Source organism: Alteromonas sp. MmMcT2-5 (genome assembly GCF_022348315.1).
In the GTDB taxonomy this organism is placed as follows: Bacteria; Pseudomonadota; Gammaproteobacteria; order Enterobacterales; family Alteromonadaceae; genus Alteromonas; species Alteromonas macleodii.
Genome location: NZ_JAKRFB010000037.1, coordinates 1 through 43,127 on the forward strand (window position 1 = coordinate 1; position 43,127 = coordinate 43,127).

The 43,127-nt window shown below is 43.2% G+C and carries 42 protein-coding genes; 33 read left to right on the forward strand and 9 right to left on the reverse strand.

Going from position 1 to position 43,127, the window contains the following annotated elements; translation table 11 throughout:
- The first annotated feature begins 108 nt into the window (after window positions 1–108).
- The 5 genes from MHN09_RS14875 (at window position 109) to MHN09_RS14895 (ending at window position 4,221) form a co-directional block, all read left to right on the forward strand.
- On the forward strand, window positions 109–408 hold the full coding sequence (locus tag MHN09_RS14875; protein ID WP_075608262.1) for a hypothetical protein: 300 nt from the start codon (window positions 109–111) through the stop codon (window positions 406–408).
- A 128-nt stretch (window positions 409–536) separates the two neighbouring features.
- The gene (locus MHN09_RS14880; protein ID WP_239241251.1) at window positions 537–1,019 is read left to right on the forward strand and encodes a DUF2846 domain-containing protein; all 483 of its coding nucleotides are present in this window, start codon (window positions 537–539) and stop codon (window positions 1,017–1,019) included.
- Window positions 1,020–1,153: 134 nt separating this feature from the next.
- Window positions 1,154–2,743: a DUF4435 domain-containing protein gene (locus MHN09_RS14885; RefSeq protein WP_150140884.1), complete on the forward strand. Its 1,590-nt coding sequence runs from the start codon at window positions 1,154–1,156 to the stop codon at window positions 2,741–2,743.
- A gap of 79 nt (window positions 2,744–2,822) precedes the next feature.
- Window positions 2,823–3,509 carry a hypothetical protein gene (locus MHN09_RS14890; protein ID WP_187447974.1) on the forward strand — a complete coding sequence of 229 codons (687 nt, stop codon included), beginning with the start codon at window positions 2,823–2,825 and terminating at the stop codon, window positions 3,507–3,509.
- Window positions 3,510–4,071: 562 nt separating this feature from the next.
- On the forward strand, window positions 4,072–4,221 hold the full coding sequence (locus MHN09_RS14895; protein ID WP_239241253.1) for a hypothetical protein: 150 nt from the start codon (window positions 4,072–4,074) through the stop codon (window positions 4,219–4,221).
- A 77-nt stretch (window positions 4,222–4,298) separates the two neighbouring features.
- Here the strand turns inward: MHN09_RS14895 and MHN09_RS14900 are convergent, their stop codons facing one another.
- The 3 genes from MHN09_RS14900 to MHN09_RS14910 form a co-directional block, all read right to left on the reverse strand.
- Window positions 4,299–4,616 carry a CcdB family protein gene (locus MHN09_RS14900; protein WP_202942633.1) on the reverse strand — a complete coding sequence of 106 codons (318 nt, stop codon included), beginning with the start codon at window positions 4,614–4,616 and terminating at the stop codon, window positions 4,299–4,301.
- Window positions 4,616–4,861, reverse strand: coding sequence for a type II toxin-antitoxin system CcdA family antitoxin (locus MHN09_RS14905; protein ID WP_156086393.1), 246 nt, complete (start codon window positions 4,859–4,861; stop codon window positions 4,616–4,618). Before MHN09_RS14905 ends, MHN09_RS14900 begins: the two co-directional genes overlap by 1 nt.
- A gap of 141 nt (window positions 4,862–5,002) precedes the next feature.
- Entirely contained in the window at window positions 5,003–5,980 is a 978-nt protein-coding gene (locus tag MHN09_RS14910; protein ID WP_187447703.1) for a transposase, read from the reverse strand.
- Between the two features lie 271 nt (window positions 5,981–6,251).
- Between MHN09_RS14910 and MHN09_RS14915 the strand changes: the two genes are divergently transcribed.
- The 12 genes from MHN09_RS14915 (at window position 6,252) to MHN09_RS14970 (ending at window position 14,839) form a co-directional block, all read left to right on the forward strand.
- The gene (locus tag MHN09_RS14915) at window positions 6,252–6,617 is read left to right on the forward strand and encodes a hypothetical protein (protein ID WP_187447702.1); all 366 of its coding nucleotides are present in this window, start codon (window positions 6,252–6,254) and stop codon (window positions 6,615–6,617) included.
- A 196-nt stretch (window positions 6,618–6,813) separates the two neighbouring features.
- Window positions 6,814–7,428, forward strand: a complete 615-nt coding sequence (locus tag MHN09_RS14920) for a hypothetical protein (protein ID WP_239241255.1) — start codon at window positions 6,814–6,816, stop codon at window positions 7,426–7,428.
- Between the two features lie 333 nt (window positions 7,429–7,761).
- On the forward strand, window positions 7,762–8,781 hold the full coding sequence (locus MHN09_RS14925) for a hypothetical protein (protein ID WP_187447701.1): 1,020 nt from the start codon (window positions 7,762–7,764) through the stop codon (window positions 8,779–8,781).
- A gap of 162 nt (window positions 8,782–8,943) precedes the next feature.
- Window positions 8,944–9,438, forward strand: a complete 495-nt coding sequence (locus MHN09_RS14930; protein WP_239241256.1) for an AAA family ATPase — start codon at window positions 8,944–8,946, stop codon at window positions 9,436–9,438.
- Between the two features lie 41 nt (window positions 9,439–9,479).
- Window positions 9,480–9,947, forward strand: coding sequence for a nuclear transport factor 2 family protein (locus MHN09_RS14935; protein ID WP_239241258.1), 468 nt, complete (start codon window positions 9,480–9,482; stop codon window positions 9,945–9,947).
- A gap of 106 nt (window positions 9,948–10,053) precedes the next feature.
- Window positions 10,054–11,085, forward strand: coding sequence for a serine hydrolase domain-containing protein (locus MHN09_RS14940; protein WP_239241260.1), 1,032 nt, complete (start codon window positions 10,054–10,056; stop codon window positions 11,083–11,085).
- A gap of 530 nt (window positions 11,086–11,615) precedes the next feature.
- Window positions 11,616–12,020, forward strand: a complete 405-nt coding sequence (locus MHN09_RS14945) for an MAPEG family protein (protein WP_239241262.1) — start codon at window positions 11,616–11,618, stop codon at window positions 12,018–12,020.
- 14 nt (window positions 12,021–12,034) lie between these two features.
- Window positions 12,035–12,259, forward strand: a complete 225-nt coding sequence (locus MHN09_RS14950; RefSeq protein WP_075176549.1) for a hypothetical protein — start codon at window positions 12,035–12,037, stop codon at window positions 12,257–12,259.
- 21 nt (window positions 12,260–12,280) lie between these two features.
- Window positions 12,281–12,538, forward strand: coding sequence for a hypothetical protein (locus MHN09_RS14955; RefSeq protein ID WP_239241264.1), 258 nt, complete (start codon window positions 12,281–12,283; stop codon window positions 12,536–12,538).
- Window position 12,539: 1 nt separating this feature from the next.
- Entirely contained in the window at window positions 12,540–13,130 is a 591-nt protein-coding gene (locus tag MHN09_RS14960) for a hypothetical protein (protein WP_239241266.1), read from the forward strand.
- A 78-nt stretch (window positions 13,131–13,208) separates the two neighbouring features.
- Window positions 13,209–14,258: a DUF2157 domain-containing protein gene (locus MHN09_RS14965; RefSeq protein ID WP_239241268.1), complete on the forward strand. Its 1,050-nt coding sequence runs from the start codon at window positions 13,209–13,211 to the stop codon at window positions 14,256–14,258.
- Between the two features lie 404 nt (window positions 14,259–14,662).
- Complete coding sequence (locus MHN09_RS14970) at window positions 14,663–14,839, forward strand: sporulation YhaL family protein (RefSeq protein ID WP_239241270.1); 177 nt, start codon at window positions 14,663–14,665, stop codon at window positions 14,837–14,839.
- A 245-nt stretch (window positions 14,840–15,084) separates the two neighbouring features.
- Here the strand turns inward: MHN09_RS14970 and cdd are convergent, their stop codons facing one another.
- Window positions 15,085–15,492 carry a cytidine deaminase gene (gene cdd, locus MHN09_RS14975; RefSeq protein ID WP_338853617.1) on the reverse strand — a complete coding sequence of 136 codons (408 nt, stop codon included), beginning with the start codon at window positions 15,490–15,492 and terminating at the stop codon, window positions 15,085–15,087.
- A gap of 135 nt (window positions 15,493–15,627) precedes the next feature.
- Between cdd and nlpI the strand changes: the two genes are divergently transcribed.
- Both nlpI and MHN09_RS14985 read left to right on the forward strand, forming a co-directional pair.
- Window positions 15,628–16,530, forward strand: a complete 903-nt coding sequence (gene nlpI, locus MHN09_RS14980; RefSeq protein ID WP_239241274.1) for a lipoprotein NlpI — start codon at window positions 15,628–15,630, stop codon at window positions 16,528–16,530.
- Window positions 16,531–16,542: 12 nt separating this feature from the next.
- Window positions 16,543–18,207, forward strand: coding sequence for a sel1 repeat family protein (locus tag MHN09_RS14985; protein WP_239241276.1), 1,665 nt, complete (start codon window positions 16,543–16,545; stop codon window positions 18,205–18,207).
- Window positions 18,208–18,242: 35 nt separating this feature from the next.
- Here the strand turns inward: MHN09_RS14985 and cysZ are convergent, their stop codons facing one another.
- A complete protein-coding gene (cysZ, locus tag MHN09_RS14990) occupies window positions 18,243–18,980 on the reverse strand; it encodes a sulfate transporter CysZ (protein ID WP_239241278.1) in 738 nt (245 codons plus the stop codon).
- Window positions 18,981–19,242: 262 nt separating this feature from the next.
- On the opposite strand from cysZ, the gene smc reads away from it, so the two are divergent.
- The 3 genes from smc to ligA all read left to right on the forward strand — a co-directional run bounded on the left by smc (window position 19,243) and on the right by ligA (window position 26,708).
- Entirely contained in the window at window positions 19,243–22,782 is a 3,540-nt protein-coding gene (smc, locus tag MHN09_RS14995) for a chromosome segregation protein SMC (RefSeq protein ID WP_239241280.1), read from the forward strand.
- Between the two features lie 20 nt (window positions 22,783–22,802).
- Window positions 22,803–24,380, forward strand: coding sequence for a cell division protein ZipA (gene zipA, locus MHN09_RS15000; RefSeq protein ID WP_239241282.1), 1,578 nt, complete (start codon window positions 22,803–22,805; stop codon window positions 24,378–24,380).
- 291 nt (window positions 24,381–24,671) lie between these two features.
- Window positions 24,672–26,708, forward strand: a complete 2,037-nt coding sequence (gene ligA, locus MHN09_RS15005; RefSeq protein ID WP_239241284.1) for an NAD-dependent DNA ligase LigA — start codon at window positions 24,672–24,674, stop codon at window positions 26,706–26,708.
- Window positions 26,709–26,933: 225 nt separating this feature from the next.
- On the opposite strand, the gene MHN09_RS15010 is transcribed toward ligA, so the two are convergent.
- A complete protein-coding gene (locus tag MHN09_RS15010) occupies window positions 26,934–27,461 on the reverse strand; it encodes a DUF2062 domain-containing protein (RefSeq protein WP_014949426.1) in 528 nt (175 codons plus the stop codon).
- A gap of 210 nt (window positions 27,462–27,671) precedes the next feature.
- Between MHN09_RS15010 and MHN09_RS15015 the strand changes: the two genes are divergently transcribed.
- From MHN09_RS15015 to MHN09_RS15040, 6 genes are all read left to right on the forward strand, one after another.
- Window positions 27,672–30,266: a DNA internalization-related competence protein ComEC/Rec2 gene (locus MHN09_RS15015; protein WP_239241286.1), complete on the forward strand. Its 2,595-nt coding sequence runs from the start codon at window positions 27,672–27,674 to the stop codon at window positions 30,264–30,266.
- Between the two features lie 207 nt (window positions 30,267–30,473).
- Window positions 30,474–32,222, forward strand: coding sequence for a lipid A export permease/ATP-binding protein MsbA (msbA, locus tag MHN09_RS15020; RefSeq protein ID WP_239219946.1), 1,749 nt, complete (start codon window positions 30,474–30,476; stop codon window positions 32,220–32,222).
- The gene (gene lpxK, locus MHN09_RS15025) at window positions 32,219–33,250 is read left to right on the forward strand and encodes a tetraacyldisaccharide 4'-kinase (RefSeq protein ID WP_239219948.1); all 1,032 of its coding nucleotides are present in this window, start codon (window positions 32,219–32,221) and stop codon (window positions 33,248–33,250) included. The genes msbA and lpxK overlap by 4 nt, the downstream gene beginning before the upstream one ends.
- 5 nt (window positions 33,251–33,255) lie before the next feature.
- Window positions 33,256–33,450, forward strand: a complete 195-nt coding sequence (locus MHN09_RS15030) for a Trm112 family protein (protein WP_014949430.1) — start codon at window positions 33,256–33,258, stop codon at window positions 33,448–33,450.
- Between the two features lie 42 nt (window positions 33,451–33,492).
- Window positions 33,493–34,242 (forward strand): 3-deoxy-manno-octulosonate cytidylyltransferase, encoded by a 750-nt coding sequence (gene kdsB / locus MHN09_RS15035; RefSeq protein ID WP_014976528.1) that lies wholly within the window; start codon window positions 33,493–33,495, stop codon window positions 34,240–34,242.
- A 131-nt stretch (window positions 34,243–34,373) separates the two neighbouring features.
- A complete protein-coding gene (locus tag MHN09_RS15040) occupies window positions 34,374–35,033 on the forward strand; it encodes an SDR family oxidoreductase (protein WP_014976529.1) in 660 nt (219 codons plus the stop codon).
- A gap of 130 nt (window positions 35,034–35,163) precedes the next feature.
- On the opposite strand, the gene rimO is transcribed toward MHN09_RS15040, so the two are convergent.
- Window positions 35,164–36,618 carry a 30S ribosomal protein S12 methylthiotransferase RimO gene (gene rimO, locus MHN09_RS15045; protein WP_239241288.1) on the reverse strand — a complete coding sequence of 485 codons (1,455 nt, stop codon included), beginning with the start codon at window positions 36,616–36,618 and terminating at the stop codon, window positions 35,164–35,166.
- A 305-nt stretch (window positions 36,619–36,923) separates the two neighbouring features.
- Here rimO and MHN09_RS15050 point away from each other — a divergent pair, with 305 nt between their 5' ends.
- Window positions 36,924–37,394, forward strand: coding sequence for a DUF2919 family protein (locus MHN09_RS15050; protein WP_014976532.1), 471 nt, complete (start codon window positions 36,924–36,926; stop codon window positions 37,392–37,394).
- A gap of 90 nt (window positions 37,395–37,484) precedes the next feature.
- Here the strand turns inward: MHN09_RS15050 and MHN09_RS15055 are convergent, their stop codons facing one another.
- Both MHN09_RS15055 and tcdA read right to left on the reverse strand, forming a co-directional pair.
- Window positions 37,485–37,898, reverse strand: a complete 414-nt coding sequence (locus MHN09_RS15055) for a hypothetical protein (RefSeq protein WP_014949436.1) — start codon at window positions 37,896–37,898, stop codon at window positions 37,485–37,487.
- A 111-nt stretch (window positions 37,899–38,009) separates the two neighbouring features.
- Window positions 38,010–38,786, reverse strand: a complete 777-nt coding sequence (gene tcdA / locus MHN09_RS15060; protein ID WP_049587860.1) for a tRNA cyclic N6-threonylcarbamoyladenosine(37) synthase TcdA — start codon at window positions 38,784–38,786, stop codon at window positions 38,010–38,012.
- 220 nt (window positions 38,787–39,006) lie between these two features.
- Here tcdA and MHN09_RS15065 point away from each other — a divergent pair, with 220 nt between their 5' ends.
- From MHN09_RS15065 to MHN09_RS15080, 4 genes are all read left to right on the forward strand, one after another.
- On the forward strand, window positions 39,007–39,972 hold the full coding sequence (locus MHN09_RS15065; protein WP_239241290.1) for a glutathione S-transferase family protein: 966 nt from the start codon (window positions 39,007–39,009) through the stop codon (window positions 39,970–39,972).
- An 86-nt stretch (window positions 39,973–40,058) separates the two neighbouring features.
- Window positions 40,059–40,922, forward strand: coding sequence for a pirin family protein (locus MHN09_RS15070; protein WP_239241292.1), 864 nt, complete (start codon window positions 40,059–40,061; stop codon window positions 40,920–40,922).
- A 115-nt stretch (window positions 40,923–41,037) separates the two neighbouring features.
- Window positions 41,038–41,232: a hypothetical protein gene (locus tag MHN09_RS15075; RefSeq protein WP_239241294.1), complete on the forward strand. Its 195-nt coding sequence runs from the start codon at window positions 41,038–41,040 to the stop codon at window positions 41,230–41,232.
- A gap of 222 nt (window positions 41,233–41,454) precedes the next feature.
- A complete protein-coding gene (locus MHN09_RS15080; RefSeq protein WP_239241296.1) occupies window positions 41,455–42,915 on the forward strand; it encodes a phosphomannomutase CpsG in 1,461 nt (486 codons plus the stop codon).
- The last annotated feature ends 212 nt before the right edge of the window (window positions 42,916–43,127 follow it).

Below are 43,127 nucleotides of genomic sequence, written 5' to 3' on the forward strand. Positions count from 1 at the left end.
AGAAAGTGTTTAGGCTTCAAGCAGCCAGCGATTGTATTTAAAGAAATGGCATTGGCTGCTTGATATTGACGAGTGTCGCACTTCGCAGTTGAATTCGGGGGAATACAAATGCAAGATGCCACTTTAAAATCGATTACAGCCACAGTTCAAAATGGTGTTGCAAAAGCTGATGGGAAATTTTGGATTACTGAAACTGATATTCATTTTGCCCCATATAATAAAGATTATGGGCTTGGGCCTCTTAAAATTGAAAGGAGCTCAATTTCAAAAGTAGAAAAATGTTTAGGTAAAGGTGCGGGTATTCTGCCTATAACATCTGATGCAATTGAAGTTTCATTACTTGATGGCAGTACATTCCAATTCATAGTGTCAAACCCTAACGAGTTAGTTGTACTCCTGAGCAAATAATCAGCTAACAAGGCGCTTAAAACGCAACCCGCGGGGCGGGTTGCTGGGACAAAAACACAATGCCGCTTCGCGATTATGGCATTGTATTTTTGCCCTTTAGCTAGCAGTTAGCCATCACTGGAGAAAGAATGAAACTACCTTTAATTAAAATTTTTCTTTTCGCATTTACTGCATTTTTAAGCGGTTGTTCGGCGACTGGCGAAAAGTTTTCGGAAGCCACATTGGTAAACCAAGAATCAGCTACCGTCTATTTTATGAGGCTGAGTAAGTTTTTGGGTGCGGCTGGTTGCAGAGATGTATTTATAGACAATAAAAAAGTTGGCTGTATAAAAAACGCTGGATTTTTAAAAACTGAAATTCTTCCTGGCAAACGGTTTATCAGCCTACCTAAAGTTACAGAAAATGATTGGGCTAACGAAACTTCGGTCGAAATAGAAGTACAAACCGGACAGATTTATTTTTTGGAATGGACTCATGAGTTAGAAGACTTTTACGTAATCCCTGCTGGAGCTATGGTTATCACTGGTGGCGAAACCAAAGCTTCAATAATAAAACACAAAAAGGAGTCCGCTTTGCCAATCCTAAATCAACTACGTGATTCTGCGTCGTGATGGCTAACAAGGCGCTTAACTCGCTCCCTTCGGTCGCTGGGACACATACGCGTGGCCGCTTCCCGATTATAACCCCGCGTATGTGCCCCTTAGCTTAAAGTTATGCCAATAATCATGGATAGAGAAATCTCGATATGAAAGAACTGATTCTTCCAAAAGAAAATAACAACGAATCAATTGAAGCAACTCAAAGCATATTGTTTGTGGGCGCCAATGGCTCTGGAAAAACCCGTCTTGGCACTTGGATTGAAATAAATTCACCTCAGAAACACCTAGTACATAGAATATCTGCGCAAAAATCCCTCTCCTTACCTGATTCCACTACTCCTCAATCGATAGAGCAAGCGGAGAAGGATCTTTTGTTTGGCAACCCCGGGTGGACCTACCAGAATAAGGCGAGCAAGTGGCAGAACAAACCAGCTACTGCGTTTCTAAACGATTACCAAAAACTCATGGTTTATTTGTTCTCGGATGAAACTGAGGAGAATGCGAAGTTCAAGAGGGCCTGCAAAGAAAGTGAAGAACGTGTTGCCCCTCCTATAACTAAGATTGATCGCGTAAAAGAATTATGGGAAACAATCCTTCCTCACAGGGAATTAGTTATTGGAGGATTAAGAATTCAAACACGCGTTAGGGGACTTGAGGACAAAATATATAACTCATCAGAGATGAGTGATGGAGAGAGAGTTATATTTTACCTCATAGGGCAGTGCCTAGCCGCTCCAAAAGATGGAATCATTGTTATAGATGAGCCCGAATTACATCTGCACAAGTCTGTCCAGGCTCCATTATGGGACGCTGTAGAAAAACTAAGAGACGACTGCCTTTTTGTTTATTTAACGCATGATGTTGATTTTGCAGCTGCTAAAGAAACAGCGAAAAGAGTGTGGCTGAAATCTTTCGATGGCCAAAAATGGGAATGGGAGCAAATAGAAGACGATGAAAATCTCCCAGACGATTTACTTATTGAGGTTTTGGGGAGTAGAAAACCTGTTGTATTTGTAGAGGGCGAAAATGGCAGCTTTGATGTCAGCCTATACAGAGAACTTTTATCAGATTTTCTCGTTATCCCAAGGGGGAGTTGCACTCAAGTAATCCAATCTGTAAAAGCGTTAAAAGCAAACCCACAAATACATCATTTGGATGTGTACGGATTAATCGACAGAGACCGTAGGGTTCACGCTGAAATTACAAAGCTTGAACAAGACTCCATTTATGTATTGAGCGTAGCAGAAGTTGAGAATCTGTTTTGTGCGAGAGAGGTTCTTGCAATAGTAAGCAATAGGCTAGCTCGTGACCCAGCATCAGATTTTGATGCGGTTTCCAATACCGTGTTTGGTAGACTTCAGGGAGAGCTCGACCATCAAGTGTCATTGCGCGTATCTAGTGAAGTTAAGTTCCAACTGAATATGTTTGATGCAAGTCAAACTGGCGCTCAAAATATAAACAACGCACTGCAAGCGCTTGTTTCGAGTATTGATGTAAACCAAATATATGCTGATACAGATTCACTTTATCGCAATGTTCTAAATACAAAGGACTATGAGCAGTTATTGGCGCTCTACAACCGTAAGTCCCTTTCTTCACAAGTTAGTAATTCATTGGGCTTAGCAAATGGAAGCTTGCCAGAAACGATCGTCCGACTTGTGAGGGGCGATTCTAAAGAAGAAATTAAGAATGCGTTAAAACCCTATTTTGGGAACTTTCAGCAACATATGGCATAAAAACACTAAACAAGACAGGCATATCTGTGTATATAAATTTTATGCCTGCCTTACTCTTTAAATGGAGAAAATTAGAGACATGGCAAGAATTGTGACAAAGGAAGATTGCTTGGCAGAAATACGGAGATTCTTCAAATATTACTCTTCGTACTGCCAAAGCCCAGATCCAGATTCAGTTAGAGAGGTGCTGGCTTCGATCTATAGTGTGAATGACAAAACAAGAAAAGCTGGGTATCCCAATTTTTTCGACAGTTACGAGTTTCTTGCTATTAAAGCCATTCGAAATTATGCAATTCATCAGGCTGAGATATATAACGAAGCTAAAGCACTGCCTCTCATATCGTCGGTCCCCATACAAGCCGACCTGAATATACTTTGCTTGTTACCGATTGATGTCGTCGATTTGATTTGTGAAAGCACAAATGAATTAAGTAGGGCGGCGATAAAAGATACTTGTAGGTATTACAAGAAGTACGTCGATATATATCCATGTATTTTTAATTTCGGAGTTCAGCTTTTCCTCTATACAGAGGAAAACGATCTTGAAATTGATTCTATTGAATATCTTGAATTTAAAAATTCAATTGAGTTCGAAAGGATGCACAACTTCCCTCATCATGTGTCAGGGGGGGTTAGCCTACCTAGGGGAGGGGACATTGATGAATTTATTGACAATAGCCTTCAATCAATCAATGAAAATTCTGAAATTAAGAGTGCGCTGTATTCAGAAGAAAACGGCATGTTTACCTTCAAAGGTCTCAACTAGAATCACTAAACAAGACAGGCATATTTGTTTCACGGATGGAGAAGACTAAATAAGGCAGGCTCTTTTGTGCACGTTTTCGGCCAAATTACGCGGTCATGTCCACATGGCGGAGCCTGAAATCGAAGGCTATATCCCAGTAATAGCAAAGTCTATTACTTAACAGGACAGGCATGTTTATGTACTCCAGCTAATACTGGCTTTTTTGTTTTTGGCTTGCGTGAAATACACTAAATTCATCTAGGGACTAAACAAGACAGTCATCTTTTTATACCTTGGATTGCGCTAAAAACGATGCAGTCAATGAATACTAAACAAGACAGGCATGTTTATGTAATGTCGTCAGACCACGGCAATTCCGATGGTGGTGGTACCGGAGATATCGGAAGCGACGAGTACTCGCACTATAAAGCTCTGTAATATGTACTAGCTCATCGCTTTACTTTTCTAGCCACATTACGTCGTTATGCCCACCTGTCAGAATCTCTTATAGAAAGGCTATATTCCAGTAATAGCAAAGTCTATTGCACCTATCAGCAATTCGCGGGATTGCGCTAAAGAACCGATGCAGTCATTAAGCACATCTTCAGGTATGGAACTACAGACTAAACAAGACAGGCATATTTATGTATTGTCGTCAGACCACGGCAATCCCGATGGTGGTGGTACCGGAGATATCGGAAGCGACGAGTACTCGCACTATAAAGCCCTGTAATATGTACTAGCTCATCGCTTTACTTTTCTAGCCAAATTACGCCGTCATGTCCACTTGGCGGAGCCTGAAATCGAAGGCTATATCCCAGTAATAGCAAAGTCTATTGCATCTATTAGCAATTCGCGGGATTGCGCTAAAGTACCGATGCAGTCCTGTAGCACATCTTCGGGTATGGAACTCAGTTGTTGAGTCAGGAATAGGTATGTCTCGCCTTCGAATTCTATCTCCGGCGTAAGATTTTTCATATAAAGATTATTTCTAGTCGTATTCTTTGTCAGCGGTACAACTAACCTTGTTGCTAATTGGTCAATTACAGAGTTTTGAACATCTACAAGAAAGGGGTAAGCTTTATTAGTTTTTGAGCTTGGGTTTCTGTAAACATCAAACTGTGCCATTAGAAGTTCCTGTACTCATCACCTATACTGCCGTTCTCAGCAACAAACTCGTTGTACGCAGCTATGGCAGCTTTGTTTTCTTTTTTCCACCTTTCATCTTCAACACTTTTCAACTTGTCTTTAAGTGCCTGTTCTAAGGTTGCAGACAGGTTAACTTTTAAGTCTCTAGCTTTTTGCAATAAATCGCTGTTTAAGCTTAAATTAGTCGCTTTTTTTGGGGCATGGATGTCATATAAATCTTGCATGCTATCACTCCAAATTGTTCTACATATTAAGTATACGCATAGGGATGCGCATTGCAAAAAATAGGTTCTTAACAAGCCCGGAATTGTTATGTAGAGATGTATACATATAGTGCCGGTCTTACTCTCAATTAAACTGCAAAATTAACCGAGTAATCGCATCGCACTGTGTCGGCACTGAACCCGTTGCTGATGTTGATTCTGCGCGTATTGCTCTAGGTGAATTACTTTGCCGGCGGCGTGCTTAAAGCAGGTTTCAAATTGCGTGGTTAATGTTATCCAATGTTCGTGTTCAATATTGAGACGCTCTAAAATAGGGGGTAGGTTATGTTGAACCTTGCCACGCTTGTTTGGGTGAATATATCGGCTGGTTATATCTACAAGCTGTAAGTAGTCTGGAAGAGTAAAAGGTAAACCGTGTGGCATCTCTTGTCTTGGATTGCCTACAAAAGGCATAAGTCTTTTAGGTGTTTTGCCCAGCCTGGCTGCGTTAATACGGTATTTGATACTGGTATGGTCCGATGCCTCAGGAGTTTTGGCCATCTTTGCTCGTATTGGGTTTAAATCAACATAAGCCATACAGGCGGCAAGGGCTGACTCATCTAATAGCGCTTGTGACTTAAACCGTCCTTCCCAAAAATGACCAGTACAGTCGTCCTCTTTATTTGCGGCCCTGGCAATGTATTCATTCAGTGCACGCATAAACCAACTGATATCGAATAGCCTTTTACGCCATACTTCAGCCGTTAACTCAACCGTTTTAATTTGGGTTTCATGTAATTCTTTACGTAAATCTGGTGATAAGTAGCGCTGTGAGATTAATGTGCCTTTGTAAAGTTTATGCCAACGTTGAATCACGTCTTCTGTACTCAGTGCGTCTGCTTTCTCTTTGTTTACGTGTAATACCAGATGCGTATGATTACTCATTACCGCATAAGCGCATACATCGATGGCAAAAACCTCACTTAAAATATGAATACGGTCTTCTACCCATTGGCGACGATGCTCAAAGCTTCTACCGTTTTCCTCGCCACATAGGAAAGCACGACGAACGCAGCGGGAAACACAGTGGTAATAGGGCGTATCCGATAAACTAATTTGAGACTTTCGGGCTTTAGGCATTGCGACTGTCCGACTCTGATTAACTCGATTAGCAGTTTGGATGGGTATTTAGATTAAAGAAAGTGTACGAAGGGACAGTTTGGGTGTTTTCGAATTATGGCTGTCTTGCTTACGTTGTTGTCTTGCTTACGGTTGCTTACGTTGTTGTGCTCACTCTTTTGCGCCAAAAAAATTCAATAAAGTCTTTTTAAGCTGCCATAATTATTACTAATCTGTCAGAACACCAATAAAAGGATATTACTATGACACTTTGCAAGACTAACGCTTTTTTATGGCTTGTTTAATTATGCTAGCGGGCTGCTCGAAAAGTCAGCAGGAATTATTAAAAGGCCACTGGGAATGTAGTGGACAAGGCGATGGCGCCAAGTTCACGGGGAGTGCGGAGTATGTAAGTAATGGCAGCTCAAACGTGATGTTTGAAATGAGTATGAAAGAGTCGGGTACAGAGGCTGAATTCGATGTTATAGCTCAAGGCACTTGGGAGCTCAATAAAAACGAATTACTTGAGTCATTCACTAAGCTTACTATTACCCGTTTTGTTGTAGATGGACGCAATTTACCACCTGAACAATTTCCTCAACAATTGAAAGAAGCCATTATTGGCACTAGACAAGACAGTCATTTTTTACAACGGTAGACATTTGGTAACTGTCTTACACGCTCTGAGAGAATACGGGATTCGCACCTTTAAAGAGAATCATCGACTAAACGAGACAGGCATCTTTGTCTAAAAGGGTGTACATTATGAGTCTGTCTAACTAGCTATTTTTAAGTCGGTATCCGCTATATATGGAAGCCCACTGTAGTGGATAAAACCAAGTTGGAATCAAGGAATGATGAAGAGATTACTGATAGTTATAACTGCTCTTGTTGTTATAGGCTGTAATGAAAATCAGCCGAAAAACCACTCCCCAGAAATTGCATTAGCGAAGATAATCGGCAATGGAAATCAAACCGTTGTAAATGAAGTTCAACTTTATCTTTCTGATAAGAATGCATACAAACTAAAACACAAAGACGGACTAGAAGAAAGCGGATTTGATGGAGCCTTTGAAAATTCATTTGACCTTACATTTGTAATTATAGAAGGTCTAAAAAGCATCAACCGTGTGGTGATTGTAGATTGGAGAGAGGATGCGCAACATGTCTTCGATTTATTAAACGATTTATCTAAAAATGCACTTTCTACTTGCAGCATATCGAGACAGCTGGCGGACGATATGATGCAAACTCAGTTCAATATATCTTACTACTTAGAATCTAGTGAATCTGGCTTTTTATTCTCAACCTGTGCAAAAAGCATGGGGTTAGAAATTATTGGCATTGACGATGGATCAGACTCGTTCGTCTTGTCTTTAATACCAAGTGGCAACGCGGCAAAACTCAAAACATATTCGCAGCAACTAAAATTGAATATAAAGACATACGATAACCGTGTGACTAGTTAGTTGGAGCGAAGAAGAACGTGCTGCGATAGCTTTTTTGTACTGCTTAAATTTTTCTATTTTTTTTCGAGGCAAAAATGACCAAAAATGAAATACCTATTATTGCTAAACAAGCGCTGTCTGAATATCTAGAGGAACCAGGAAGCGTTCTCTATAGTAGTCATGAAGCATAAAGGCCTACCTCATTTAAGTCGCTACTCTCCTGTAGGTAAAACTGAAGTTATCAAGTGGCTGTCAAGTAAGATACAACAAGTCAATTAACATCGCAGCTTTGATACAGCCGCAGAAGGCTTTAGCAAAGCTGTTACCTGTTATTCACTCAAAGGAATGCAAAGCATGCTCTACAAAATAGAAGAACAAGCAGAAATATTTGAAAAGTTGGAACCCGTAGAGTTCAAAGACTTTTCTAGCTTTGGAAAATTAGAGAAAGATCTAGAAAATTTAATTGCGAACAGTATTTTAGACGTTTTATTTGAAGATGCTAGATTGATGCCGGTGTTTCAAGAACGACAATGGCAGGCAGAAGCCGACATATATGCACTGAATGAAAGTGGCGAATTAGTCATATTCGAGCTAAAGCGTGCATCTGCCGGGAAAGATGCCGTTCATCAAGCGCTAAGATATGCGCAAGATGCTGGTCAATGGAGCTATCAAAAATTAGAAAATAAGTTCAAAGAATATAGCAAAGGCGACATGTCGCTAGTTGAAGCACACAGAGAGGCTTTTAGTCTTGAGCACCAATTAGAGCCTAAAGAATTTAATAATAAACAGCACTTATTAGTTATCGGCAGTGCAGCGGATGACTCATTAATATCTTCAGTCGACTACTGGAAGAAAAGTGGTATATCCATCGATTTCTTGCCCTATAGAATTTATGAACTTGCTGGCGAAAAGTACTTTGAGTTCTTTGCGCTTCCCTATGATAAGCACAAAAACCCAAGTGATGTAAAAGGTGTATTATTTGATACAAATCGCAGTTGGAATGAGGACTCTATTTGGTCGATGATGGATAATAGTCGTCTGGAGGCGTATGGAGACGCCAAAAGGTTTGTTCACCATGTTCATATAGGCGACATTGTTTTCTTTTCCCACAAATGGTGTGGCTTGATAGCTGCTGCAAAAGTGAAAGGTGAGGTTAAAGCGCCAGACAGTGAAACACTGTATCGAGACGTAGAGTTTTTAACTCCCATCCCCAACCGAAACGATAACACGTTATTGGCTATGCCTTTTTCAGAAGTGAGTTCTAAAACAGGTAAAAGTTTCTTTTGGGCCAGAACGATAAAAGTACCTTACTTAACGAAAAGCGAAGCACTTGAGTTAGTCGATGAGCTTAATAATTATTTACATAGCACTTAACAAGTTAACGCGGTTGGGGTTCTTCACAGTCAAAACTTTAAGCGCTAGTGCACTTTTAATGGCCTTTTGGTAGTTTCTGGCTACGTTGCCGTGGACTGTTTAAGGTCGTTTAAAACGCATTGTTAGTTCAGCATTTTATTAGTTGATTTAAGGAGGGTGGTTTTGGCAAAAATTTTAATATTTGGAAACTCTGGTTCTGGAAAATCTACGCTGGCACAGCACTTATGCAAAACACAAGGTTTGGCTCATTTAGATCTAGATACATTAGCGTGGAAACCTACTAGCCCACCTGAGAGAAAGCCTATTGATGAGTCTGAAGAAGAGATAAAGGCTTTTATTTCTTCTAACGACAAATGGGTAATTGAAGGCTGCTATACAGACTTACTAAAAACTGTAGAACAGCAGTCTACTGAAATTATATTTATGAACTTATCCATTGAAACCTGCATTTCAAACGCAAAGGCGAGACCTTGGGAGCCCCATAAATACAAAACAAAGCAAGCCCAAGATGTCAACTTAGCAATGCTTATTGATTGGATTGGGCAATATTCAGAAAGAAACGATACATTTTCTTATGCGGCTCATAAGCAGTTTTATGATAGTTACCATGGTCATAAGAAGATGATTACTCAAAATGTCCCAACCGAGCCAAGTTAGGCAAATTCGTTAATATATGAAATAAGTGAAACGGAGTTTCAATGAAGATAAATCTACTTTTAGCATTATTATTTCTAGTATCAGGTACGGTGTCGGCTGAAGACATTAAAATAGATCTTAAGCAGCTTGCGCAACAGTATTTCGACACAATGGTTGCTACTCAGGCCCCAGGCGCTACACAAGTTGAGCTTGAAAATCACTTAAATTTGCTCGCGGATGATGTTGGTCATTCACATTTGCCATGGGTGAAAGACGATACGCGATTACCTGACGGTAAGGAGCAAATGAGAGAGGGCATGACGTTCTATTTAGGCGCACATACAGAATATAGTGCTGAGCTGTTAGATGTTTTTACATTTAATCATTCTGCTATTGCTATCAGATATAAGAATTATGCCAAGGGCGTGCACCCGCAAAACAATCAACCTATTGAATACAGTCAAGTAATGATGGAAGTACTAGAAATAGAGAACGGTAAGATTGCTGTAATTCGAAAGTACCATGAGTAAGTTTCATTTTCGATAGCCGTTTAGGTAACAATTGTATTTTCGGTTGCAATAAGTTGGCGTACACCTAGTGATAGTGTTACAAAATGATCTTTAAGGACGGGGTAAAATGACGAAGAACCGAAGAAAAACCATTATCAGGTTTCTTCTGCTAGTCAGTACTATTGTTTCCTTGTTTTTCGTTCCGTGGATATTGGTTAAAGCCTGGATCCTACCTTTGCCACACACAGTACAAGAACAAGTTGATGAAGCAATTAGCCACGGCTTTGACGGCATGATTGTTTACGTGGATCAGGCGGGAAAACCTCCAGCTTCTTACACAGCAGGCTGGAAAGACAGAGATAACAAAATACCCGCTGCCCCCGACTCTTTATTTAAAATTGCCAGTATCAGTAAGTTGTACACTGCTGTGGCTATCACCAAAATGGCGCGAGAACAGCGACTATCCCTAGACGATTTACTCGTTGATCATTTACCCAAACTCAAAGACAGAATTGAGCATTCAGAAAAAATAACGCTTAAAATGATGGTGCAGCATAAGTCAGGAATCCCTAACTTTACTGATAATGCTGCCTACTGGGAAAACGAACCGGAAAACGGCAAGCGAGCGCTCGACTTTGCGCTAGATCTTCCGGCGAGTTTTGAGCCCGGTGATGGATATGAGTATTCCAACACGAACTATCTGTTGCTTCGCAATATTATGGATAAGGTTTTGGGGTACAGTCACCACAAGTACATTAAGCAAAACATTTTGCTTCCACTTCAATTGAACAACACCTATTTTTCATTGAGCGAAGTCAATATGGACGACGTGATGAGCGGCTACTACGTTGGTTACGAGGAAGATGTCAAGGCGCGCGACAACGGTATGCTAGCGACAGCAGAAGATGTGGGTAAGTTCTTACGAGCGCTAAACAACGGCGCTATTTTCAATGAAGGCGAAGCGGAACTTTACCCTTATGTGTTCGAGCATGGAGGCTTGGTTATCGGCTACCAGAGCCTTGCAGAATATGACAAAGACCTCGGTACCGTGGTCGTTCAATTTATCAATACCACTGACTTTGACGGTTATGAGTGGAACTTGTCTGAAATCACAATTAGCCGACTTTTTAAAATACTAAGAAAAGCAGAAAACGAGTAGGTGGTAGGCTTGGCTCAACGTTTTTTCAGTGTAGGCCAATCATTAGAAGTTAGAAAATAATGGGTGGCAACAGAGCGCTTTTTATTATGAGCTTAGTTTATTAATTCGCCGTTTTTACTCTATGCTTTTAGTGGTTATTTTATATCTTCAGCTGCTCGGCAAAAAAGGGGCAAAACGTGAAAAAACTCTTCTTAATGTTATCTGTGCTTATATCGGTTTTGTGTTTGCTACTGGCCGCAGCGCCATTTACTCCGGCAGTTGCGGGCTCGTTTTTAATGCTTATGCTCGCTGGAGTTTTAGGCTTTAAAGGGTATTCAAAAATAAGCTTGCTTTGCTTTGTATCAACACCTTTTCGATAGTTGTCAGCCCCAACATAAACGAGTCTAGTTTTGCCGGATTAACTGTAATATCGATTATCTTTATTTTCTCTTTCACCGGTGTAGCACTTGGTCTGCCGAAAGGTGTTCAAAGATATAATAGTTGCGTTGATAGCTAACGAAATTTGATAACAACGAGATAATTAAACCAAGATGTCTAATTTAATAACCCCTATGTTTATGCACATTCTTCTTTGTGCATTGCTCTACGTATTTCTCACGCTAGCTCGCGCGCCTTCGGTATGGGGAGTAGGGAAAAACAAAGATGGTTCAAACCCGTTTGCCGATATACAGCCTAAAGTAAGTGCGAATCTGAGCAATCAGTTTGAGTGGCCGTTATTTTTTCACGCTGTTTGCGCCTTGCTAATTGCCTTAGGTGAGCCAATCAGCAATTCACAAGTCTTCCTTGCGTGGGTATTTGTTATTGGCAGAGTGCTGCATAGTCTTGTACAAATATTTACAGACAATATTAGATTGCGTGGTTTGGTGTTTACCATCAACTTCGTTGCCGTTCTTGCAATGTGGTTGTTGCTTTTTATAGAACAGGTTTTAGGTTAAAGAGCGTAAGGGTTATGGAAGAAGTTTTTGAACCGCTGGGCCGCTTTATGCTTCGAGTAATAAAGTGGATTATCATAGACGCAATTATAGAATTTGTTTTGAAGGGCACGGGCCATGTGGTGCTTAAATTGCTGACTTTCGGAAAATATCCAAGAGCAGGTCGTGATGAGGGAAGGACCGTTGCTGTTGGTTTTATAAGCTTTGTGGTGGTTTTTGTCTGTCTTGCAATGATTGCTTAGTTTTGAAAAAGGATATCTGCGATGAAATTAGAAAAGTGGGCGAGCATAAGAGAAAAAGGAAAACAGCGCTTCGTTCTAGTTTACGGCGTTTTAGGCTGGGGAGTCTCGACGGGTTTATTATGGTCATTACTAATGGCGTTTGTCGAGCCTTCCGAAAATGTCTGGGGGAAACTCGCCATTGCGATGATCATCTTTCCCATTGCGGGTATCGCTTTTGGCCATTTAATGTGGAACAAATCTGAAAAAGCTTTTGCAAAAGAAACGACGAAAACTGTATAGAATGGCCAGAACATGTCTTGCAATAACCAATGAAGGGAAGCCGCTGTTGTTAAGTATCAAAAAATTATTTGTTGTTTCATTAACTTTGCTTGTAGTAAGTTGCGCCAATATACCTATTGCAACAATGCTTGAGTTTCGCTCATTTGATGAGGAGAAATTTGTTGAACTCGACCCCAATCATTTACTTACGAAGATTCACTTAGACAAGCCTGCCGAAATAAAACCAAAAAGCACCTGGCTTACCTTGGGTGTTAGCTCCTCAAAGCAAGAAAGAAGTTTTAAGTATAATCTTGAGGTTATTTCAGAAAAAACACTGCCGGCCGAGTCAGGATGGCTGAGTAAAACGCCAGTGCGAACTGAGTACATTTTAGGGTTAAGTGCCGACGCAATAAAAGAATTCACTGAACTTCAAGAGTTCATGGGTTCTGCAACGCCAACGGGCTTTGATCTTCACGTTAATACTGGGTTCAAAGAGGCGGCAAATGAAATGACAAGCATCACAATGTCTATCTTTTTAAAGCTTTACGCTGATGAAGACTATTTTACGCTAATCGATAGAGCGCAATTAGATATCGAGATAGGAAGCGAGTAACTTCTATTAGGCTGGCTTTTTACCCATAACAAAGTAAAGTAATAATCTTCAGCTCTTCAAGCTTATTTAGAGAAGTACATGGAAGTATCTAAAGCCAGTATTCAAAAAGCAGTAGCTAACAATATCATCTCCGAGCAACAGGGCATTGCTCTGTACAATTTCTTCCAAGAAGAAAATCAGCATACTCCCTCTTTTACCTTCACCCATATTCTGTACTACTTAGGTGGCCTTATTGCAATTGGCGCCATGACTCTATTTATGAATTTAGGCTGGGAGCAATTTGGTGGTGCCGGCATCGTATTTATCTCTATGCTTTATGCTGGCGTGGGCTTAAAGCTTGCCAATTCCTTTGCGCGTAAGCATTTAATAATACCAGCAGGGATCTGTGCCACGTTCGTAGTTTGTTTAACGCCAATTGCTATCTACGGAGCTCAGCAATGGCTAGGGCTATGGCCCGACGACAATACGGTTTATCGCCAGTTTCACCACCGCATTAAATGGCTATGGTTATATATGGAACTTGGAACGCTAGTAACTGGACTTGTCGTAGCATGGCGATATAAATACCCGTTCTTAATAATGCCGATTGCGGTAACGCTCTGGTATATCAGTATGGACGCTGTGATGCTCGTTATTGACCATGAGGACTTATGGAACAGCTACACGTGGCAATTCCGAGCACTTGTGTCGATGTACTTTGGCGCGTTGATGACGCTATTGGCGTTCTGGGTGGACATCAGAGCACGAAACACAGCAGATTACGCGTTTTGGCTTTATCTTTTCGGCGTTTTAGCGTTTTGGGGCGGCCTTACCAGCCAAGATTCAGACAGCGAACTGTCTAAGTTTGTCTATTTCTGTATAAACCTTGCCATGATTGGCGCTGGTGCTCTGTTGGTTCGACGTGTATTTGTCATATTTGGTGCTTTGGGAAGCTGTTTATATTTAGGTCATCTTGCTTCTACCGTTTTTGAAGATAGTTGGCTTTTCCCAGTGGCGCTATCAGCGATCGGCTTAGGCGTCGTATATTCGGGAATTTGGTGGCAAAAGAATGAAGCTCGCATAGCAAAGAGTGCGCAAGCGATACTGCCGAAAGCGCTACAGGAACTATTAGCTAATAAAGCTAGATAAGCGAATCAATAGCCAGAAACTGCAGAAGATTCAGATTTACAACCCGCAAAATAGTAGTATCCATTACGCTAGTTGCTCTGCCACAAAAAGTAGGGCCTCGTTTTGTAGGCGTGGTTGTGGCTTTTTTGTGGGGCGGTGATTTTATTGTTGGCTCGATAGGTATCTCTTCCCATCATCTTTGGCTGCTGTACTTGGACTACGGCGTACTCGGCGGCTTCGGGCTTGGGCACGGTTATGATGGTTAATCAAATGCCAGCCATCAAAGATGGACAGTCTGTTATGGCTATTGGTGTTGAAGTTTCTGAATAACTAAGCTGGTGGTGTAGTTACAGTGGTGATCTAATTAACCTACTCAAACAAATAAATGTTAAAGTTATTTCACGAAATTGTGATTAGGGAATGATATGGACTTTCTTTTTAATGTTTTGATTTGGGTAGGCGTGGTTATTTTTGCCATATTTTTTATTGGATTTATGGCCGCTGCTAAGCTGAATAAACGCCAAGAAGAAAAACGCGCCAATCAGACGTCTGCAGAGCCTACTCGTGAAGGCGAAAAGCCGAGTAACCAAAATAAAAGTTAACCTTTCGTTCATTGTAAAACGTCAACGTTTAATAAAAACGTTCATATTTTTCACCCCTTTATATCAGTTCCCCCGTTTAGTGAAAAAAGGGGGAACATTATGCAAACAACAATTTTACCAAACGCCAACCCAAAGCACTTAACACACCAAAGTGTACTACCGTTTAAAAAAGCGCCTTTCGTAAACGAGGTAAGGGCGGTGAAACTCGCTCGAGCCTCGATTACGAACAGTATTTTAGGAATGACTTATTTGTCTAGATCGTGCGCCCTAAAGGCATTTGGAAGTAACTCACCAATGGTGGTTTCGAATGTCTCGCCGTTTTGACTTACCATGGTTACGGGAGTTTCATCTGGGGCGAATTCAGCAATTTTCTGTCTGCATCCACCGCACGGAAAGCAAAACTCGTCGTTCGGGCTCGCAATAACGATATGCGAGATACGTTTGTGTCCCTGTGTGACCATATTGCCAATAGCTGTGGCTTCAGCGCATTGTCCTAATGGAAAAGCAGCACTTTCTACATTACAACCAGAGAAGGTTTCGCCACTTGGAGTAAGCACCGCAGCACCAACTTTAAAGTTGGAATAAGGTGAGTGTGAGTTTTTCTGTGCGTCAAAAGCAAGTTGTGATAGTTGTTCTAAATTATTTTTCTTCATAGCTACCTGTGTTAACCACCCAATACGCTTTACTTTTATCATCAAATGCGAGAAGGTTGGCGGCATTAGCGCCGCAACAAGCGTATACTTAATACTCAGGCGGTTTTTTCTTTTTTTATAGAATGCTTTTTTACCATGTGCAGAAACGTTAGTCTCATCTTTTTTTCTCTATTCGCTGCTATCTTAACCGGTTGTGCGCAAACACCACCTGTTTCAGAAAGACCACAAATGGGAAACCTGCTTTTAGCCGAACCTGCGCCCATTAATCCTCGTTCCGAAATGGCTATTGCTCGTTACAATCAGGTGCTTACCAGCCCTGCGTTATCAGATGAAGACAAAGCTGAACTGCACTTTCAACGAGGCATGTTGTACGACAGCGTGGGCCTATCGGGCTTAGCGCAGTTTGATTACACCCAAGCCATTAATTTAAAGCCAGATTTGGCTGAAGCCTATAATTCTATGGGTATTCACTATATTCAGCAGAACGACTTTATTCAGGCTTACGACGCATTCGACTCTACGCTGGAAATCAACCCAGAGTATGATTTCGCGTTCCTAAATCGCGGTATTGCGCTTTATTACGGTGGGCGCGCCGAACTCGCGACCAACGATCTAAACCGCTTTTTTGAAAAAGATGACAGCGATCCATTTCGTGCTCTGTGGGCGTACTTTGCGCATCACGACATGTCAGAGCTTGAAGGACAAAAATACTTAGCTTCTATTCGACCAACGCTGGACAACCAGCACTGGGCTACTACGCTGGTGGATTTGTTTTTAGGTACTGTTGATGAGAACGATGTACTTAACTCATTGTTAGACGGTGTGAAAAGCCAAAAAGCGTTAACAGACAGGTTGTGTGAAGCGTATTTTTACTTAGGTAAATTTCATACCCAGCGCGGCAACAGCGGTATTGCATCAAATTACTTCAAGCTTGCATTAAGCACCAATGTATTTGATTACGTTGAACACCGCTACGCACGAATGGAACTTAACCGTTTGCGTGAACTGGCTAGCAGCGATTTGGTTAGCGAAGAGTAAGCAGCAAGCGTTATGCGAGGCTTATTTTTAGCAGTGTTCGCACTGCTCATAGTTGCGGGCGATAGCGGACGCTATGTCCCGCAGCTAATTGCTAATGCAAGCAAGGTGCTTACGCCGGCAAGCCTAGTGTCAGATAGCGACCCAACTCAAAAGGCGAGCTCTGCTTCAGTAAATGCTGCCGACGGCATGGAACAGGACAGCACAGAATCTTCTCCCGACGCTCAAACTTCGGATATTACCGAACGTTTCAATTATTCTGACTATCACCTTAAGCATGACGCACTAGCGCTACTTTGGTTAGCTGCAAAGCAGGGCAGTGAAAATGCACAGGCACGCTTGCTCGGTGAATTTGAGCGTGCGTATAACGCAGGCTTCATTGCTACTGACTATATCGATGAAGCCACTGCAACCTATTTTCTAGAGAAGCTAGTGAATCTTGAAAACGCAGACGCTGCATGGCTGCTGTACCAAATATTAGGTGAAGAAGGTGCGTCACAGCGCTTTATGCGCTTAGCGGCGCTCGGCGAGGTCGCAGAAGCACAGCTTGCGTTTGCAATGTCTACCGATTCGCCAGAAAAACGTGAGAAGTGGCTGGTACGCGCGGCTTCACAAAACTACATACCCGCACAGGCCGCATTGGCCGATTGGTATCTTTTACACGGGCAACAACAACTAGCGAAACCACTGCTCGCAGCAACAGCAACTTTAGACATGCAAAGTGCATTTAAGTATGCTCGCCTTCTGTGGGACGAAGGGGAATTTTCTGAGGCTAAGGAGCATTTTAGCTATGCCGCGAAGAAAGGGCATCTTCAAGCGGAAAAAGCCTTAAAGGCCATCAATCTCTACACGCCGTATTCTATACAGCAAGCACTAAAGCAGTCTCCTTCATTTAACTGGGAGAATGAAGGGAAATGCCTTCAGCGTATTCAGCCTTTTGCTACCAGTTTAGCTACTATCATGCGTGCTCACAGTCTTTATAACTCATTCAATGACGACAAGCGCCTGCAGAACCTTTCTATTTGCCTGGCCCCGCCTATTTGGCTTAAACCCGATGTACTAAGCTGCGATCCGGATTATAAGAACGCTGGGATCTTAGGCTGTAGAATTACTCCTTTGGCAAGCATTGCGAAAAAGCAGAAATTTAGTCATGCAGTAGTAGTGGCAGAGCAGGGTAAGGCAAATGTTCAAAACGGCGTAATGTACTTAGACATCAGTGACGCTTATTCAGTGTTTGTTCATGAGCTAGCGCACTTCGCAGGCTTCGCTGACGAATATCCTATTGGCAAGGGCATGGCGAATAGGCTGTGCGATGAAGATGGAATAAGCGATTTTGCACCACCAAACCTAATCGTAGACTCTGAGTATTGGTACGCACCTCACGAAACGGTTGAAAATTGGCTAGAGATAGATCCTGCAACCATTATTGCACGCGCCAAAACGTGCACCGTATTGGGGAAAAACAGCTATAAGCCCAGTCGCAGAATTACCTTTATGGAACATCACGATAGCGGCGTGATCCCGCCTTTATATTTGGTACTGTGGCAGCAGCAGCTGGAAAAACAAAATGCCCAGCGACCTATTTCAATGAATTTTTTCCAGGCGTTCCACAATAGCGGCAACCAAAAAGAAGCCGCACACTGGTTAGCTGAATACGAAGCGTTTACTGGTGGCAAATAACCATAGCTGTCATTACTAAAACAATACACTCGCCACTATTTAGCGAGTGTATCTTTAAGCTCTCTTACCCACATAGACGTTGCACCACAAATTGCTACGGGCATAACGATAAAGTTAACCACGGGAATAAGTGAGAATATATTCACCATCATTCCGAACGTCATCGCTTTCCCTTTGTGTTCGCCAAGGTGCAGGCGCATGCGCGTAAAATCTATTTTGTGGTTGTCGTATGGATAATCGCAGTACTGAATTGCCATCATCCAGGCGTTAAATAAGAACCACAAGACTTGCCCAATAATGGGCAGGAAAAAGAACAATAACAAAAAACCAATAGCGCGAGGTACATACCAGATAAGCTTGGTGAGTTCGCGGCCTACTGTTCGAGGAATGTCTTTAACTAAAGACATCACGCCCTCGTCACCTAAATCTTGACCCGTTAAGTGACGCTCAACCTTTTCAGATAGAACGCCATTAAACGGCGCTGCAATCCAGTTTGCGAGTGTGCCAAAGATCAGTGCGAAAATGAGCAATACGCTGATGACTGCTAGGGGCCACAAGAAAAAGCTGATCGCTGTTTTTATCCAGCCTAACCATTCAGGTACAAGATCAATCACATAAGCGATACCCATTTCTATTTGGCCAAATAAGAAGTAAAAAGCCACAGAAAAAAGCACTAAGTTTATTGTTAGGGGTACAAAAACAAAACGCTTTAATCCTTTGGTTTTTATGAGCGAAAAGCCTTCAAAGAAATAATGTACACCGCCTGAACTCATTCGTACTCCTTCGCGTTTGAAACGCTGTGTTTGTTAACTATCTGCTCTATCATACGCGCTTGGCGTATTCTCTGCCTAACTCAGTGAAATGGTAATTGTTACAAGCTGTTAGATTTGGTAGAGTCGGAGCATAATAACAAAAGAATCTTCCGTGTGATTGCATCATTTCTACATCAACTGCTATTTCAGCCGATGGTTAGCTGGTTTCTGGCTAATATCAAGGCGATACCGCGTGCAGCTTTGTGTTTAAGAGGGATGATGTGTGAGGCTTAAAAAGATTAAGCTTGCGGGTTTCAAGTCCTTTGTTGAGCCAACTACCATTCCATTCCCTGGTGAAATGACCGCCATCGTAGGCCCTAACGGCTGCGGCAAGTCGAATGTCATTGATGCTGTACGTTGGGTTTTAGGTGAAAGTTCTGCCAAAAACTTACGCGGCGATGCAATGACCGACGTGATTTTTAATGGCTCTTCGTCTCGTAAGCCAGTGGGGCAATGTAGCGTTGAACTTGTTTTCGACAACAGTGCAGGGCGGATAGCAGGTGAATTTGCCAACTACAATGAGCTATCTGTTAAACGCTTAGTTACACGGGACGCCACCTCTACCTATTTTCTAAACGGCACTAAATGTCGCCGGCGTGATGTCACCGATCTGTTTTTAGGAACAGGGCTAGGCCCCCGGTCTTACGCCATCATTGAGCAAGGTATGATCTCTCGGCTTATTGAATCTAAGCCACAGGATTTGCGTGTATTCATAGAAGAAGCCGCGGGTATCTCAAAGTACAAAGAGCGCCGCAGAGAGACAGAGAACCGTATAAGGCACACGCAAGATAACCTTGAACGCTTGAATGATGTGCGCGACGAATTAGGCAAGCAGCTCGAAAAATTACAGCGTCAGGCAGCCGCGGCTACTCGTTACAAAACGCTACGTGCACAAGCCAGAGAGCTGAAAGGCCAGTTAGCAGCCCTTCGTTTTCTGAAAAATAGTGAACATATTGAAGCGCTGCAAAAACAGCAGCAATCACTCCAGTTAGAAGTGGATGACTTAGTTGCCCGGCTACAGGGCGACGAAGCTGGGCTTGAGTCGTACAAAACTAAGCAGCTGGAAACAAAACAAACGATAGATGATCTTCAGCAGCAGCTGTTTACTACCAGTAACGCAATAACGCGACTAGAGCAAAATGCGCTGCACGCAAAACAACGCAAAGGTCAGGTAGAGCAAGAGTTAGCACGAATTAGCGAGCAACACGAATTGCTTAACCACTCTATTGATGAGGCACAGGAAGCGCTTGCGGTATCAAACGAGGCGCTTGAAAACATTGAGCCTGAATTTGCCCTTAAGGAAGCAGAGTTAGAGCATGCCAAAGAGCGTTTTGAAGACGCTGAACAAGCGCTAAGAGAATTTAACGCACAAGCGCGAGCGCAAGAACAAACCTACAATCAACTTCGTCAGAATGTTCAGCAATACCATAGCCAAATTCAGTCAACGATGAGCATGCAGTTACGCACTTCTCAGCGTATCAGCGAACTACAAGACGAGCTAAAACAGCTAGACGAAGAAGATTTTGTCAGTCGGATAACGCTTTTAGAAGAACAGTGTAGCGAACTCGATTTTGACATTGATGAAGCTAAACAATTACTTCAAGAGTCCAATAAAAAGGTGTCGCAGCAACAAGACGAAGTCAACGCAATAGAAGCGAAGCGCCGTGATACCCAGGGCCAGTTACAAACTGCACTGTCCACAAAAGCTGCGCTAGAAGCGCTTCAACAAGATGCCTCAAATAATGAAGACGTAATGTTAGACGGGATAGAAAAGCTGTGGCAGCAGTTTAGCTCTAACCAAACTCTTGCACCTTGTGTAGAATCGATTTTACAACACGCAAAAGACCCCGTTGTTGCCAAAAGCCATGACATACAGGCACTGCTGCAAAACCAAGATAATTTGCCAAGCGGCATTAAAGTGTTTACCGATAAGGCGTTTGTAAGCACTGCCAGATCGGGTTCACTTGCACACGCTTTATTAACTGAATCTAGCACAAATGAATCGTCAACACAGCGTGTTCCCGCATTTTTTGATGACATTTACCTTTGTAGCAACGATGACGAACTTGCGACAACGATTGAAAGGGCTTTTGTAAGCGTTCTTGATAAAGAAGATGAACCTGAAGGCCTAGCCAAGGGGTTTACTAGCGCAATCTCGCCTTCAGGGTTGTGGGCAAGCTCGCAGTGGGTAGTGAAACCTGGCGAAGCAAGCGACGGTGCTTTGCAACGGGCGAACAAAATTAAGGGACTGGTAGAAAGCATTGAAGAAACTGAAAGCCTTATAGATGAGATTGAGCATTCACTAGAGCGCGCCAAACAGGCACTTGAACAGAGCGAAGCGCAAAAGCAGGCTATTCAGAGCGCCTTGGGTGAAAAAGAAAACCAGCGCGCACAGATTAAAAATAAACTTTCTTTGCTTGAAATGCAGCTAGAGCAGCAGTCTACACGCACTGCCAAACTTAGTGACGAGTTAGCAAAGCAAGAGTTAATGTTAGCGAAAGAAGAAGAGCAGTTAGCTCAGCTTTCGGAAAAGTTAGAGCTTCAAGAGGCACAAATTCTTGAACACGAAGTACACATTGACGATGTGAACGCTAAGCGTGATGCAAATGAGCGAACTACATCAGAGCTACGCGCGTTAGTTGATACATTAACATCGCAAAATCATGAGCTTGCACTTAAGAAGCAGCAACTAGAGAACCACCAGAATTTATATAGCCAGCAGGTTACACGTAACCTTCAGCAGCGTGAAGAGTACATAAAAAACAAAGAAAGATTACAAAAAGAACTTACACAGCTGACGTCTCCTGAAGAAATTCAAGAAGCAGAGCTTCAGTCGCTGTTGGAAAACAAAGCGGAATTAGAACAGCTGAAAAGTGCTAAGCAAAGTAGTCTTGAAGATATAGAGCAGTGGTTGCGAGAAGCCGAAAAAGGGCATCAAGCTCTGGGTAAAGATATTCAAACGCGACAGACAAACATCGATAAACTTAATATCGATATTGAAGGCTACCGAGTACGTGCGAATACGATTTTAGAACAGCTTGATGGAACGCAGCAGTCGCTGAAGAGCATTCTAGAAACCTTACCTGAAGATGCCGAAGAGAAGCGCTGGCAAGAAGACCTTGAAAAAACGCAGGCTAATTTGCAGCGCTTAGGTGCAGTGAACTTAGCCGCGGTTGAAGAATATGAAACCCAGTCGGAAAGAAAGTCACATTTAGATACACAGCACAACGACCTTACTGAAGCCTTAGAAACGCTACAGTCGGCCATTCGGAAGATTGATAAAGAAACCCGCACGCGCTTTTCTACTACCTTTGAGCAGGTTAACGAAGACCTTAAAACGTTATTTCCCAAAGTGTTTGGGGGCGGTTCGGCGTATCTTGCGCTTACCGATGACGATTTGTTAGAAACTGGGGTGACGATAATGGCTCGCCCCCCTGGTAAGAAAAATAGTACGATTCACCTCTTAAGCGGTGGAGAAAAAGCACTAACCGCTTTATCATTGGTGTTTGCTATTTTCAGATTAAATCCGGCTCCATTTTGTTTGCTGGATGAAGTAGATGCACCATTGGATGATGCAAATGTAGGGCGCTTTTGTAACTTAGTGTCAGAAATGTCACAAACAGTGCAGTTTATTTATATCACCCACAATAAAATAGCGATGGAAATGGCCAGTCACCTCACCGGTGTTACCATGGCGGAACCGGGAGTTTCGCGTATGGTAGCGGTAGATGTGGACGAGGCTGTAGCCTTCGCAGAAGCATAACAAAGGGCGAAAGAAATTAAATGGAAGATCAATTACGTCTATTTTTACTCCTTGGAGGCACGGTTTTTATCATCGCAGTGCTTGCCCATGGTATTTGGAAAATTCGTAAAAACAGTAAGCCTTCGGAAAAAGAGCGCTTAGAGCCCCGTCAGTGGCAAGATGATGACAACGATTTCGAGTCCGACGAGCAAGAAGGCTTTGACGAGCTTGGCATTGGCGCGGTGCGCGTGGTTAGCAAATCACAAAACCAAGAGCATGAGGCTGCAAGCAACGTATCGACGAATACGGCAAAAAGCCCTGCGCATCACGATATCAATGAAAAACATGCTTACAGCAGCGAAGAAGCTGATGACGACGATAGCTTGTCTCAACATGCCACGTCAAAAGAGCACGGTGATGGAAAAGAGGGCGCACACGGTGAGCATGCGGGTAAACGCTCAAGCAGCGTCGGTAATTCAGCTATGCCGTCTGACGGGAAAGAAGAAGCTGAGAAAGCACCAAAGCTCTATGGCTCTGTGGTTACGAATCCGAAGCCACACATGAAAGGGCAAACTCGTCCCGATGGCCCATCAACAAAAGGTGCTAACAGAGGCGACGAAAACCTTGCCGCGTTCCCTGAACCTCCAGGCTTCTTACTTCGTGAAGGCGAAGAGCAAGAGGAAACGTCTTTAGCGTCGCATGCTCAGCGTGAAGAGAGTGAACAGCCAAATACTCCAAGTATTCAAGAGAGAGCGGATAACGCGCAATCGCATGACCCAATTCAGAGTCAGGCGGGCGGTCATCAAGAAAGAGGGCGTGCAGAGCCAGTTCGTCCTGCACAGAAGTTTTATATCGACCCAACGCTGGAGGAAGAGCCTGAAACAGTGCAGCCGCCGGCTAAAAACGAAAGAGAAGTTGCTGATTTTAGTTTAGATGCACCCGAAGAGTCTGTTTCATCCAGCGATGTTCATGAAGAAAATGAACAGCCGCGACGTTTTGCACGTAACAAACGAAGCAAAACGCCAGTGAGAAGACGTGAAGAGCCGAATTTTGGTGACGATCAAATGCGTATTGATTTTGACACCAGTGAAGCAGCTAGCGCTGATTTTGGCGATGAAAGCTTTAGTGCTAATGAATCAGGCATTGATGGTGCTGGAACTACATCAAAGACCACTAAGTCGTCGATTGAACCCGAGGTTTTAGTATTAAATGTAAGAACGCCAGAAGGCGAGCCCATTTCAGGTGCTGCACTATTACCTATGCTATTAACATTAGGGTTTAAATTTGGCGATCAAGACATCTTCCACCGCCACGTAAACTCAAATGGCAAAGGGCCAGTATTGTTTAGCCTTGCTAACATGTTTAAGCCTGGGGTTTTCGATATTGATAACCTAGAGAACTTTGAAACCCAAGGTATTTCACTGTTTATGATATTGCCTATTGAGGGTGACCCTCATCAAGTGTTTAACATGATGCACAATGCCGCCCGCAAATTGGCAGATGAGTTCGGCGCACAAGTACTTGATGGGCGCCGAAGCGTATTAACGAAGCAGGGCTTACAGCAATACGTCGAGAAAATTCGTGAGTTCGAGCGCAAGCGTATGATTGCGCGCAGCTAGCGTTAATTTATCACTTGCGCCTCAATCTTGTGGATTATTCATGCAGGTGCAACAACAAAAAAGGACTTGGCTCATACCCAGGTCCTTTTCTGTTGATTAGGGTCTATTGATCTTTGATGTATAACAAGGGCTAGCAAGCCATAGCATTGTAGCGTGGCTGTTCGTTTCACAACCTGACTGAAATAGATCAGATTTTTGCAGCCCATTTGAAACATACAGCGGCTTGGGCGAATAGGCCTTGGCAACGAATTGTAATACTTTTAACTATTTAAACGGCGTGACAACAACTCCATGTCAGATTCTTTAGAACAAGCAAAGCAGCAAATAGCAACACTTCGCAACACACTTAATGAGTATAACTATCAGTACTATGTGATGGATGACCCTTCGGTTCCTGATGCAGTATATGATAGAGATATGCAGGCGCTTATTGCGCTAGAAAAACAATATCCTACGCTTCAAAGCCCGAATTCTCCCAGTCAAAAAGTAGGGGGCGCAGCGTTATCGGCCTTTGAACAAGTTACCCATGATGTTCCTATGCTGTCGCTGGATAACGCCTTTGATGAAGAATCACTGCTTGCCTTCGAAAAACGTTTAAAAGACAGACTAAAAGATTCGGCAACGTTAGATTTTAGCTGCGAACCCAAGCTAGATGGTTTAGCGGTAAGTATTCTGTATGAAAATGGCGAATTAGTGCGTGCTGCCACCCGTGGTGACGGCCAGGTAGGCGAGAATATCACGGCTAACGTGCGTACTATCTCAAATGTGCCGTTAACGCTTCGTGGTGAGCATTATCCTGAGCGCGTAGAAGTGCGCGGTGAAGTGTTTATGCCTCGTGAGGGCTTTGCAAAGCTCAACGAACACCAAAAAGAAACGGGTGGTAAGGTTTTCGCCAACCCTCGTAATGCCGCGGCCGGCAGTTTACGACAGCTAGACTCTAAAATTACAGCCAAGCGCCCGCTGATGTTTTATGCTTATTCACTTGGCGTAGTGCAACCCGAAAGTTTTGAATTGCCCACAACACACAGTGAGCGCCTTAAGCAATTAGGTAATTGGGGGCTGCCGCTGTGCCCTGATATCGACACCGCCGAGGGCGGTAAAGGCTGCTTGGCGTACTACAACCACATTCTGGAAAAGCGCGACAGTTTGCCATACGACATTGACGGCGTGGTGTTTAAGGTAAACCGTATTGACCTGCAAAATGCCCTTGGCTTTGTGGCTCGAGCGCCTCGCTGGGCCATTGCACAGAAGTTTCCTGCACAAGAAGAAGTAACTAAGCTACTTGACGTTGAGTTTCAGGTAGGAAGGACTGGTGCAATCACGCCGGTTGCTCGTTTAGAGCCCGTGTTTGTAGGTGGAGTAACTGTGTCGAATGCTACACTTCACAATCAGGACGAAATTTCGAGATTAGGCGTTAAAGTTGGTGATACCGTGGTAATCCGCCGTGCGGGTGACGTTATTCCTCAGGTGGTGTCTGTGGTAGAAGCTAATCGCACAGGTAGCGAAACTAACATTACCTTCCCAAGCCAATGCCCGGTTTGTGACTCGCAGGTCGAAAAACTAGAAGATGAAGCGGTTGCTCGTTGCACCGGTGGGCTAATTTGTGCTGCACAACGCAAACAGGCGCTTAAGCATTTTGCTTCGCGTAAAGCATTCGATATTGATGGTCTGGGCGACAAGTTAGTCGATCAGTTAGTTGACGCTGATCTTGTGCACAGTCCCGCCGACTTTTTCACGCTTTCGTTAGGCGATGTAGTTGGGCTAGAGCGCATGGCTGAAAAGTCTGCCAGTAAGCTACTTGCATCGCTTGAAGCTTCAAAGCAAACCACGCTTGCCAAGTTCCTATACGCATTGGGGATCCGTGAGGTTGGCGAAGCTACTGCGGCAAACTTGGCTGCGCACTTCGAAACCTTGGAGGCTATTCGCGAGGCGTCGCTTGAAGCACTGGTTGAAGTCCAAGACGTTGGTGAAGTGGTGGCTACCCACATATTTAATTTCTTCAACGAGTCGCATAATACCGATGTTATTGATGCGCTGTTAAAAGAAGGAATTAACTGGCCTGCTATTGAAAAACCAGATTCGGATAATTTGCCTCTTGAAGGCAAAACGTGCGTTATTACAGGTACGCTCAGCGAAATGGGGCGTTCTGATGCGAAAGCCCGTTTGCAGTTACTTGGTGCAAAAGTGGCAGGCTCGGTAAGTAAGAATACCGACTTCCTAGTTGCAGGAGAAAAAGCGGGTTCCAAATTAACTAAAGCACAAGAGCTAGAAGTGGAGGTATGGGACGAAGCTGCGCTTATCGCTTTTTTATCAGAGCATGAAAAGTAGCCTGTCTGGCTTAAATTCAATAAGAGCGCTCGGCGTAATGGTTTTCCTGAATAGATTGACGCCGAACTCATATTGATAGTTACCAAAAAAAAACGCCACTTCTATGAAGTGGTGTTTTTTTATAATTCTTGTTTTGTCTCTTACTGCGTAATTTGTACTGAACGTTGTAAAGGGCTTGAGAAAAGGTGAATATTTCTACAAACCCTCAAGTGTAGGGCTCTCACGCTAGTGGGCTTCTTGATTCCGCATTTGTCTGCGCCTTTCCCAAGCTTTTTTCACTTGAAAGCGCCAAACCCAGTTTAAAGAGAAATAACCCGCTAGACCAAACACAACCGAGCAAATTCCACACCCGACTAAAAATGCAGGGCCAATGGTATTAATGCTTTCTACAACCCACTGCCAACTAAACTGAAATTCAAAATGCTCAGGCTTGGTCCCAAGTACAGTAGTACCAACCTTGTAAGCCCCATAGAATATAGGCGGAATAGTGAATGGGTTAGTCACCCAAACAGTTGCAACAGATAAGGGCAGGTTTGCTCGAAATGGAATAGCTAAACCGGCAGAAAGCCACATTTGAAACGGTACCGGCCAAAACGCGAAAAATAAACCTATGCCAAATGCACCAGATGCAGAACGACGGTTTAAGTGCCAAAGATTAGGCTCGTGCAATACGCTACCAAAAATTTTTAAAGCTTTGTTTTGCTTAATGCTTTGGTGATCTGGCAAAAAACGTCGGATAAATTTCTTAGGCATAAATATCAATGCATCTCGAAAATAAAATCAAAAAAGACAGAAAAAATAACAGTAAACGGAATTGCGCAACATGAATTTGCACCACCCACATTCACTCACTGTCAATTGCTACGTGAAAACATGGTCAATCGTATCACAATTTGCTTAAGCTGTTTTTGCGCTAGCGCAATAAGTGCAGTTTTCTGGCAAAAACTTCCAAGTACTCACAGCATGGCATTGATGATTGCCATTTTAATAATATCTGTGACTATCATTATATTCATTTCGACGACAAAACCCGCTGAACATCATGCATTTCCAGAGGTGCTGCTATGTTGGGCAGTGAGCGGGCTGCTGTCTGGAGTACTTTGGGTGGCGAGTGTAGGGCATTTTTACTACGCTTGGCAACTGCCCCAAGGGAAAATTCAACAAGATGTCACAATTTCAGGTCGAGTTGTGTCGGGGGGATGTGTCTTCGGCACAGCTAGGGTGCCGGAAGCGACTTATCACTATGTTGTCGCTATTGAGTCTGTCAACCGCGAAAGCACAGCGACATTTCTAGACAAGGGTATACTTTCCCCCTTGCCTAAGCGTGTTTTAACTAACACGTTTAATTTCAAAGCTCGTCTTACTCACCAACGTTATGAATTCCCAAATGATCGAAAAAGCGAAAGCTTAGACAATAAGAAAATCGCATATGCTCAACAGGGGACTATAGGCGTGCGGCCTCAATCAGCTTCTCCGTCTCAGGTGAAATTAAATTGTTTGCACAACGGCGATACCTTCACCGCAATTGTAAAACTTAAACCTGCATACGGTACGGCTAATCCTGTTGGAGCTAGCCGACAACAGCAGTTGGTTAGCCAATTTATTCATGCAACTGGCTATATCAAGACGATAGAGCACGATAAAACAAAGCATAATCACTCAGTGCGTTATGAACTTGCTACAACATTGCAGAAGCTAGACCTTGTTCATGAAAAATGGTGGCGCGCATTGCTGCTAGGGGAGAAAACGGGCTTTACGTTGGGTGATTGGACGCTGTTACAACGCACCGGCACTGGGCACATGTTTAGTATATCAGGCATGCATCTATCACTTATCGCTGGGGTCTGCTTATTGTTTTTTAACCCCGTTATATTTTTACTCACGCATGTTACAGGCCTATTAGGCAGAGCGAAATATTGGTTAGTACGTTCAGCCTCCATCAACTATCCGGCAACAGGTCAAAAGAACAGAGAACAGCAAATAAGTAAGATGTTTCAAACCAGCGCGCCAATTAGAGCCTCTGTGCTTTGTGTGCTTGTCGCTGCTTGTTTTTGTTACGCGTTGCTTAGTGGAGGCGCATTGCCGGTTGTGCGTGCGCTGATACTGGTAACGATGGGGAGCGTGCTGTCTCTTTCTCGACATGCATGGCGGCCAGTAAATGTTGCGCTCACAATGCTTACTTTGAGCTTGTTGCTGTTTCCTCTCTCTATATTAAGCGCTAGCTTTTACTTGAGCATAGGGGCTGTACTGTGCATTTGGTTTTTAGTTGTTGTTTGGGGGCTACAGCGAGCACCATGGTATGTGTCTTTGTTTAAACTACAAGTAGCACTTACCGTAATAATGATGCCCCTAACCCTAATATGGTTTGGTAGCGCCAGTTTTGTTGCAGTTGTTACCAACTTAATCGCCTTGCCCATCATATCGTTACTTTTACCTATTTGTTTAATTTCGTTGTTAGTCCTTCATTTTGCTGAGTTGCCTTTCGCACAACAAGTTACGGGCATGCTTATGCATTACAGTGATGTATGTTTAGGGTATTTGTTATCGCTTTTGAACGTTCTTAGTCAGTTTTCTGGGAGCGCTATCAATTTTTACGTAAGTAGTGGTGCGGCACTTTGTCTAATTGTCGCTTTTTTTATTTTTCTTTTGCCAACATGGCGGTACAAAGCTATCTGCGTAGCACTTCTCTTGCTCCCATCGCTAAGCATTTTTCAAAAGTGGTTACCTATCAATGAATCGATATGGGCGCTGCATGTATTTGATGCGGGCCAGGCCAGTGCTATTGCAGTGACTGCGGGAGGTCGGGCTATGATTATTGATTCTGGCGCTCAGTTTAATGGCAATGCTCATACTGCAACGAAACACCTTTTACCTTTTTTAGAAAGTAAGCATATTTCGAATATAGATGTTGTAGTTCATACGCATAGTGACAACGATCATGCAGGTGGCGCAGTAGCCATTGAACAACACGCCTTAGCTAAAAAAGCCACTTTCTACACACCAACATTAGGTTGTGAGCGAGGAAAGCGTATACGCTGGCAGAATTTAACAATCAATTTTCTATGGCCGCCAAATGGCAACAAAGAAGACAACAATGCCATGTCGTGTGTGGTTAAAATAACAAGCGACTCTGGTAGCGTGTTAATTCCTGGTGACATTGAGAAAACAAGTGAGTACGCGTTGATAACCCGTGAAATCATGGATGGTTTTTCAGAGGGGGCTTCAATGGATACTTTAGCGAGATCTACAAATCTAACTGCCGACATTCTTATTGCGCCGCATCACGGAAGCAAAACGTCTTCTACTAATGTTTTTATAGAACACGTTGCACCAAAAGCTGTGATTTTTACGCAAGGTTATGAGAATCGATGGCAGTTTCCTGCGTATGTTGTGGCTAAACGTTACGAGCGTTTGGGCGTAACGCAATATTTAACAAGCTATCACGGATATACAAGCGCAACCTTCGATAAGGATTCTTTTCATATAGATTCCCAACGTGGAACGTTGAATAATCGCTGGTATTTACCAGGCATTGCACCACGACACCTCAAAGACTAAGTAATATCGCCAAATGCCAAAAATATTAGCTAGTAACGAAACGAAGATGTGCACGAATACCTTTAAATAGGTATGAAGTGGCCACACATTATTCACTTAGTTGGCAGACTAACCAATTTTGCCGCTATATTAGTGAATTAGAGCGAGAACGAGTACAATACTTTCAACGCGTTTTTGTTAACGTTTCAAACAGGTTAAAAAAACTACATGCAACAAGCCGACAACTCGGATTATCAAATTAAGCGCTTTTTACAGTACCTTAAAGCGTATAAAGTGCCTTTCGTTTTTGCCATCATTGGTATGATTGGTTATTCCGCGGTAGATACCTTCGTATTTTCCCAGCTTCAGCCAATGATTGACGAATCACTGGGGAAAAACGATCATGACTATCTACGTCTAGCCGCATATGCGATTGTGCCGCTCTTTTTGTTACGGGGTGTTTTCAACTTTTTAGGTAGTTACACGCTAAGCTGGATTGGTGCTCAGGTGGTAATGCGCATGCGCCAGCAGTTGTTTGAAAAATACATTCATCTTCCAGTGGCATTTCACGATAATCATGCGGTTGGCGGGCTTATCAGTAAAGTCACCTACGACACAGAGCAAGTGGCTAATGCATCTGGTAAGGCGCTGCTAACATTGGTGAGGGAAGGCGCACTAGTTATCGGTTTGCTGTGTGTCATGTTCTATTACTCATGGCAGCTTTCGCTCATATTTCTTTTGATTGGCCCGATTGTGGCGGTAATTGTTTCTATCGTCAGTAAGCGTTTTCGCGTTGTAAGTAAAAACATTCAACAATCAATGGGCAACCTAACATCGTCGGTAGAGCAAGCGGTGAAAGGTCACAAAGTTGTGATCATGTTTGGCGGTCAAGAAATAGAGCAAAAGCGTTTCGAGCAGAAAAACAATCACAACCGTCAACAGTCAATGAAGCTGAATGTCACCTCTATTTTGAGTGTGTCTTCAATACAGGTAATAGCGTCAATTGCCCTTGCAGTCGTTCTGTTTATTGCCAGCACGCCCGGTATGCTTGAAAAGCTTACAGCAGGCGTATTTATTAATGTGGTCTTTTGTATGGTGATGCTGCTTAAACCTCTTAAACAGCTCACTACTATTAATAACCAATTTCAAAAAGGTATGGCAGCCTGCGCCAGTATTTTTGAAATTCTTGATGAAGCAGACGAAGAAGATAAAGGGAAAACCAAAGTAGAGCGCGCAACAGGAAAAATTGAATTTGACGACGTTACATTCTCTTATCCAGGAAAACAGACGCCCGCGTTATCTAATGTGAGCTTTATCGCAAACCCTGGGCAGTCGATTGCTTTGGTAGGGCGCTCGGGAAGTGGTAAATCGACCATCTCGTCGCTGCTTACACGCTTTTATGTACCGCAAGAAGGTGAAATTCGCTTGGATGACACGGCGCTCAACGATATTGATCTTAAAGATCTGCGGGCGCAGTTTGCCGTAGTATCGCAAAACGTTACGCTATTTAACGATACCATAGCTAACAATATTGCTTATGGTGCGCGCCAAAACGTATCACGCAAAGACATTGAGAATGCGGCAAAAATGGCGCATGTTGAAGAGTTCTTATCGAACTTACCTGAAGGACTAGATACGGTAATTGGTGAAAACGGCTTGATGCTTTCTGGTGGTCAACGTCAGCGTATTGCCATTGCAAGGGCAATACTTGCCGAAGCGCCCATACTTATTCTTGACGAAGCGACATCTGCCCTTGATACAGAATCTGAGCGTTTGATCCAAGACGCATTAGAAACGCTGCAAAAACGGTGCACCAGCATTGTTGTGGCGCACCGCTTGTCTACCATCGAAAACGCAGATTGCATTATGGTAGTGGAGCAGGGGCGCATTATTGAAAAAGGTAAACACAACGACTTGCTTGAAAAAGGTGGTCACTACGCGCAACTGCACGCGTTGCAATTTGGTGAGACTAAGTGAGTCAATCACAAAGCAAAACCAAGCACGATAAATGGTATTTCGGCCATCCTTTAGTGTGGCTGCTCTCACCATTTGCGCTGCTGTTCTACTTTATTTCGGCAATTCGCCGGTTACTTTTTAAAATTGGACTCAAAAAGGCCTTTAAGGCTAACGCTCCCGTGATTGTCGTTGGCAACATATCAGTGGGCGGCAACGGAAAAACGCCAGTCGTATTAGCTTTAGCCGATTATTACCAGAAGCAGGGCATAAAGGTCGGTATTTTAAGTCGTGGTTATGGCGCTAAATCATCAGAATACCCGCGATTAGTGAAAGGCGAAGATGATGCGTCTGAAGTGGGTGACGAACCTCGTTTACTGGCCATTAGAAGCCAGTGCGACGTTGTTATCGATCCAGTCCGCGCGCGCGGAGCCGCGTACTTAAGTGACGAATTACACTGCGATTTAATTATTTGTGATGACGGCCTTCAACATTACGCACTTCATCGCGACGTTGAAATTGTGGTGATGGACGATAGAAAAGTAGGCAGTGGTTATTTGCTGCCAATGGGGCCCCTTCGCGAAGGACAATGGCGCCTTGGTACCGTTGATGCGCTAGTACATAATAGCCGTTCAATGCCGACATTTAGCCATGCTGTAGCGCCTCAATATCTAATGACCTTAGTACCAGGGGACTTCACCTCTGTTTCAAACAGAGTTAGAACCAGTCCCCTTGAAGAGATACAAAAAGTGCCGTGCAGCGCAATTGCTGGAATAGGTTCACCTCAGCGATTTTTCTCTCAGCTTAAAGAAATGGGTATCCAGCTTTCTTCGGCTACACCGCTGGCGGATCACCACGCAATCACACGGTCAGACATACCGAATGGCAGAGTGTTAATGACAGAAAAAGACGCCGTTAAAGCTGCACCTTTTGCTCATAACGACTGCTGGTTTTTACCTGTTACCGCGCATTTAGCGCCAGACTTTTTTAATTTAGTAAATGTGAAACTTGCCAAGGCAGGTTTGAAGATCAACCAAGACGGACAGGAATAATAACAATGGCCTTTGATAAAAAGCTTTTAGAAGTTTTGGCTTGCCCAGTGTGTAAGGGAAAATTAGTTCTGAGTGATGATAGCACCCAGTTAGTGTGTCGATTTGATAGATTGGCTTTCGATATTAAAGATGGCATCCCTGTACTTATCGAAAGTAAAGCAACAGCATTGTCGTTAGACGATGTAGACGCAACACGGTAATAAAACGTTAAACTAAGTGGTAAATAAGGGCGAAATAAAGTTATGTCATTTACAGTTGTGATCCCTGCTCGATACGGCTCAAGTCGGTTTCCTGGCAAACCCTTAGCGCTTATTGACGGAAAGCCGATGATTCAACATGTGGTTGAACGTGCTAAAGAAGCTGGAGCCGATAACGTCATTGTTGCCACGGACGATGAACGTATTCAAAACGTCGTGCTTGGTTTTGCTCAAGTATGCATGACGTCTGTCAACCACCAATCTGGAACAGAGCGCATTGCCGAGGTTATCGAAAAAGAAGGCATTGCGAGTTCTACTATTGTGGTTAACGTACAGGGGGATGAGCCATTTATTCCCGCTGAAAACATCAGGCAGGTTGCAGATAATCTTGCCAATGCGCCCCAGTGCCAGATGGCTACGTTATCTACGCCTATTGAACGTGTTGAGGATGTGTTTAACCCCAATATCGTTAAGGTGTTGGTAAACGAAAAGGGTGAGTCTATCTATTTTTCACGTTCTCCTATTCCTTTTGAACGCGATCACATGATGGCAAACCCGCAATCTGCAAATACGTCGCTGTACAAACGCCATATAGGTATTTATGCCTATCGTGCTGAATACGTTAAGCAATATGTTGCCTATGCGCCTAGCTCTCTGGAGCAAATTGAATCCTTAGAACAGCTTCGAGCCATATGGTATGGCGATAAGATTCACTGTGAGGTGGCGATAGCGCCACCGCCAGTTGGAATTGATACCCCGGAAGATCTAGAACGTCTTTTAAAGACTATAAGTTAATAAGAAATGAGTGCTGAAATAGGGCTGACGCTTTGTAGTAAATTAGCAACAAGCTTTATCTAAACAGCCAGTTCTTGTAAAAGGTGAGTGAAACCTTTTAAACGCATACACATAGTAACAAGGGAACCGTTATGAACGTAGTTATTACCGGTGGCAACAGAGGCATAGGCCTTGCGCTTACCAAGCAATATAAAGCACGTGGTGCGAAAGTTTATGCTACCTGTCGAAACAGTTGCGACGAGCTAAACAGTGCAGGTGTGACAATCATCAAAGGTGTGGACGTATCCCAACCAGAAATGTTGGCTGAAAAGCTTGCACCTTTAATGGACGTTAACATCGATTTGCTCATTAATAATGCCGGAGTGCTCGGACGCGAGAGTATTGACGATTGGGATCCAAATACCATCGATTATCAATTTAGGGTTAATGCATTAGGTCCATTGTTAGTTACTCAAACACTATTACCGGCAATGGCAAATGACGGTAAAATTGCCATGATTACCAGTCGCATGGGTTCAATGGCAGACAATGGGTCAGGCGGCTACTATGGCTACCGAATGTCCAAAGCCGCACTAAACGCGGCGGGAGTTTCCATGGCGAATGATCTGAAACCCAAGGGAATTGCAGTAGGTATTTTTCATCCTGGATTCGTTCAAACAGAAATGGTGAATGGAGCGGGAGATATTGATGCTGATACCTGTGCTGAGCGTTTGTCACAACGCATAGATGAGCTAAATGTATCTAACGCAGGTCGCTTCATCCATTCAAATGGTGACGAGTTGCCTTGGTAGGGAACTTCAAACTCTTGCCGCTTTAAACCAATAAAAAACCTATCAGCGACGAGCCTATAGGTTTTTTATTTCTTCACGTAAATAAGTGGCGTGTTAAGATTGATTTTTAAGCTGCCTGTCAGGCCTACCACTAGTTTGCTGAATCAGCACCTTCGTCTTCTTCGTCTTGGTCTTCAGACAATACTGCCCATACGTCGTGTTCGTTAGCGTGAATAACTTCAGCCCATACACGATCGCCAGGTTTTACGTCATAAACACCGTTTAAATGAACCAGACCATCAACTTCCGGTGCGTCTGCATAGGTACGGCCGACGGCACCTTCAGCATCAACGCTGTCGATAACAACTTGATATTCGTTACCGATTCTCGCTTGAAGTCGCGCTGCGCTTATTTCGCCCTGTACTTCCATAAACCGTGCAAGGCGAGCTTGTTTCACTTCTTCTGGCACTGGGTCAGGGAGGTCATTTGCTCTTGCACCTTCAACAGGGGAATAGGCGAATGCACCTACGCGATCAAGCTGCGCTTCGCGAAGGAAGTCCAATAACTCTTCAAACTCTTCTTCCGTTTCGCCCGGAAAGCCGACGATGAATGTCGAACGAATGACTAATGATGGGCACTGTTCGCGCCACTTTTTAACGCGCTCTAATACGCGCTCAGCACTACCTGGGCGTTTCATTAACTTAAGAATACGTTTGTTGGCGTGTTGAAACGGAATATCCAAATAAGGAAGGAGTTTACCTTCGTTCATTAGTGGAATTAGGTCATCCACATGCGGGTAAGGGTACACGTAATGTAAACGGACCCAAATGCCCATTTCGCCCAGCTTTTCACACAACTGTTGCATGTGTGCTTTAACCGGCATGCCGTTCCAAAAGCCCGTTCTGTGCTTAACATCAACACCATAGGCGCTAGTGTCTTGTGAAATAACCAATAGCTCTTTAACACCAGCGTCTTTCAAACGCTTAGCTTCATCGAGTACGTTACCCACTGGGCGGCTGACAAGGTCTCCACGCATAGAAGGAATGATACAGAACGTGCAACGGTGGTTACAGCCTTCTGAAATCTTTAAATAAGCATAATGACGAGGCGTTAATTTTACACCATGGTCAGGGATCAGATCTTCAAACGGATTGTGCTGGGGTTTTGGAAGATGATCGTGTACTTGCTCAACTACCGTTTCGTAGGCATGAGGCCCCGTGATAGCCAGTACATTTGGATGAAGCTCTCTAATTTCGTCTTCTTTAACACCTAAACACCCGGTAACGATAACTTTGCCGTTTTCTTTAAGTGCTTCGCCTATGGTGTCTAATGACTCTTCTACCGCCGCGTCAATGAATCCACAGGTGTTAACGATAACCAAGTCGGCATCGTTGTAGGTAGGGACTACGTCATAACCTTCGGTGCGAAGTTGAGTAAGAATACGCTCTGAATCAACTAAGTTCTTAGGGCAACCTAAGCTAACAAAACCAATTCTGCTGCCATTGCTTTGTTGCGAAGGTTTGTTGTCACTTAATACCTTCACTGGCGTTTCTAGCGTGGTGGTTTTATTTACTACTTTGTTTGGATTAAACGTTTCTACTGTCATCTAAAATATCACCTGGAAAATGACTGAGCTTAAAATGGCCGCGGATTATACAGGAAAACACGCTTGTACGCAGTATATATAATTAGCGACCAAGATATAAATTATTGACGCATTCTCACAGTACAGAGTAATTTAGGCACTAAATGTGAAAACAAGTTTAAACGGCCACGGGTTTCATTGTAAAAGCGGCACGAACAAGGTTTAAAAATACCTTACTCACCCCCACATTTATCACTTCTTGAAAGCAAACATTATCAGAGTTGAATGCGCTTTAGGGTTCAAATTAATAAAATAGAAGTGAATGCATGCTTAAATTACCGCTAACTTTTTATGATGAGTCAGGGCGAATTCTTCCTCCCCGTTGGCTTTACAGCGTGTTTATACTTCTATGCATTGACTGGCTCGCGTTCGTCTTTTCTCTGGCTTCCCGCACTCAAACTAGTGAGCTACTTACGTTCTTTTACCCACAAAAAGAAACGTTAGGGTTGGGGTTAGCGGCAAGTTTACCTGTGTTAATTGCGTTATCTTTGGTTAGCCAACGAGATCGCTTATGGAAAAAAGGCTTTTTAGCATGGCGCCGATGGGTTATTCCGCTGGCTCAATTGGGAGTGTTGGCATTGTTGAGTGTGCAGCTTTACTACGCTATGCATCATCACTGGGGGTTTGAAACTATTACGGGTGTAAAAATCGTTTTTTACAGTATAGCCTTGTACGCAATTTCAAAAAGTCGTCATTTAAAGTGGATGGTAGAGGATTGGGAAACACCTAACCCCTGAACCTCATTCTCCAAAAACATCTTTATTGGAAATATATTTAATGCACTCAATTGAACAGACGTTAAACTGAGTGCAAAATCTGTGAGAACGTTAGTGGCTGCGTAAGTGGTTTCCCAACGCCTGTTCATAGTAGGCAAATACGCTGATTTGACTGTCGTTAACCAGACGTTCATAGCAAATACCCGCTAAGGCATAGGTATTTTCACCAACCTGAAGAAAAACGGCAGGTGCTTTAGGATTTGACTGATCGTAAATCCATTCACCATCTAGCTGCGCTTTTAAAATTTCTCCAACGTAAGCGCCAAAGATATTACAGATGGTGAACACTGCTTCATCTTCTAACGCTAAATCGTGATATTTATCTACGAAACTAAGTAAAATGTCGTCCACCAGTGCTACGCTAGCGGGTGAGTGGTCGAGTACAATATCGAACTCATCAGCTGCTGTTACCACAGCGTCCTTCGCGCAATCTGCCATTAATTTATTGAGTTCATCAGGTGACATGTTGTTCTCCTTCTCACCGATACTTTTGTTATAACACGCTAACGCTTAAAAAGTCGTTAAGACAAGGTGTTATAAGTTTTTGACTATTGTGCGCAAGTTATCGGCCAAAGTCTATTTTTGTCCAGTTAATCTATTGATTACACTTGCAGCGGCAAACATACCAAAGGTGGCGGTTACCGTGACCACAGCACCAAAGCCGCCAGCACAGTCTAGTCGAGTACCACCTTCCATTGCAGATTTGTTGTAACAAACCGAGCCGTCAGGTTGTGGGTAGCGCAATTGCTCTGTTGAATAGATACATTCAACGCCAAAGCGGCGTTTTGGGTTTTTACTAAAATTATAGTTACGTCTAAGCTCACTGCGTAGCTTAGCTGCTAGGGGGTCTTGTGTTGTTTTAGCTAAATCGCCTTTAGTGACTTGAGTTGGGTCTATTTGACCGCCCGCACCGCCAACCGTAACAATGGGAATTTTGTTGCGTTTACAGTGAGCTATCATCGCCGCTTTAGCGCGAATACTGTCAGTGGCATCGACTACAGCGTGCATTTCTTTGGTTAAAAGTGTGGCCGTATTGTCTGGGGTGACAAAATCCTCAATACATTTCACTTTGCAAGCAGGATTTATCAAGTGAATTCTCGATGCAATGGCGTCGACCTTTGCTTCTCCTATGGTATTAGAAAGCGCGTGAATTTGGCGATTTGTATTAGTTACGCAAACATCGTCTAAATCAATAAGGGTTATAGTACCAATGCCCGAACGAGCTAGTGCTTCTGCAGTCCAACTTCCCACACCGCCAATACCGACTACAGCCACATGACTGTTGGCTAAATTATTAGTTTGCTGTGCGCCATATAAACGCACAATACCGCCTAAACGTGGATCATCAGACATGTTTCACTTCACTTAAAAATAAACTAACTCAAAGGCGTGTGTTTACACAAAAACGTGCAAGCACGCTAGCAGGGCGCGCATCATCTCAAAAGTGGACACTAAAGATCAATACACTCCAGTTTTTTCGAATAATAAATCCGATTTTAAGCGACATACGTTCTACCCAATACATGTTTAAATGAATTCATTGTTTAATGAAGTAATAAAAAGGGGCAGGCATATGGGCTTACTCGTTGATGGAAAATGGCAAGACAAGTGGTACGACACCAGCAAAAATGGTGGGAAATTTGAGCGCCAAGCATCTAAATTTCGTGACAAAGTCAGTAACGAAGATGGTTCCACGTTTCCCGCTGAATCTGATCGCTATCATCTTTATGTCTCGTTAGCTTGTCCTTGGGCCCACAGGGCGCTCATATTTAGAAAGTTAAAGGGATTGGAGGCGCATATTGATGTTTCGGTGGTACACCCTGAGATGCTTGATCAAGGCTGGGAGTTTAAAGATTACCCTGGGTCAACGGGAGATAAGCTTTATAACTTTGATTATGCCCATCAAATTTATACTAAGGCAGAACCTGAGATAACCACCCGTGTCACTGTTCCAATCCTTTGGGATAAACGAACAGAAACTATCGTTAATAATGAATCAGCTGAAATTATCCGTATTTTTAACAGTGGGTTTAATTCACTGACTAATAATGAAGACGATTATTATCCTAACGCCCTACGTGAAGAAATTGATGCCATCAACAATATGGTGTATCACGACATAAATAATGGCGTGTATAAAGCTGGATTTGCTACAACGCAAGAGGCCTATGAAGAGGCAGTAACTGCATTGTTCTGCGCGCTAGATAGGGTTGAAGAAAGGTTGAGTAAACAACGTTATTTGGTTGGTAGCAAAATAACAGAAGCTGACTGGCGCTTATTTACCACGCTGATACGCTTCGACGCTGTGTATCACGGGCACTTTAAATGCAATAAAAAACAAATTGCAGACTATCCAAATATTTACGGCTATATGAAAGAACTTTATCAAGTTCCGGGAGTTGCTGAAACGGTAAACTTCGACCATATCAAAAGGCACTATTACTACAGCCATACTATGATAAATCCAACCCAGGTAATCCCCGTCGGGCCAGAGCAAGATCTTATGTCGCCTCACGGTCGCGATAAAATAGAATGTTAAAGCACCCAAAAGGTCAGTAATACAAAAAGCTAAACGCGAAGTTCGTAAAAGATAGTGAAGGTTAAGATTTAAGGTAGATACACATTATGTCAGTGGAAGTGAGTGAACAAAAATCGATTGAGAAAGTGGTTACAGGTATGCCAACAAGTGATGGCGCGGGCGTGTCGCTTACTCGTATTATCGGACAACCTGATCTACCTCGCCTCGATCCCTTTTTAATGTTGGATTTTTTTGGTTCAGATAATCCAGGAGAGTACATTGCTGGTTTTCCACCACATCCTCACCGTGGTTTTCAGACAGTTACTTATATGCTTGCGGGAAAAATGCGCCATAAAGACTCTGTAGGCAATGAGGGGGTTATTGATGCTGGTGGCATTCAATGGATGAATGCGGGCCGAGGCATAATACATGAAGAAATGCCAGAGCAGGAGGAGGGCTTGTTACAAGGCTTTCAGCTGTGGGTGAATCTTCCGGCCGTAGAGAAAATGTCAGCGCCGAACTATCAAGACATACAGCCAGATAGTGTGCCTACAGTACACATTCAAGATGCAGTAATCAAAGTGTTAGCAGGTGAAGTTGACGGTGTGAAAGGGCCTGTGAAGACAACGGCGGTTGCTCCTACTTTTTTAGACGTTGCACTACGAAGCGGGAGTTCGGAAATTGCACTGAGTGCGGATGAAGCTGCCTTTATTTATGTGTACGAGGGAAGCGTGGTCATTGATAGCGGCGAACGGAGCAAAGAAACAATTGTGTCGCAGGGAGAGTTGGGTGTTTTGACACAAAGTGGCAAGCAGCTATCTGTATCCGCTGATACGGGCTGTAAGTTTATAGTGGTCTCAGGTAAACCTATTGAAGAGCCTGTGGTCCAATATGGGCCTTTTGTAATGAACACTCAGCAGGAAATTGTTCAGGCATTTAACGATTACCAAAGCGGTTCATTAGCGAAGTAGATACAAGGTTTGTCTGTTTTGATTCGACGATGGGTAATTATCTATGCGGACTGGTAGTAGACTGGGCTTTTAATCAATACCTCTTAATTAGGTTCAGCAAGGAGCAGCACTGCCAATGCATTTTGAAAGCGTCGCCGAAAAACACGTGCTATCACTTTTAGAATTTGAGCGTGGTAACAAAGCCTATTTTGAATTGTCTATAGCACCAAGAGAGGCAGCGTTTTATTCATTGGATGGCGTTGGCTACCACATTAGCGAATTGCTTTACTTACAACAGCAGAAAGTATCGTTATCAAGGCGCTTTCCATAACAGTATCTACTTCGAACTCGCGCTTTAAACTCATCGATTGAAAACAGCATGAGCAAAACGTTGCGCTGTTTAAATTGAATTAGTAATTCACTCCCTCTAATGATTTAATATCAGTATGTCTAATCTCTTTTACGACAATAACAAAGGGGCGTATACGCTTTTTTGTTGTAAAAAGCGATAATGTAATCATAAATAGTTAAAACACAGGGAATTTCGATCCAAATGGCAACCCCAATTACCTGCTTTAAAGCGTACGATATTCGTGGCGAATTGAACTCACAACTGACTGAAGATGTAGCGTATCGAATTGGCTATGCTTTTGCGCAAGAATTAAATGCGAAAACTGTTGTTGTTGGTAGTGATGTGCGTCTTACGTCAACACCATTGAAATTAGCGTTAAGCGCAGGTCTTATCGATGCTGGTGCAACAGTGACCGATATTGGCATGGCAGGAACAGAAGAAATTTACTTCGCTACCAAACACCTTGGCGTTGATGGTGGTATTGAAGTAACGGCAAGTCATAACCCCATTAATTACAACGGTATGAAACTGGTGAAGTCAGGCTCTGTTCCAATTAGTGGCGACACAGGCCTAAACGCGATAAAAGAGAAAGCGGAAGCACTAGAAGATAGCTTCGTGTCAGAGCGATTAGCACACTACACTGAGGGTGCGTTGATTGATGCTGATGCGTTTTTTAACGGTACGGCCCATGTAAAAGAAGACAAGCTTTTTGAAACCGATAAATATGCGGTTAAATCGTGTATGTCTGACTATGTTTCTCACATGCTTTCTTACGTTAATTTGAGCAATTTTACGCCGTTAAAAGTGGTGGTTAATGCAGGTAATGGTGCCGCAGGCCCCGCGCTAGACGCTATTGAAAAAGAAATGAAAGTGCAGGGTGTTCCGATAGAGTTTGTGAAAGTACATCACAATGCTGATGGTACATTTCCAAACGGCATCCCCAATCCATTGTTACCTGAAAACCGTGCTGACACGGCTGACGCTGTTAAAGCGTCGGGAGCTGATTTTGGCATTGCATGGGATGGTGATTTCGACCGTTGCTTCTTGTTTGACGCTGATGGCGAATTTATTGAAGGATATTATATCGTTGGCTTGCTTGCTGAAGCCTTTATCGAGAAAAACACCGACAGTAAAATCATTTATGACCCTCGCGTATACTGGAATACAGAAGATATCGTAGCGAATGCAGGTGGTACACCTATTAAGTCGAAAACCGGCCATGCGTTTATTAAGGAGCGTATGCGCAAAGAAGATGCGGTCTATGGCGGTGAAATGAGTGCGCACCATTACTTTAGAGATTTTGCCTACTGTGATTCAGGCATGATCCCTTGGTTGTTAATTGCCGAATTGGTGTGTGTGAAAAAGCAAACACTAGCGAATATGGTAAAAGCGCGAATTGAAGCGTTTCCATCTTCTGGTGAAATTAACAGTAAACTAAAAGATGCTGACGCAGCGCTGGAACGCGTTACAAGTAAATATCAGCCACTAGCCAGCGTAATCGATACTACCGATGGTTTGGGTCTGGAGTTTGGTACTTGGCGCTTTAATTTACGTAAATCGAATACTGAGCCAGTTATTCGTTTAAACGTTGAAAGTAAATGCGACATTGCGTTGATGGAACAAAAAACCGAAGAGCTACTTTCGCTTATTCGCGCTGAATAACCACGGTACTTTTCGTTAATAACGCTAGGTCAACAGGCCCTAGATAAGTAAAAAACGAAGGCGATAATATAGTGATATTATCGCCTTTTTTGTTTTCGAGATTTGAACTTGTTAACCGACATTCCGCATCAAATTCAGGAATAAATCTCTTGGTATAATGTGCCAAGTACATCAATGATCACCTGCTGGCGCTCCTGTTTGTCTGTGATTAC

Excerpts from the sequence above, each read along its gene's own strand:
- MHN09_RS14875 (WP_075608262.1), top strand. The coding sequence starts at position 109 with ATGCAAGATGCCACTTTAAAATCGATTACAGCCACAGTTCAAAATGGT.
- MHN09_RS14880 (WP_239241251.1), top strand. The coding sequence starts at position 537 with ATGAAACTACCTTTAATTAAAATTTTTCTTTTCGCATTTACTGCATTT.
- MHN09_RS14885 (WP_150140884.1), top strand. The coding sequence starts at position 1,154 with ATGAAAGAACTGATTCTTCCAAAAGAAAATAACAACGAATCAATTGAA.
- MHN09_RS14890 (WP_187447974.1), top strand. The coding sequence starts at position 2,823 with ATGGCAAGAATTGTGACAAAGGAAGATTGCTTGGCAGAAATACGGAGA.
- MHN09_RS14895 (WP_239241253.1), top strand. The coding sequence starts at position 4,072 with ATGCAGTCATTAAGCACATCTTCAGGTATGGAACTACAGACTAAACAA.
- MHN09_RS14900 (WP_202942633.1), bottom strand. The coding sequence starts at position 4,616 with ATGGCACAGTTTGATGTTTACAGAAACCCAAGCTCAAAAACTAATAAA.
- MHN09_RS14905 (WP_156086393.1), bottom strand. The coding sequence starts at position 4,861 with ATGCAAGATTTATATGACATCCATGCCCCAAAAAAAGCGACTAATTTA.
- MHN09_RS14910 (WP_187447703.1), bottom strand. The coding sequence starts at position 5,980 with ATGCCTAAAGCCCGAAAGTCTCAAATTAGTTTATCGGATACGCCCTAT.
- MHN09_RS14915 (WP_187447702.1), top strand. The coding sequence starts at position 6,252 with ATGGCTTGTTTAATTATGCTAGCGGGCTGCTCGAAAAGTCAGCAGGAA.
- MHN09_RS14920 (WP_239241255.1), top strand. The coding sequence starts at position 6,814 with ATGATGAAGAGATTACTGATAGTTATAACTGCTCTTGTTGTTATAGGC.
- MHN09_RS14925 (WP_187447701.1), top strand. The coding sequence starts at position 7,762 with ATGCTCTACAAAATAGAAGAACAAGCAGAAATATTTGAAAAGTTGGAA.
- MHN09_RS14935 (WP_239241258.1), top strand. The coding sequence starts at position 9,480 with ATGAAGATAAATCTACTTTTAGCATTATTATTTCTAGTATCAGGTACG.
- MHN09_RS14940 (WP_239241260.1), top strand. The coding sequence starts at position 10,054 with ATGACGAAGAACCGAAGAAAAACCATTATCAGGTTTCTTCTGCTAGTC.
- MHN09_RS14945 (WP_239241262.1), top strand. The coding sequence starts at position 11,616 with ATGTCTAATTTAATAACCCCTATGTTTATGCACATTCTTCTTTGTGCA.
- MHN09_RS14950 (WP_075176549.1), top strand. The coding sequence starts at position 12,035 with ATGGAAGAAGTTTTTGAACCGCTGGGCCGCTTTATGCTTCGAGTAATA.
- MHN09_RS14955 (WP_239241264.1), top strand. The coding sequence starts at position 12,281 with ATGAAATTAGAAAAGTGGGCGAGCATAAGAGAAAAAGGAAAACAGCGC.
- MHN09_RS14960 (WP_239241266.1), top strand. The coding sequence starts at position 12,540 with ATGGCCAGAACATGTCTTGCAATAACCAATGAAGGGAAGCCGCTGTTG.
- MHN09_RS14965 (WP_239241268.1), top strand. The coding sequence starts at position 13,209 with ATGGAAGTATCTAAAGCCAGTATTCAAAAAGCAGTAGCTAACAATATC.
- MHN09_RS14970 (WP_239241270.1), top strand. The coding sequence starts at position 14,663 with ATGGACTTTCTTTTTAATGTTTTGATTTGGGTAGGCGTGGTTATTTTT.
- cdd (WP_338853617.1), bottom strand. The coding sequence starts at position 15,492 with ATGAAGAAAAATAATTTAGAACAACTATCACAACTTGCTTTTGACGCA.
- nlpI (WP_239241274.1), top strand. The coding sequence starts at position 15,628 with ATGTGCAGAAACGTTAGTCTCATCTTTTTTTCTCTATTCGCTGCTATC.
- MHN09_RS14985 (WP_239241276.1), top strand. The coding sequence starts at position 16,543 with ATGCGAGGCTTATTTTTAGCAGTGTTCGCACTGCTCATAGTTGCGGGC.
- cysZ (WP_239241278.1), bottom strand. The coding sequence starts at position 18,980 with ATGAGTTCAGGCGGTGTACATTATTTCTTTGAAGGCTTTTCGCTCATA.
- zipA (WP_239241282.1), top strand. The coding sequence starts at position 22,803 with ATGGAAGATCAATTACGTCTATTTTTACTCCTTGGAGGCACGGTTTTT.
- ligA (WP_239241284.1), top strand. The coding sequence starts at position 24,672 with ATGTCAGATTCTTTAGAACAAGCAAAGCAGCAAATAGCAACACTTCGC.
- MHN09_RS15010 (WP_014949426.1), bottom strand. The coding sequence starts at position 27,461 with ATGCCTAAGAAATTTATCCGACGTTTTTTGCCAGATCACCAAAGCATT.
- MHN09_RS15015 (WP_239241286.1), top strand. The coding sequence starts at position 27,672 with ATGGCATTGATGATTGCCATTTTAATAATATCTGTGACTATCATTATA.
- msbA (WP_239219946.1), top strand. The coding sequence starts at position 30,474 with ATGCAACAAGCCGACAACTCGGATTATCAAATTAAGCGCTTTTTACAG.
- MHN09_RS15030 (WP_014949430.1), top strand. The coding sequence starts at position 33,256 with ATGGCCTTTGATAAAAAGCTTTTAGAAGTTTTGGCTTGCCCAGTGTGT.
- kdsB (WP_014976528.1), top strand. The coding sequence starts at position 33,493 with ATGTCATTTACAGTTGTGATCCCTGCTCGATACGGCTCAAGTCGGTTT.
- MHN09_RS15040 (WP_014976529.1), top strand. The coding sequence starts at position 34,374 with ATGAACGTAGTTATTACCGGTGGCAACAGAGGCATAGGCCTTGCGCTT.
- rimO (WP_239241288.1), bottom strand. The coding sequence starts at position 36,618 with ATGACAGTAGAAACGTTTAATCCAAACAAAGTAGTAAATAAAACCACC.
- MHN09_RS15050 (WP_014976532.1), top strand. The coding sequence starts at position 36,924 with ATGCTTAAATTACCGCTAACTTTTTATGATGAGTCAGGGCGAATTCTT.
- MHN09_RS15055 (WP_014949436.1), bottom strand. The coding sequence starts at position 37,898 with ATGTCACCTGATGAACTCAATAAATTAATGGCAGATTGCGCGAAGGAC.
- tcdA (WP_049587860.1), bottom strand. The coding sequence starts at position 38,786 with ATGTCTGATGATCCACGTTTAGGCGGTATTGTGCGTTTATATGGCGCA.
- MHN09_RS15065 (WP_239241290.1), top strand. The coding sequence starts at position 39,007 with ATGGGCTTACTCGTTGATGGAAAATGGCAAGACAAGTGGTACGACACC.
- MHN09_RS15070 (WP_239241292.1), top strand. The coding sequence starts at position 40,059 with ATGTCAGTGGAAGTGAGTGAACAAAAATCGATTGAGAAAGTGGTTACA.
- MHN09_RS15075 (WP_239241294.1), top strand. The coding sequence starts at position 41,038 with ATGCATTTTGAAAGCGTCGCCGAAAAACACGTGCTATCACTTTTAGAA.
- MHN09_RS15080 (WP_239241296.1), top strand. The coding sequence starts at position 41,455 with ATGGCAACCCCAATTACCTGCTTTAAAGCGTACGATATTCGTGGCGAA.